The sequence below is a fragment of the Pseudoalteromonas luteoviolacea S2607 genome, from assembly GCF_001625575.1.
Lineage (GTDB): Bacteria > Pseudomonadota > Gammaproteobacteria > Enterobacterales > Alteromonadaceae > Pseudoalteromonas > Pseudoalteromonas luteoviolacea_E.
In genome coordinates, this window is record NZ_AUXV01000034.1 from 173,015 (window position 1) to 230,685 (window position 57,671).

At 43.4% G+C, this 57,671-nt stretch carries 56 protein-coding genes and 1 riboswitch (2 of these 57 running past the window's edge); of the genes, 22 read left to right on the top strand and 34 right to left on the bottom strand.

What is annotated here, in order from left to right:
* Nucleotides 1-244: the end of a hypothetical protein gene (locus N480_RS15800; RefSeq protein WP_063373431.1), read on the top strand. The gene continues 368 nt to the left of window position 1, outside the view; only the last 244 of its 612 coding nucleotides appear in the window; the start codon falls outside the window, past its left edge; it ends in the stop codon at nucleotides 242-244.
* Here N480_RS15800 and N480_RS15805 read toward each other — a convergent pair.
* Nucleotides 234-1,928, bottom strand: a complete 1,695-nt coding sequence (locus N480_RS15805; protein ID WP_063373432.1) for a response regulator — start codon at nucleotides 1,926-1,928, stop codon at nucleotides 234-236. The two genes, N480_RS15800 and N480_RS15805, sit on opposite strands and share 11 nt — an antisense overlap.
* Nucleotides 1,929-2,150: 222 nt before the next feature.
* Nucleotides 2,151-2,327: riboswitch (Lysine riboswitch) on the top strand.
* A 119-nt stretch (nucleotides 2,328-2,446) separates the two neighbouring features.
* Here N480_RS15805 and dapA point away from each other — a divergent pair.
* The 4 genes from dapA to N480_RS15825 are packed head-to-tail and all read left to right on the top strand — an operon-like array spanning nucleotide 2,447 to nucleotide 6,402.
* The gene (gene dapA / locus N480_RS15810) at nucleotides 2,447-3,331 is read left to right on the top strand and encodes a 4-hydroxy-tetrahydrodipicolinate synthase (RefSeq protein ID WP_063373433.1); all 885 of its coding nucleotides are present in this window, start codon (nucleotides 2,447-2,449) and stop codon (nucleotides 3,329-3,331) included.
* 10 nt (nucleotides 3,332-3,341) lie between these two features.
* Complete coding sequence (locus N480_RS15815; protein ID WP_063373434.1) at nucleotides 3,342-4,082, top strand: 2,3,4,5-tetrahydropyridine-2,6-dicarboxylate N-succinyltransferase; 741 nt, start codon at nucleotides 3,342-3,344, stop codon at nucleotides 4,080-4,082.
* Nucleotides 4,082-5,287 (top strand): PLP-dependent decarboxylase, encoded by a 1,206-nt coding sequence (locus N480_RS15820; protein ID WP_063373435.1) that lies wholly within the window; start codon nucleotides 4,082-4,084, stop codon nucleotides 5,285-5,287. Before N480_RS15815 ends, N480_RS15820 begins: the two co-directional genes overlap by 1 nt.
* A gap of 2 nt (nucleotides 5,288-5,289) precedes the next feature.
* Nucleotides 5,290-6,402 (top strand): succinylglutamate desuccinylase/aspartoacylase family protein, encoded by a 1,113-nt coding sequence (locus N480_RS15825; RefSeq protein WP_063373436.1) that lies wholly within the window; start codon nucleotides 5,290-5,292, stop codon nucleotides 6,400-6,402.
* 230 nt (nucleotides 6,403-6,632) lie between these two features.
* On the opposite strand, the gene trpS is transcribed toward N480_RS15825, so the two are convergent.
* The 3 genes from trpS to rpe are packed head-to-tail and all read right to left on the bottom strand — an operon-like array spanning nucleotide 6,633 to nucleotide 9,014.
* Nucleotides 6,633-7,637, bottom strand: a complete 1,005-nt coding sequence (trpS, locus tag N480_RS15830) for a tryptophan--tRNA ligase (protein ID WP_063373437.1) — start codon at nucleotides 7,635-7,637, stop codon at nucleotides 6,633-6,635.
* A complete protein-coding gene (locus tag N480_RS15835) occupies nucleotides 7,630-8,325 on the bottom strand; it encodes a phosphoglycolate phosphatase (protein WP_063373438.1) in 696 nt (231 codons plus the stop codon). Before N480_RS15835 ends, trpS begins: the two co-directional genes overlap by 8 nt.
* A complete protein-coding gene (gene rpe / locus N480_RS15840; RefSeq protein ID WP_063373439.1) occupies nucleotides 8,322-9,014 on the bottom strand; it encodes a ribulose-phosphate 3-epimerase in 693 nt (230 codons plus the stop codon). Before rpe ends, N480_RS15835 begins: the two co-directional genes overlap by 4 nt.
* A 172-nt stretch (nucleotides 9,015-9,186) precedes the next feature.
* Between rpe and N480_RS15845 the strand changes: the two genes are divergently transcribed.
* Both N480_RS15845 and N480_RS15850 read left to right on the top strand, forming a co-directional pair.
* Entirely contained in the window at nucleotides 9,187-9,483 is a 297-nt protein-coding gene (locus N480_RS15845) for a hypothetical protein (RefSeq protein WP_063373440.1), read from the top strand.
* A 27-nt stretch (nucleotides 9,484-9,510) separates the two neighbouring features.
* Nucleotides 9,511-9,699, top strand: a complete 189-nt coding sequence (locus N480_RS15850) for a DUF2970 domain-containing protein (protein ID WP_063373441.1) — start codon at nucleotides 9,511-9,513, stop codon at nucleotides 9,697-9,699.
* Here the strand turns inward: N480_RS15850 and N480_RS15855 are convergent.
* The 9 genes from N480_RS15855 to N480_RS15895 form a co-directional block, all read right to left on the bottom strand.
* A complete protein-coding gene (locus N480_RS15855; RefSeq protein ID WP_063373442.1) occupies nucleotides 9,689-10,543 on the bottom strand; it encodes a Dam family site-specific DNA-(adenine-N6)-methyltransferase in 855 nt (284 codons plus the stop codon). The two genes, N480_RS15850 and N480_RS15855, sit on opposite strands and share 11 nt — an antisense overlap.
* Nucleotides 10,544-10,589: 46 nt before the next feature.
* Nucleotides 10,590-12,011 (bottom strand): SPOR domain-containing protein, encoded by a 1,422-nt coding sequence (locus N480_RS15860; protein WP_063373443.1) that lies wholly within the window; start codon nucleotides 12,009-12,011, stop codon nucleotides 10,590-10,592.
* Entirely contained in the window at nucleotides 12,011-13,081 is a 1,071-nt protein-coding gene (aroB, locus tag N480_RS15865) for a 3-dehydroquinate synthase (RefSeq protein ID WP_063373444.1), read from the bottom strand. Before aroB ends, N480_RS15860 begins: the two co-directional genes overlap by 1 nt.
* Nucleotides 13,082-13,108: 27 nt before the next feature.
* Nucleotides 13,109-13,627, bottom strand: coding sequence for a shikimate kinase AroK (gene aroK, locus N480_RS15870; protein ID WP_063373445.1), 519 nt, complete (start codon nucleotides 13,625-13,627; stop codon nucleotides 13,109-13,111).
* Between the two features lie 151 nt (nucleotides 13,628-13,778).
* Complete coding sequence (gene pilQ, locus N480_RS15875; RefSeq protein ID WP_063373446.1) at nucleotides 13,779-15,812, bottom strand: type IV pilus secretin PilQ family protein; 2,034 nt, start codon at nucleotides 15,810-15,812, stop codon at nucleotides 13,779-13,781.
* A gap of 18 nt (nucleotides 15,813-15,830) precedes the next feature.
* Nucleotides 15,831-16,367, bottom strand: a complete 537-nt coding sequence (locus N480_RS15880; protein WP_063373447.1) for a pilus assembly protein PilP — start codon at nucleotides 16,365-16,367, stop codon at nucleotides 15,831-15,833.
* Nucleotides 16,364-16,969 carry a type 4a pilus biogenesis protein PilO gene (locus tag N480_RS15885; protein ID WP_063373448.1) on the bottom strand — a complete coding sequence of 202 codons (606 nt, stop codon included), beginning with the start codon at nucleotides 16,967-16,969 and terminating at the stop codon, nucleotides 16,364-16,366. The genes N480_RS15880 and N480_RS15885 overlap by 4 nt, the downstream gene beginning before the upstream one ends.
* Nucleotides 16,966-17,568, bottom strand: coding sequence for a PilN domain-containing protein (locus N480_RS15890; protein WP_063373449.1), 603 nt, complete (start codon nucleotides 17,566-17,568; stop codon nucleotides 16,966-16,968). Before N480_RS15890 ends, N480_RS15885 begins: the two co-directional genes overlap by 4 nt.
* Nucleotides 17,556-18,635, bottom strand: coding sequence for a pilus assembly protein PilM (locus tag N480_RS15895; protein WP_063373450.1), 1,080 nt, complete (start codon nucleotides 18,633-18,635; stop codon nucleotides 17,556-17,558). The genes N480_RS15890 and N480_RS15895 overlap by 13 nt, the downstream gene beginning before the upstream one ends.
* A gap of 226 nt (nucleotides 18,636-18,861) precedes the next feature.
* Here N480_RS15895 and N480_RS15900 point away from each other — a divergent pair, with 226 nt between their 5' ends.
* Nucleotides 18,862-21,309, top strand: coding sequence for a penicillin-binding protein 1A (locus tag N480_RS15900; RefSeq protein WP_063373451.1), 2,448 nt, complete (start codon nucleotides 18,862-18,864; stop codon nucleotides 21,307-21,309).
* Between the two features lie 91 nt (nucleotides 21,310-21,400).
* Here N480_RS15900 and metL read toward each other — a convergent pair whose 3' ends face one another.
* Complete coding sequence (metL, locus tag N480_RS15905) at nucleotides 21,401-23,749, bottom strand: bifunctional aspartate kinase/homoserine dehydrogenase II (protein ID WP_063373452.1); 2,349 nt, start codon at nucleotides 23,747-23,749, stop codon at nucleotides 21,401-21,403.
* 5 nt (nucleotides 23,750-23,754) lie between these two features.
* Nucleotides 23,755-24,978 (bottom strand): cystathionine gamma-synthase, encoded by a 1,224-nt coding sequence (gene metB / locus N480_RS15910; RefSeq protein ID WP_063373453.1) that lies wholly within the window; start codon nucleotides 24,976-24,978, stop codon nucleotides 23,755-23,757.
* A gap of 330 nt (nucleotides 24,979-25,308) precedes the next feature.
* On the opposite strand from metB, the gene metJ reads away from it, so the two are divergent.
* Nucleotides 25,309-25,629: a met regulon transcriptional regulator MetJ gene (gene metJ / locus N480_RS15915; protein WP_063373454.1), complete on the top strand. Its 321-nt coding sequence runs from the start codon at nucleotides 25,309-25,311 to the stop codon at nucleotides 25,627-25,629.
* Nucleotides 25,630-25,691: 62 nt separating this feature from the next.
* Here metJ and N480_RS15920 read toward each other — a convergent pair whose 3' ends face one another.
* Together N480_RS15920 and rpmE are read right to left on the bottom strand one after the other, a co-directional pair.
* Nucleotides 25,692-26,933 carry a malic enzyme-like NAD(P)-binding protein gene (locus N480_RS15920; protein ID WP_063356884.1) on the bottom strand — a complete coding sequence of 414 codons (1,242 nt, stop codon included), beginning with the start codon at nucleotides 26,931-26,933 and terminating at the stop codon, nucleotides 25,692-25,694.
* Between the two features lie 600 nt (nucleotides 26,934-27,533).
* The gene (gene rpmE / locus N480_RS15925; protein WP_023398433.1) at nucleotides 27,534-27,749 is read right to left on the bottom strand and encodes a 50S ribosomal protein L31; all 216 of its coding nucleotides are present in this window, start codon (nucleotides 27,747-27,749) and stop codon (nucleotides 27,534-27,536) included.
* A gap of 257 nt (nucleotides 27,750-28,006) precedes the next feature.
* On the opposite strand from rpmE, the gene priA reads away from it, so the two are divergent.
* The 5 genes from priA to N480_RS15950 all read left to right on the top strand — a co-directional run bounded on the left by priA (nucleotide 28,007) and on the right by N480_RS15950 (nucleotide 33,067).
* Nucleotides 28,007-30,178 (top strand): primosomal protein N', encoded by a 2,172-nt coding sequence (gene priA / locus N480_RS15930; protein WP_063373455.1) that lies wholly within the window; start codon nucleotides 28,007-28,009, stop codon nucleotides 30,176-30,178.
* Between the two features lie 6 nt (nucleotides 30,179-30,184).
* Nucleotides 30,185-30,721 (top strand): SPOR domain-containing protein, encoded by a 537-nt coding sequence (locus N480_RS15935; protein ID WP_063373456.1) that lies wholly within the window; start codon nucleotides 30,185-30,187, stop codon nucleotides 30,719-30,721.
* Nucleotides 30,722-30,797: 76 nt separating this feature from the next.
* A complete protein-coding gene (gene hslV, locus N480_RS15940) occupies nucleotides 30,798-31,316 on the top strand; it encodes an ATP-dependent protease subunit HslV (protein WP_063373457.1) in 519 nt (172 codons plus the stop codon).
* 11 nt (nucleotides 31,317-31,327) lie between these two features.
* Nucleotides 31,328-32,656: an HslU--HslV peptidase ATPase subunit gene (gene hslU / locus N480_RS15945; protein ID WP_063373458.1), complete on the top strand. Its 1,329-nt coding sequence runs from the start codon at nucleotides 31,328-31,330 to the stop codon at nucleotides 32,654-32,656.
* 36 nt (nucleotides 32,657-32,692) lie between these two features.
* Nucleotides 32,693-33,067: a gamma-butyrobetaine hydroxylase-like domain-containing protein gene (locus tag N480_RS15950; RefSeq protein ID WP_063373459.1), complete on the top strand. Its 375-nt coding sequence runs from the start codon at nucleotides 32,693-32,695 to the stop codon at nucleotides 33,065-33,067.
* A gap of 133 nt (nucleotides 33,068-33,200) precedes the next feature.
* Here the strand turns inward: N480_RS15950 and N480_RS15955 are convergent, their stop codons facing one another.
* The 3 genes from N480_RS15955 to N480_RS15965 all read right to left on the bottom strand — a co-directional run bounded on the left by N480_RS15955 (nucleotide 33,201) and on the right by N480_RS15965 (nucleotide 36,756).
* Entirely contained in the window at nucleotides 33,201-35,081 is a 1,881-nt protein-coding gene (locus N480_RS15955) for a methyl-accepting chemotaxis protein (protein ID WP_063373460.1), read from the bottom strand.
* A gap of 107 nt (nucleotides 35,082-35,188) precedes the next feature.
* Nucleotides 35,189-36,235, bottom strand: coding sequence for an MJ1255/VC2487 family glycosyltransferase (locus tag N480_RS15960; protein ID WP_063373461.1), 1,047 nt, complete (start codon nucleotides 36,233-36,235; stop codon nucleotides 35,189-35,191).
* A complete protein-coding gene (locus tag N480_RS15965; RefSeq protein WP_063373462.1) occupies nucleotides 36,232-36,756 on the bottom strand; it encodes a phosphatase PAP2 family protein in 525 nt (174 codons plus the stop codon). The genes N480_RS15960 and N480_RS15965 overlap by 4 nt, the downstream gene beginning before the upstream one ends.
* A gap of 157 nt (nucleotides 36,757-36,913) precedes the next feature.
* On the opposite strand from N480_RS15965, the gene rraA reads away from it, so the two are divergent.
* Together rraA and N480_RS15975 are read left to right on the top strand one after the other, a co-directional pair.
* Entirely contained in the window at nucleotides 36,914-37,423 is a 510-nt protein-coding gene (gene rraA / locus N480_RS15970) for a ribonuclease E activity regulator RraA (protein WP_063373463.1), read from the top strand.
* Nucleotides 37,424-37,511: 88 nt separating this feature from the next.
* Nucleotides 37,512-38,567 carry a formimidoylglutamase gene (locus tag N480_RS15975; protein WP_063373464.1) on the top strand — a complete coding sequence of 352 codons (1,056 nt, stop codon included), beginning with the start codon at nucleotides 37,512-37,514 and terminating at the stop codon, nucleotides 38,565-38,567.
* Here the strand turns inward: N480_RS15975 and N480_RS15980 are convergent.
* Nucleotides 38,564-40,408 (bottom strand): GGDEF domain-containing phosphodiesterase, encoded by a 1,845-nt coding sequence (locus N480_RS15980; RefSeq protein ID WP_231101502.1) that lies wholly within the window; start codon nucleotides 40,406-40,408, stop codon nucleotides 38,564-38,566. The two genes, N480_RS15975 and N480_RS15980, sit on opposite strands and share 4 nt — an antisense overlap.
* Before the next feature lie 26 nt (nucleotides 40,409-40,434).
* The gene (gene hutI / locus N480_RS15985) at nucleotides 40,435-41,613 is read right to left on the bottom strand and encodes an imidazolonepropionase (protein WP_231102270.1); all 1,179 of its coding nucleotides are present in this window, start codon (nucleotides 41,611-41,613) and stop codon (nucleotides 40,435-40,437) included.
* Nucleotides 41,614-41,767: 154 nt separating this feature from the next.
* On the opposite strand from hutI, the gene hutC reads away from it, so the two are divergent.
* Entirely contained in the window at nucleotides 41,768-42,478 is a 711-nt protein-coding gene (hutC, locus tag N480_RS15990) for a histidine utilization repressor (protein WP_063373506.1), read from the top strand.
* Nucleotides 42,479-42,521: 43 nt separating this feature from the next.
* On the opposite strand, the gene N480_RS15995 is transcribed toward hutC, so the two are convergent.
* Nucleotides 42,522-43,283, bottom strand: a complete 762-nt coding sequence (locus N480_RS15995; protein ID WP_063373466.1) for a hypothetical protein — start codon at nucleotides 43,281-43,283, stop codon at nucleotides 42,522-42,524.
* Nucleotides 43,284-43,543: 260 nt separating this feature from the next.
* Here N480_RS15995 and N480_RS16000 point away from each other — a divergent pair, with 260 nt between their 5' ends.
* The 5 genes from N480_RS16000 (at nucleotide 43,544) to N480_RS16020 (ending at nucleotide 51,014) form a co-directional block, all read left to right on the top strand.
* Nucleotides 43,544-45,574, top strand: coding sequence for a methyl-accepting chemotaxis protein (locus tag N480_RS16000; RefSeq protein WP_063373467.1), 2,031 nt, complete (start codon nucleotides 43,544-43,546; stop codon nucleotides 45,572-45,574).
* 347 nt (nucleotides 45,575-45,921) lie between these two features.
* Nucleotides 45,922-47,853, top strand: a complete 1,932-nt coding sequence (locus N480_RS16005; protein WP_063373468.1) for a HAMP domain-containing methyl-accepting chemotaxis protein — start codon at nucleotides 45,922-45,924, stop codon at nucleotides 47,851-47,853.
* Between the two features lie 127 nt (nucleotides 47,854-47,980).
* Nucleotides 47,981-49,351, top strand: coding sequence for an oxygen-independent coproporphyrinogen III oxidase (hemN, locus tag N480_RS16010; protein ID WP_063373507.1), 1,371 nt, complete (start codon nucleotides 47,981-47,983; stop codon nucleotides 49,349-49,351).
* 438 nt (nucleotides 49,352-49,789) lie between these two features.
* Complete coding sequence (locus N480_RS16015) at nucleotides 49,790-50,593, top strand: hypothetical protein (protein WP_063373469.1); 804 nt, start codon at nucleotides 49,790-49,792, stop codon at nucleotides 50,591-50,593.
* Between the two features lie 130 nt (nucleotides 50,594-50,723).
* A complete protein-coding gene (locus tag N480_RS16020; protein ID WP_063373470.1) occupies nucleotides 50,724-51,014 on the top strand; it encodes a hypothetical protein in 291 nt (96 codons plus the stop codon).
* A gap of 339 nt (nucleotides 51,015-51,353) precedes the next feature.
* Here the strand turns inward: N480_RS16020 and N480_RS16025 are convergent, their stop codons facing one another.
* From N480_RS16025 to rplC, 11 genes are all read right to left on the bottom strand, one after another.
* Nucleotides 51,354-53,306: a discoidin domain-containing protein gene (locus N480_RS16025; RefSeq protein WP_063373471.1), complete on the bottom strand. Its 1,953-nt coding sequence runs from the start codon at nucleotides 53,304-53,306 to the stop codon at nucleotides 51,354-51,356.
* Between the two features lie 360 nt (nucleotides 53,307-53,666).
* Complete coding sequence (rpsQ, locus tag N480_RS16030; RefSeq protein WP_023398452.1) at nucleotides 53,667-53,924, bottom strand: 30S ribosomal protein S17; 258 nt, start codon at nucleotides 53,922-53,924, stop codon at nucleotides 53,667-53,669.
* The gene (gene rpmC / locus N480_RS16035; protein ID WP_063373472.1) at nucleotides 53,924-54,115 is read right to left on the bottom strand and encodes a 50S ribosomal protein L29; all 192 of its coding nucleotides are present in this window, start codon (nucleotides 54,113-54,115) and stop codon (nucleotides 53,924-53,926) included. The genes rpsQ and rpmC overlap by 1 nt, the downstream gene beginning before the upstream one ends.
* Entirely contained in the window at nucleotides 54,115-54,528 is a 414-nt protein-coding gene (gene rplP / locus N480_RS16040) for a 50S ribosomal protein L16 (RefSeq protein WP_023398454.1), read from the bottom strand. The genes rpmC and rplP overlap by 1 nt, the downstream gene beginning before the upstream one ends.
* A gap of 13 nt (nucleotides 54,529-54,541) precedes the next feature.
* Nucleotides 54,542-55,243, bottom strand: coding sequence for a 30S ribosomal protein S3 (gene rpsC, locus N480_RS16045; protein ID WP_023398455.1), 702 nt, complete (start codon nucleotides 55,241-55,243; stop codon nucleotides 54,542-54,544).
* A gap of 12 nt (nucleotides 55,244-55,255) precedes the next feature.
* On the bottom strand, nucleotides 55,256-55,588 hold the full coding sequence (gene rplV, locus N480_RS16050; RefSeq protein WP_010386167.1) for a 50S ribosomal protein L22: 333 nt from the start codon (nucleotides 55,586-55,588) through the stop codon (nucleotides 55,256-55,258).
* Between the two features lie 12 nt (nucleotides 55,589-55,600).
* Nucleotides 55,601-55,879: a 30S ribosomal protein S19 gene (gene rpsS / locus N480_RS16055; protein WP_010367084.1), complete on the bottom strand. Its 279-nt coding sequence runs from the start codon at nucleotides 55,877-55,879 to the stop codon at nucleotides 55,601-55,603.
* A 16-nt stretch (nucleotides 55,880-55,895) separates the two neighbouring features.
* Nucleotides 55,896-56,720: a 50S ribosomal protein L2 gene (gene rplB, locus N480_RS16060; RefSeq protein ID WP_023398456.1), complete on the bottom strand. Its 825-nt coding sequence runs from the start codon at nucleotides 56,718-56,720 to the stop codon at nucleotides 55,896-55,898.
* A gap of 17 nt (nucleotides 56,721-56,737) precedes the next feature.
* Nucleotides 56,738-57,040 carry a 50S ribosomal protein L23 gene (rplW, locus tag N480_RS16065; protein ID WP_023398457.1) on the bottom strand — a complete coding sequence of 101 codons (303 nt, stop codon included), beginning with the start codon at nucleotides 57,038-57,040 and terminating at the stop codon, nucleotides 56,738-56,740.
* Nucleotides 57,037-57,639 (bottom strand): 50S ribosomal protein L4, encoded by a 603-nt coding sequence (gene rplD, locus N480_RS16070; protein WP_023398458.1) that lies wholly within the window; start codon nucleotides 57,637-57,639, stop codon nucleotides 57,037-57,039. Before rplD ends, rplW begins: the two co-directional genes overlap by 4 nt.
* 17 nt (nucleotides 57,640-57,656) lie before the next feature.
* Nucleotides 57,657-57,671: the 3' end of a 50S ribosomal protein L3 gene (rplC, locus tag N480_RS16075; protein WP_010376387.1), read on the bottom strand. Its footprint extends 621 nt past the window's final position; only the last 15 of its 636 coding nucleotides appear in the window; its start codon lies beyond the right edge, outside the window; the stop codon is at nucleotides 57,657-57,659.

Genomic DNA, 57,671 nt, shown 5'->3' on the forward strand with positions numbered 1-57,671 from the left:
TAACGCGCTAGAAAACAGTGCTGAAATTGAAGTCGGGGTGGGGAATGTCAAAATTCAAAGCGCACTAAAAGATTATCAAAGGGTCGATTTAGAGTCTGGCGTTGGAAAAACAAAACTCAAAAACTTTTCAGGCCAATCCAATCACGAAAAATCGATGGTTGGATCAACAACGCAGTATCGCGGTCACGGCAAATACCAATTAGAGGTCGATGTAGGCGTTGGCAACATCAAAGTTATTCACTAAGTGCCGTAGGAATAAGCAGCGCTTCGACCTTTTCTTGAAGTGCTGTAAAGTCTACGGGTTTAAAGAGGTGTGTACTTGCACCTAACTCATAAACTCGTGCGATAGACTGCTCTGAGGTATTTGCTGTGAGTACCAGTATCGGTAACTCCAACCCCAATGACTGTCGAATGAGTTTGATAGCTAAAAAGCCATCCATAATTGGCATATTCAGATCCATGATCACCAAAGAAAACTCTTCACTTTGTAATGCATTAATTGCTTCTTGTCCGTTTATGGTATGAACCACACTGAGCCGGAGCTTTTCAAGCATAGAAATGACGATCCTTGCATTCAATAGGTTGTCTTCCACTAAAAGTACTTTTTGTGTTGCCCCCTCTCGATGTTGAGCTGTATTGTTTTGCAAGGTCAATTTAATGGGTAGCTCCAACCTTACCTTAGTGCCGCGGGGCTTACATTCGCTAAACACCAATTGACCCCCCATCATACTTATTAACAAACGAGCTCGCGCTAGCCCCAACTGCATACCTTGGTAGTTTTTTGTCTCATCATCATTACTTTTAATGCCTGTCATACCAGGGCCCGTATCTGAAATTTCACACACCAGATTCGCCTGCTCATGTGCACCAAACACACCAAATGCCAGTATGCTCACTTCACCGTGTTCGGTAAACTTAATGGCATTACCTAACAACTCCCCAACTAGCCAAGCTACGCGATTGTGATCGCACTCCACCACCTGTTTCAATTCATCCCCTACCTCCGCTTGAAACTGCAGTTGCTTGTTGCGTGCCACACCTTCATGAAGTGAGATAGGCAAATCTAATGTATCTGATAGGCGTGCCACTTTAGTCTCTAACTTTATATTTTTTTGTTCAGATAACGCGTTGTAATCATCAATAGATGACAACAATACATGCAATTGCTGCGCACTTCGATTGACAATATCCAAGTGACTTTGTTTTTTGGTTTCTTGGTATAGATGTAAGTAGCCCAATATGGCTTGCAGCGGTGTCCGCATTTCGTGACTGGCTCTAGCTAGAAACTCTCCTTTGCTATGTTTTAATCGATTGGACTCTTGCCGCATACGTTGCAAGTGGTTGATTTTATCCCTGATACTAATTTCCATTGGGTAAAATATCCACCGTACCTCAATGGCTAAAATAATCAATCCTAATAGCCAGATCAGCAGCTCTGCATTTTGAATCTTAGCCACTTTCTCGTTAGCAAACTCTTCATGTAATGTGACTGCTTTATCTAAAACAACTAATATTTGCTGCGATCTGGCGTTAACTTGTTCCAACTTTTCAATACTTAGTTGATCGCTGAGCGCTAGTCTATGCGAGTCCAATAACATAATCAGATAGCTTTTTAATTGTGCCTCCAAAGCAAGCGGCTCTTGAAAATAAAGGCGCTCTAGCTCAGGAGATAGGTGTACATACCCTTGCGCATTTTTTTCTAATAAGAACGCATGATTAGCACGCATCATTTCCAGAGTTTCTAAAAATGCTTGTTCGTTAACGAACTTATGCTGTTGCTCTTTGATATATTCATTGCCAAGTAACAAAGCCGCTTTTTGCGATAGCATCCTTTGCATCCCGGCAGTATTAATTACATTTGCGCTGATTGACTGCTGGGACAATAACACTTGCATGGTGACCATGGCAGTCGTGATCAAGATCGCCATAATAGAGATCGCTAGGATATATCTCAGCCTAAAATTTTTCAGGATTTTCAACAACCGAAGGTCTCCTTCTTGGCCTCAGCGCCGCAAAATAAACTCTCTCTTCAACTCTCTCAGTCTAGCTTATTTTTCATCTTTTACCTTTCGAAGCTTGACACCTAGACGGCCAAAATGTTTCAATCCCCCTGACCCTATTATCGCAAAATGGCCATTGTTGCTGTTTTGAGGGCTGGAAGAGGTGCGTTATTCAGGTAGCTGAGTCGAGGAGAGCAAACTCCAAAGACGCTTAGTGAGGGGAATTAACGCCGAGAAAAAACCGTTTTTGCTGAGCGGTTTTTTCGGGCGCTTGGGCTGAATCCCAACGACTGTCACCAACATATTTGGTGGAGAGCTTCTGGTCTTAGAAAGATAAGGCCTGCCTTATTCTATTTTAAGTCCATTGCTCTTCGAATTTTAATTGTTCGAGAGATGGGCAAGCTTCAAAGCTCCTAACTATCGAACAGCTTTTAAGTTCGGTAGAGATGAAATCTAATTATACCTTATCTAACTACCCATTGTGGACGGCCTTAGTTACGCCGTTTGATGACAATAACCAAGTTGATTTTGCAACCCTAGAGGCGTTAGTACGTGCCCAACAGGCTGCAGGCAATGGGATATTGCTACTAGGCAGTACAGGAGAAGGCCTAGCGCTTTCTCAGCAAGAACAACGTGCTATCGTGAATTTTGTGTGTGACTTAAACCCAACAGTACCACTGATGGTTGCCGTTGGAGGTTGTGATCTTGCGCTGCAACTTGAATGGGTTAAATTTTGCAATGCTAAGCCTATTGACGCATTTTTACTAGGTTCTCCACTTTATGCAAAACCGGGGAATGTTGGCCTCACACACTGGTTTAAAACACTGTTAGATGCAAGTGATTTCCCTTGTATGCTTTACAATGTCCCCGGTCGCAGCGCCGTGTCGATTAGCCCTAATGTGATAGAGAATCTCTCTTCTCACCCAAACCTTTGGGCACTCAAAGAAGCCAGTGGTGACATTGCTACATTCGAATCTTTCCGTAAGGCATCTCCTACACTTGCCATTTTCAGCGGCGATGATGGGCTTATGCCTTATTTTGCGCAAGCTGGTGCCGCGGGTCTAGTTTCCGTTGCAGCCAATGCTTGGCCACAACAAACCGCCGAGTTTGTCAGTCGCTCCTTGGCTGGTACCTTTCCAAATTTATTTACCACTTGGACCGACGCCGTTAATAGCTTATTTAGTGTCGCAAACCCAATTCCAGTCAAAGTACTAATGCACTTGCAGGGCCAGCTTTCAACACCGCGATTGCGACCCCCACTGACCCATTTAGAACTGACAGACACCACTTTTATTAAAACAGCAAACTCAACAATTTTATCTTGGACTTAAGGAAGTATACATGAGCTGGTTATCCCTATTAAACAACCTTGAAAACGGTACTGTTCGCGCTGCAACACAGGATGAACAAGGCAATTGGCATGCAAATGTCGAGGTAAAACAAGGTATTTTAGAAGCATTTAGGAACGGAACAAACATTGAGTTCCCTGGTGGGTTTGTCGACAAAGATAATTTAGCACCGCAAGGGTTTGCTGCAGAAGCAGGGGTGAGAATGGTTCCCGGTGGCAGTAGCGTTCGTCGCGGCGCCTATGTGGCAGCTGGCACGATAATCATGCCTCCAGCTTATGTCAACATTGGTGCATATATCGATGAAGGTACAATGGTAGATAGCCATGCCTTAGTGGGCTCTTGTGCTCAAATTGGTAAGAATGTACACCTGAGTGCCGCCGTTCAGGTTGGGGGGGTCCTTGAGCCAATCGGTGCGAGTCCCGTAGTCGTTGAAGACAACGCGTTTATCGGCGCTGGTTGTGTTTTAGTTGAAGGCGTCGTTGTTAAAAAAGGCGCTGTTTTAGCACCAGGCGTGCGCTTATCTGCAAGTATTCCAGTTTACGACTGTGTAAATGAACGTGTATTAGAAAAAGGGGAAGCCATCCCTGAAAATGCCATCGTGATCCCGGGTTCAAGACCTGCGAAAGGCGACTGGGCCCAACAACAGGGGCTGAGCTTGTCATGTGCACTGATTGTTAAGTACCGCGATGAACAAAGCGATGCTGCACTTGAATTAGAAGAGGTGCTTCGATAATGCAACCCTTGAGTACGCCTGTTACAGCAGCGATAACCGAGCTAGCGGCCCAGCAACATGAGCCATTTTACCTGTATGACTTAGAGCAGTTGTCTAAGCACTTAAAAGAGGTAAATGATCAATCCGTTGTAAAACTGTGGTACGCCGTCAAAGCAAACCCCCTATCTAGCGTCATTCAAACTTTAGATCAAGCTGGGTTTGATTTTGACGTCGCCAGTAGTGGGGAGTTAAAACAAGTATTGTCTCAAGGTATCGACGCTAAACGCGTACTCAACACTGGACCTGCTAAGTCTAAGCATCAAATAGAAGAGTTTTTATCGCTCGGGGTTACAACCTTTGTTGCAGAAAGCATCAATCAAGTTACTTGGCTACAAGAAGCGGCACAGAGGCACAATACTCAACTGCGTATTTTATTGCGGGTGCAACTGCGCTGGCCAAACAACGAGAAGAACCCACTTGGCGGTGATAGCTTAACGCCGTTTGGTCTGGGCACCGAAGAGTGGACAAAGATAAGCTTAGGTGATTATCCAAACTTAGACTTTGCAGGTTTACATATTTTTCAGTGGGGCAACATGCTTGATGCAAATCAACTCGCTTCACTGTGGCAGCAAATGATCACGCCGCTTGTTGCTTTGTCAGAAAGGCTTGAGATGAACTTACGCATTCTAGATCTAGGTGGCGGTTTAGGTATTCCGTACAGCAGTGAAGATTCGTCTATTGATTGGCAAGCAATTCTAGCGAGCTTAGCCCAATTCAAAGCCGATGCTCGAGTTGAAGAGTTATGGATGGAATTGGGCCGCTATGCGGTAGGTGAATGTGGCTATTACGTCAACCCAATCATAGAGCAAAAGCAAAACTATGGCGCTAACCAATTGATTCTAGCTGGCGGTATTAACCACCTACTTCGCCCAGCGGTTACTGGACAAGCTTTTCCAGCCAAGCTACTACGAGAAAGTCAAACAACAGCCGTGCCTTTTACATTGCATGGCCCTTTATGCACCGCCTTAGATAATTTAGGTGAGCATCTACTACCGGCCGATATCCATGAAGATGACTGGCTCGTATTCAGCCAATGTGGTGCCTATGGTTTTACAGAGAGCATGCCTTATTTTCTGTGCCATACACTGCCTGCTGAATTCATTTATCAAGCTGGAGAGGTCCGTTGTGTTCGAGCCCCTCTGTCACCACAAGAGTACCTGAGGTAATTATGAATAAGATCACTCAACAAACCATTCAAGTTGGTGAGCTTGCCAATGGCCAAGCATTGACGATCCCTGTGTTTACTGTAGGTGACACACAAGCCGGTCCAAATGTATATATTCAGGCAAATATGCATGGGGCTGAAGTGCAAGGTAACGCTGTGATTTACGCTTTACTTGAAAAATTAAAATCAGCACAGCTCGCGGGATCCATTACTTTAGTACCTTATGCCAACCCGATTGGTTGCAATCAAAAATCAGGTGAGTTTACGCTTGGCCGTTTTGACCCCATTACAGGTGAAAACTGGAACAGGCTCTATCATGATCACAGTCACCTAATTGCAGAGTTTGTGACACGCTTTAAAGATGAGCCTGAATCAACCATTCGCGCGGAATTTAAAAAATTGTTGGTTGAGCAAACTGAAAATATGCTCTGCGGGCCACAGCACCAGCTGAAGACCGGCAAGCGTATTGCCTTACACTTACAACATTTGGCACACCAAGCAGACTTTGTCCTAGATTTACACACTGGCCCAGTTTCTGCTAAACATCTCTACTGTCCTGAATATGCCAAAAACAGCGCAAAACATTTTGATATCCCGCACACCTTGCTGATCCCCAATGAATTTGATGGCGCCATGGATGAAGCCTGCTTCTGTCCTTGGTGGCAACTCAGCGAGTCTTTTGCAGCTCAGGGGCGGGCACTCTCTACTTTAGTTGAGGCCTTTACCGTAGAGCTAGGGTCACAAGAACACATTGACCTCAAAGAAGCAGAGCATGATGCCAATAGCATTCTCAGCTATCTCACGCATAAAGAGGTGGTGCTGGAATCTGGTTATCAACCACGCTCTATTACTCGCTATGCCTGTTATTTAAAAGATTACGTTGCCGTTTACGCACCTATGGGTGGCATGGTTGATTACCAAGCTGCATTAGGTACCCATGTAAAATCTGGAGACTCACTGGCAACAGTGTTGCGAATGGATAAATATTGCGATGGAGAAGCACTGCAACAAGTTACCTTTGCGCAAGAGGGTATTGCAATATTGCATTTTGCTTCAGCCAGTGTGAACCAAGGTACTGAATTATATAAGTTGTTCACCAACTACTTCGAATTATAAGACCAACCCTAATAGGTTTGGTACAACACATTGCGTGAGAGTAGGTAGGTCTGAGACTTACTTGCTAAGGTGTGGTGACTCTGTCACCACCCTTTTTTCTTTTCCTGAATCATACGTTAATACCTTTCAAAATTCACAGTTTCAACTCATACCAGATATCATGCTGCAAAAATAAAAAAGCCAAAGCATGCAATTGCTTTGGCTTATAGGATCAGAAAAATACGTGACTACTATGGACGAGGGATGAAACCTACCGCGTCATAGACGGCCTTTAACGTTTTCTCTGCGCGTTCACTCGCCTTTTCGGCGCCATTGCGCATGATATTTTCAAGCAACGTCTTATCGGCTCTGATCTCATGGAAACGAGACTGAATAGGCTCAAGCATTTCAACAACCGCTGCCGCCGTATCTTTTTTCAAATGCCCATACATTTTGTCTTCGTATTCAGGCACAAGTGCCTCAACCGAACGACCCGTTGCCACAGACAGTAAAGTAAGCAAGTTAGATACACCTGGCTTTTCTTGGCGATCAAAATAAATTCGAGCTTGCTCGTCAGAGTCAGTGACTGCTTTTTTAAGTTTCTTCTCGATTTTTTTCGGCTCATCCAACAACAATACAAACCCATTCGGATTTTCATCTGACTTCGACATTTTTTTCGTTGGATCTTGAAGACTCATTACGCGCGCGCCCAACTCAGGAATATATGGCTCAGGTACTTTAAATACATCGCCGTAAATATTATTAAATCGGGTTGCAATATCACGCGTCAGTTCTAAATGCTGCTTTTGATCTTCCCCAACTGGGACCTGATCCGCTTGATATAGTAATATATCTGCTGCTTGCAACACCGGGTAAGAGAACAAGCCAACATTTACATTGTTTGCATGCTTTGACGATTTATCTTTAAACTGAGTCATGCGATTCAGTTCACCCATTTGAGCGTAACAGTTAAGTACCCAACCTAATTGCGCATGCTCTGGCACATGTGATTGTACAAATAAGGCTGATTTTTCTGGGTCAATACCACACGCTGTGTACATGGCAATACCATCTAACACGCGCTCACGTAAAGCGGCTGGATCTTGGCGCACGGTAATGGCATGAAGATCAACAAGCATAAAGAAACAGTCGTGATCTTCTTGTAGCTTAAGCCACTGGTTTATGGCACCTACGTAATTGCCTATTGTCATACCACCGGTTGGCTGAATGCCACTTAATACTACTGGTTTAGTCATCTTGTTCCTTTATTTGTTTCAAGTCTGAATTATTTAAGATGGGGATTATATCTAAGAACCTATCGCAGAGGTACTCTGGATTCAACTGCTTTAAATCAAGGCCCTGATTGTATCCATAAGTTAACGCTATCACCGGCATACCCGCATTTTGTGCTGCCAAAATATCGCTTTTGGAATCGCCAATCATTATCGCTTCTTGCACGGTTACACCTAACTCTTTACAAGCAGCATGTAGAGGCTCAGGATCAGGCTTTTTGTTTCCATCATCACCACATACAATAACATCAAAATATGTGTCAATGTTAAGTTTTTGCAACAACTGCAAAGTAAATGCTCTATTTTTATTGGTGACGATCGCTTTTGGTATAGCGGATAACTCTCTCAATACGCTCTCAACATCTTGATAAAGCTGAGCATATTCACCAATGAGCGTATGGTAGTGGTGCTTGAACTGCTCTGTAGCTTGCCGTATTAGCACTTCCGATAAGTCTGGATTCACTTCAAAGTTGCAGCTGAGGCCCCGCATCACTAACTTATCAATGCCATTACCGACCCAGTCTCTGACCTGAGTTTCCGATACAACAGGAAAAGCCACATCAGATAGCGCTAAGTTTAATGACCAGTGCATATCTTGCACACTGTCAACTAAGGTCCCATCTAAATCAAATATGATGCCCTTCAAACTCATTGGCGTACCTTTGCCAATTCTTGACGCATAGCATCAATAACCGTCTTATAGTCAGGTTGATTAAATATTGCAGAACCCGCCACAAACATATCAGCGCCAGCAGCCGCAATTTCGGCAATATTCTCTACCTTCACACCACCATCAACTTCTAAACGGATTTTTCGGCCAGACGCATCTATACGCTCTCTGACTTGTTTCAATTTATCCAACGTGCTTGGAATAAAGCTTTGGCCACCAAACCCTGGATTTACAGACATCAATAAAATTTGATCAACTTTGTCCATTACATAATCAAGATAATGCAGCGGAGTAGCAGGGTTAAGTACCAAGCCGGCTTCACAACCATGCTCTTTAATTAATGCCAGACTGCGATCAACATGTTCGCTCGCTTCTGGATGAAATGTGATGATATCGGCACCCGCTTTAGCAAAGCTCGGGATAAGCGAATCAACTGGTTTTATCATGAGGTGTACATCGATGGGGGCAGTAATGCCATAGCCTCTTAATGCTTCACAGATCATTGGACCAAAAGTAAGATTCGGCACGTAATGGTTATCCATAACATCAAAGTGCACAACATCAGCTCCGGCATTAAGAACTCGCTCCACATCGCTGCCCAAGCGCGCAAAGTCTGCCGATAAAATAGATGGCGCAATTAAAAAATCTGGCTGTGAACTGGCTAAAGACATGGGACCCCCTTAAAGTAAAATGTCGACGCTACTTTAACCCAAATTGTGCTTAATTACACGGCTAACACCTGTGCAATTTGCGAGTAAATGACAGTAATCGTAGATAAAGCGATTGTTTAATAAACATCCATAGTGTACTATTTATAGATAGCTCATCGCTGAGGGGATAGTTATGGCAACATGGCTTAAAACACGGACGGTATTGTTTGCAGCAGCTGCTGTAGTTTCAGTAGGTGTATTCTCAATTGGAAACGAAGAGATTGTGGTTACAAAGTACGAGCAATGTCAGTGCACCAATTCTAACTATAATAATTACAATGTTCCGTACTGCAAACGTGAAGCACACACAAGCTGGTTTGCTTGGTTAACCGGTGGTAGTAGTAATGCCCAATTCCACTACCTCGACTTGTTAGAACTGTTGATCGGTTCTGATGAAAAGCAAGACACTTCGTCGATTTCACAATTCTAATGCTAAATGTAGCTTGGACGCAAAATAATGACTTTTATTAATCTCATTCAAAGCGTCCTTGCTGCTATGTTTGGCGTGCAAAGCGACAAAAAATACCAATTTGATTTTCAGCAGGGTCGCTTCTGGCCATATGCAGTGGCCGGCACAATATTTGTTGTACTTTTTGTGGTATTTCTCATCACACTCGTAAATGGCATAATTGCGCTCAGTGCTTAGCCCCTGAACGCTTGTCGGTATTATAGAGCGCCATCAACTCATTTACTTTGTTTCGACCATTCCCCTTTGGGCTAATCGTTCTTTTTACTTGGATCACATCTAAATTAGCTTGGCTGTAAATTTTTCTGGTCCAAACCGTGTCATGATTTGAAATCAACACAGGCTTATTGCTTTTAAAAGCCGCGGTTTCAGCAAGGTTTGCAAGTTCAGCCTGATCGTCCAAGTTAAAACCGCCTTTCGCATAACTTGTAAAAGATGCCGTTTTACTCAAAGGCACATAAGGGGGATCACAGTATATCACTGAGTTATTTGGAAGCTTGTCAAATACCTGCTCATAGCTTAAGCAAGTAAAAGTAGCATTTTGTGCTTTTTCAGCAAAGTAATAGAGTTCATTTTCTGGGAAATAGGGGCGCTTATATTTACCAAACGGCACGTTAAAAATGCCTTTTAAATTATACCTGCAAAGGCCATTATAACCGTGACGATTCATGTATAGGAACAAGATTGCGCGCTCATAAACGTCTACACATTCATTGAATTGCTTGCGATATTCATAGTAAGCATCTGCACAGTTATTTTGTTCGACAAACAACTTTTTTGCGTCACTAATAAACTCTTCTGGTGCCCGCTGCAATTCTTTGTATAAGTTGATCAAATCAGCATTGATATCATTCAAGATATAGCGTTTAAAGTTGCTATTCAGAAATACAGAGCCAGCACCCACAAATGGCTCCACTAACGTGTCAGCCTCAGGGTTAGCACTACGTAATCGCCTAGTGATCTCTTCTACTAAGCTATATTTTCCGCCTGCCCATTTTAAAAAGGCTCTGGTCTTTTTCTGCATGATCGATCTAATTACTCAAAAGTAGCGCGATTTTACACTATTTTTCTTATTGTGACTGTTGGATTTGCTGCTTTATTTGAGAGATACGTTTAAAAAATGGCTTTGCAGCTAACAAATCTCCAGATAGGTTTGCACGCGCCGTTTTCGCATCCTCTAATTGACTAAATGGTGCCAAAGTAACAAACCACCAAGTTTTACCATTGCGTATTACTTCAGCTACTTTCAAGTTCTCCTCGCTATGTCTCGCAAGAAAATCATCCACCACTTTTCTGTCTGTAACTGCTAATAATTGAATACTCCACTCACTGTCAGGTCGAGTAGCAAACCAAGCATTATCATTGCCCAAATAAGTTTGTGCTGGCGTCGCGACAAGCGGCTGCGTATTTATGGCCGTATCTATCTGCGGCTGTGCCGGGAAGTTACGGTTAGGGTCAGGTGTTACCGGCTTCGTACTTAATGACTCAATCGGTACAGTCTCGTCAGCCACAGCGACATCAACAGAAGAGGCTATATCCAGTTTTTTAGGCTCTTCTACAGTACTGGGCGTCGTCAAAATCGCCCCGAGTACCGCTGAGACTTGGGAGGGCTCAACCTGTTTCTCATTGATAATGGATGCCGAAACGTCATTACTGAGACTTTCGTCAGAGATATTACTCAATACCTGTTCGGCTTCTAATACCGTAGGCTCAGACACGACATGACTGCTTTGCAGCTCTGCAGTTTGACGCTGTTCAAATAAGTTCATTAACTGTTTGTTATAAAGCGCGGCCACCAAACACAATGCCAAGACAATCGAAAACGCCGCAATGAAATAGTGTTTTTGCTTACTCTTCGCTACCGGTGGCTGCCTAAGATCTAAGCTTTGACTTTGTTTTGTCCACCCAAGTAAAACACTGGGGTTACCATGCGCTTCTGTCACAAATGTGCTAAATATCGGATCATCTTCTGGTGGCAGCTCTTTAAAAAACATTTTCATAAGTTGTTTCGACTCTGAAAATGTCAATGGCTCTAAATGTATATCAAGCGCTCCTGGCAACATACCTGGACCTTGCGCTGTGACCAAGATATATAAAGTACTGGGAGCCCTTGTTGCCAAGCTCTGTAGTTCAGCAATTAATTCATCACTAAGATGACGAGCACCATCGAGCACCCATAAGCACGGCTCCGCGGGTTGTTCACTCTGTAATACAAAAAAATTTTCAGATAATGAGAGTTTTTGATCAACGATAGGCGAACGGAATGTATGCTCCATTAATTGCCTAATTACGTCTATGTCTTTGCTTTGAGCTGAGAGTTGAATAAACGCTTTTGAAAAGTCTTCGTACTTATCAGTTATAAAGCTTTCAGCTAAATAACTTTTGCCTAAACCCGAGTTACCAACCAAGCATATCAAGCTTTGGCCGTACTCGAATTGCATCGCAACTCGGTCTACCAAAGCAGCTCGGCTTGGTAATATTTGAGACTGCATTACTGCCCTATTAAATTACCTACACTTTCATCTGAAACGTCATCCACCAAAGCGCATACTCCAACAGCGGTAGGTACGATAAAGCGTATTTTGCCGCGTTTATTCTTTTTATCTTTACGCATATGATGGATAAACTGTTCAGATGTCATGTCGCTTGGTGGAGCAATAGGCAGATTATACTGAGATAGAAGTAAACGCACACGTTCAACTTCCTGTTCAGTGATATCGCCGCGCTGCTGACCAAGCTCCATCGCTAATACAATCCCAGCAGCAACTGCTTCACCATGTAACCAATTGCCATAACCCATTTGTGCTTCGATAGCGTGGCCAAACGTATGACCTAAGTTGAGCAAAGCCCTCAGTCCAGCTTCTTTCTCATCTTTCGCGACAATTTCTGCTTTAATCTCACAACAACGGTAAATGACTTGATTTAAGGCCTGTGTTTCCAGTGCTGTCAGTTGCTTAGATGTATTTTCTAATAAAGCTAAGAACTCAGCGTCATATATAAGCCCATACTTAATCACCTCAGCCATACCAGCTGCAAATTCACGAGCAGGCAATGAACGCAAAGTGTTAGTATCAATAAAAACCGCTTTTGGTTGGTAGAATGCCCCAATCATATTCTTACCAAGAGGATGGTTGACCGCTGTCTTACCGCCCACTGAAGAATCAACCTGAGAAAGTAATGTTGTTGGGATTTGGATAAAAGGCACACCACGTTGATACGCGGAAGCCACAAATCCTGTTAAATCACCAATAACCCCTCCACCTAAGGCGATGAGGCAAGTATCACGACCACAATTGTGCTCCAATAGAAAACCACAGATTTTTTCAAACCATTCAAGGGTTTTAAATTGCTCACCATCAGGAATAATAAAGTGAAGTGGAGAAAGATCATTTAACTGTTCTTGTAACGCAGTTAAATAAAGAGGCGCAATTGTTTCATTGCTAATTATTACAGGACGACTACTACCTATATGCTCTCGAAGTCGCCCATGATCGGACAATAGATCCTGACCAATATAGATGGGATAGCTACGCTCGTTCAAATCCACATTTAATTCAAGCATCACCACTCCCTCCTTTTTTATTGGTTATTAGAAATCTAGTTTGTCGATAATTTGATTCGCAACCACTTTAGCGCTTTGCTCATCAGTGCGTACAACGATATCTGCAACTTCGCTATACAGATGATTACGCTTCTCTGCCAAATCTTCTAAAATTTTTCTTGAGTCTTCACCTGTTTGCAACAGAGGTCGGCGCTTATCTCGCTGTGTTCGAGCCACTTGTTTTTCAATTGGCGTTTCTAAATACACGACTATCCCACGAGCTGACAGTTTATTGCGCACTTCTTTGCTGATTACAGAACCACCGCCTGTTGCCAGAACAATGCCCTGCTTTTCAGTTAGATCTGAAATCACAGTTTCTTCACGCTTACGGAATCCTTCTTCGCCTTCAATATCGAATACCCAAGCAATATCAGCACCAGTGCGGCGCTCAATCTCTTGATCCGAGTCGAAAAACTCAAGGTGTAATTGATCGGCAATGTGACGACCAATTGTGCTTTTACCAGCCCCCATAGGGCCTACTAGAAATATATTACGTTTCTCAGCCATATCTTTTTAGTACAAACGAACTCTAAAATTTGAAATAAAACCCCGCCTAACGACCTGGCCCCAAAATTAAGGAGGGGATTATCTCAGTATTTCATTCAAAATTTCAAGTCAAAAGGCGCAAATTCCACCTTTATTTGTTAATTTCTCGCCATTACAAATTATCATTCATAATTCTGGGTGTGACAAAAATCAATAACTCTCTCTTTTCATTGATTTCTTTCGTGTTTCTAAAAAACATGCCTAAATAAGGCACGTCACCCAACAATGGAACTTTACTTACTGCATTAGTTGTTTCTTGCTGATAAATACCACCAAGTACAACCGTTTGCCCATTATCGACTAATACTTGTGTCTGTATTTGTTGAGTGTTTATTGCCACCGCAGGGCCACTTGCGGTTTGTACTGTATCACCTCGTGTATCTTGGGTGATAATTAAATCCAAAATTATTTTGTTATCCGGCGTAATTTGAGGTGTCACCTCTAGACTCAAAACCGCTTTTTTAAATTCAACCGACGCCGCGCCGCTCGAAGTTGCTTCAACAAATGGTATCTCTGTGCCTTGCTCTATACGCGCAGTTTTTTGGTTTGCAGTCGTAATACTAGGCGTCGCGATAATTTCGCCTTTATTTTCTTGCTCTAGCGCAGTCAACTCAAGATCAATTAATGTCCCGTCAGAGAGCTTTGCGATATGCATACCAATACTGGCTGCTGTACCTTGCACTGGCAAGTTGACATTTAACCTGTCAGACAGCTGCGGAATCGTGCCATTCGATAACAGCTCAGTCGCGGTTAAATTACCAGAAATCGCATCAGTCCCTTGCTGATCACTAAAACCCCAACGGATCCCTAGATCTTCTTGTACATTATCTGTCACTGTTACCATACGAGACTCGATACGCACTTGTTTAACTGGTACGTCAAGTTTTTCTACCATACGTCGCACATTTTCAATACTGCGCGCGGTATCCTTAATCAATAACGTATTGGTACGGACATCGACAGACACACTACCACGTAAGCTAATGATAGAATTAACATCCGTTTTCAACAAATCTGAAAACTCTTGAGCTTTTGCGTAGTTGAGCTGGATATACTCAGTATAGAGTGGCTCTAACTCTTCCACTTGCTTTCTCGCTTGCAGCTCTTTTGCTTCACGCGCGCTAAGCTCTTCTGAAGGCGCTACCATTAGAATAGAGCCTTCCATTCTTTTATCCAGTCCTTTGACTCTTAAAACAACATCTAATGCCTGATCCCACGGCACACCGTCTAGACGCAGGGTGATATTACCCGACACAGAATCACTCGTAACCAAGTTAAAGTTATTGGTATCTGCGATTATCTGCAATACCGAGCGCACTGGAATGTCTTGGAAGTTTAGCGTAATTGGCTGCCCCTGATATGACTTATCACCACCAAAGCTGAATTCGTTTGTGTCTTTTTCAACCGTCAGGGTAAAAATGTTTTCTAACTGCTGATAGTTAAACTTAAATGCTGCGTTCGGTTCGATAACAATACGGGTTTTATTATCTTCTCTAAATGTTTCAATTTTACTAACAATAGTCCCAAAATCTGTGACATCCAACTCATATAAATGATCATCAGCAATGCTGATATGATGAAAGTCAGCAATAATTTTGTCGCCAACTTGCTGAACATCAATGGCGCTTTGAGACGTGTTCAAAAAAGCAAGGATTTGTGCTGCGCCCTTATCTGTTCTTTTAAAGTCGATACTTTGAATACCGTTGATATATTGATTGGTTGCATTTGGAGCGGCGGGATCAGGAATCGGTTGGTCAGAAACCTGAAGATAAACTAAGTTATTTTTGACCGTTGTTTTGTATAACTTTAGTGCCTCCAGAGAAATGCTTATCTTAAAGCCCCCCTCTTCCATATAACTATTTATTGATTTAATGCCCGCTTTATTAATAGCCAATTGTTTCAGGCTCTCTTCAAATTCGGCGTCAGAAAAAAATAATTCCAATCTGGCAGGATCGCTGAGCACTTGTACTTTAGGTTCAATATCAAGCTGCTCATCAAATACCAATTGCAGTTCAGTCTCCCCTGAAGGAACTGGATTGTATCGAATATCGTACAGCATAGGGATTGCGTGTGAGAGCATTGAAGCTCCTAGCAGTGCTCCACCGATAAGCGTTTTCGCAAAGCTATTCGCTAGATTGCGCGTCATAGTCATTTCACCTTTTTATTATTCGCTCGCGCCAATTTCATCAGCTTCTGGCATTTCTATCGTAGTTAGACGCTCTTTCCAACAGCCTGAGCCATCAGGAATAAGCTCCATCAACTCAACTCTATCGGAAAAGACACCGACAACTTCTCCGTGATAAAGCCCCATATATTGTCCTTCTTTAATCCTGTAAAGGCCTTGATCCGCAGCTTTAATCAAAGCCCATGTCGACGCATTTGTGGCAATAATTCCCTTCATCACTAGGTTATCCAATGGGAACTTTTCCAGTGGATCTCTGGTTCTTTCTGGATCAGGGTGCAAACAGTTTTTTATTTGTACCAACCGACTTTCTATGACCTCAGGCTCGGGCGCAACAAATGGGCTACGCAATTCGGAAGCCTGATATGCAAAGTGTTCAAAATTCATCATTTCAGGAATAGGTTCAATGTAAGGCGTCGCACTGGCCTGAACTTTGTCGATGTATTCTTTTTGTTCAGCGGTGTCGTCATTACACCCTGCCAATAATACTAACATGAATACAGGCGTCAGCCATTTCATTGGCTTTCCCCTTGTTCATATCGGTAGGTTTTTGCAACCACGCCAAAAACCAATGAGTTGTTACCTGCATTTTCGATCCTAAAGTCATGCAAACTCACTATTCGTGGAAGCTGCGCCACTTTACTCACAAATTCGCCAAACTCATGATAACTGCCTACAACTTCAAGGTTTATAGGTAACTCAGTGTAGAACTCTTTTTTGACTTCGGGAAGCCAGCCAATTTTAAGAAATGTCAGCCCGCTCGATGTACCAACATACGTTAAATCATCAAGTAACCCCGGAGTTTCATTCGATGTCGGTAACTTGCGTAGCAACTGAGAAAATTGCTCTTCCATATCGGCCATTTGTTGCCGATACAACTCTAAGTTATTCGAGCGCCCATACTTAATACGATAGCTTTTGCGTAATTCTTGCTCTTTTCGTACCGCCCCTTCGTACCTATCAATGGAAGCAGAGACCAGCATAGTGTAGCCTACGATCAGCATGATGAGCACAACCATAGCGCAGCATAAAGCTTTAACTGGTAACGGCCACTCACCGATGTTATCTAACTCAATCTCGTTCCAATCTATCTCTTGTAAAGCTTTTACATCCAATTTCATGTAGCAGGTACTCCAGACTGCGTGCCATCTCCTTCTTGACGTTCTTGTTCCATCTGTTCGAATGATTTAACGTAAAAATGCATCATAAAATCACTCAACAACCTATCGTCATTGCTCCCTGCAACTATACCTTGGATCACAGGCCGCTCAAGTAAATAGGATGATTCAACCGCTCTCAACATCTGTGACAAACGGTTATTAGACTCACTTCGACCTATCACCTTAATCATGTCGCCTGTACGCTCTAAGCTAGTTAGATACACACCAGCTGGCACAACGCGGGCCACTTCATCAATAATTTGCGTGCCCAAATTGCGATTGCTTTGCAATACTTCGATTAGACGAATACGTCTTTGTAGATTTTCTTTTTGTTTATTCAAGCCTTCGATCTCGCCAATACGCTTGTCTAACTTTACAATCTCGCCTTGCAAATATCGATTTTTTATCTCCTGCCCTTGTCGCAACCCATCATAAAATGTTCCCATTAGGTACATAAGTGCCAAACTGCTCGCAACAATTACTGCCAAGATGGTTAGGAACTTTTGCTGAGATGCTTGACGCTGCTGCTCACGCCAAGGCAGTAGATTTATATGTGGCATGTTGAAAAGCTCCTCAAAGCCAATCCGGTTGCTATTGAAAATTGAGAGCGATGTCTATTCAGTACACTCCTATCCACTTTCGGTGCTACTTCCATATTTGCGAATGGGTCTCCAATGATACTGTGCACGCCCAATTCATCGACTAGCAATCGATCAAGCCCTTCAACCAACGCAGTGCCCCCTGTCAAAATGATATAATCAACCTGATCATGGCCACTGGTAGTCATAAACATCTGCAATGCTCTCCTTATTTGCTGCAACAGAGAGGTCTGAAACGGCGCCAAAACTTCAAACGTGTAGTTTGGCGGTAAGTCACCCGTTGTTTTAGCAAGTTCGGCTTCATCAAAAGTTTTATTGTAGTACGCTACGATACTATTCGTGTACTGTTCACCACCAAATACTTGATCTCGCGTATAAAGAGTCTTACCAGACTGCACCACACTGATCAGGGTAACGACTGCACCAATATCAATAATAGCAACAACTTTATCGTATGCATCGGATGGCAATTGTTCATATAGCACGTCTACTGAGCGTGCCAGTGCATAGCTTTCAACATCAACAACTTTGGCTTTAAGTCCCGATTCCTCTAACGCTCCTACTCTTGCTTGAACACTTTCAGTACGCGCAGCTGACAATAGTACATTCACTTTTGATGGATCGGCTTCGTTGACAGACAGTTTCTCGAAATCTAGGCTGACTTCGTCTAATGGGTAAGGTATTAAGCTATCAGCTTCAATTGCTATCTGAGACTCCAATTCAGCATCTGTTAAAGATACATCCATAAAAATCATTTTTGTGATAACTGTTTGCCCTGATACGGCGACGGACGCATACTGCGTTCCTTTTGGTAAGCGCTTTTTAAGCTTTGAAATTACGCGCCCAATTGCTTCAATATCTTGAACAGCACGCTCTTTCATAGCCCCTTTCGGCAAGGGTTCGATTGCAACAGCTTCAACTCGGAAACCCGCGCTGGATTCCGCTAGCAGCACAGCTTTTATACAGTGTGAACCGATGTCGATGCCAACCATGAGCGGCGCGTGCTTTTTAAATATTTGATCAAACATGCAATTAACCCAAATATCTTATTTAGTAGTTATCTCGGCGTCATTCGTCAAGAGTTAACATTTGATACGCCTTAAGTATTATGCATTATACTTACCAAACAACTTCGGTGCATCTTTTAACACCTGTCCGGGCAGAAGAATTTACGTAAAAGTTATTAATCGCTTTTTAATCAGGATATACTATCAGTGTCCAATAGCAATTGGGAGTCTCAGTAGGGATAAATTCGTGAATTTATTAAAAAGATTATTACAGACTGTTTTCGTTTTTGGCCTTTTTGGCGTATTGATTCTAATCGGCTTGTACTTCTACGTAAAATCCGACATCCCTAGCGTCAAGGTATTAAAAGACGTGCAGTTACAAACCCCAATGCAGGTGTTTACACGTGACGGAAAACTCATTAATCAGTTTGGCGAAAAGCGCAGGATCCCAGTACAAATTGCGGATGTACCTGAGCCGCTGTTAAATGCCTTCCTAGCGACTGAAGACAACCGATTCTATGAACACTTTGGTATCGACCCCATCGGTATTGTGCGCTCCTTTATTGTGCTCGTAAGCACAGGGCAAAAAAAGCAAGGGGCCAGTACTATCACGATGCAGCTGGCGAGAAATTTCTTTTTAACAAGAGAAAAAGCTTATATCCGAAAGGTAAAAGAAATATTCATCGCTTTACATATTGAAAGATTATTGAGTAAAGACGAAATATTTGAGCTCTATCTAAATAAAATAGAGCTCGGCCATCGTTCATTTGGCATTGGCGCTGCGGCACAGGTCTATTATGGCAAAGAGTTGCACCAGTTGACATTGCCACAGATGGCCATGATAGCGGGATTGCCAAAAGCGCCCTCAGCACTAAACCCAATCCGTAACCCAACCAGAGCTAAAGCGAGAAGAAATGTAGTATTGGGTCGAATGTTGGCCGAAAAATACATTTCTAGAGCTGAGTATGATGAAGCGGTCAAAGCGCCTATCACGGCCAAACGTCATGGTGCAGAAATAGAACTTTACGCACCGTATATTTCCGAAATGGTCCGTGCATATATGGTCGATAAGTACGGTACAGATACAGCCTATAATTCGGGTTTCAGAGTCTACACTACGGTCGATTCTGCTACACAATCAGCTGCTCAGCAGGCGCTCATCGATAACTTACATGCCTACGACAGACGGCATGGTTTTCGTGGTCCGACCGCAACTTATTGGCAAGAAGATGAAGCACCTTGGAGCACAGAACAAATCACAGCGCGCTTAAAAAAGGTTAAAGCAATAGCACCATTGCAAGCAGGCGTTGTCACTGCGATTGAAGAGCAGTCTGCTTTAATCGTATTGCCTTCTGGTCAATCGATTACATTAGACTGGCCAGCAATGAGCTGGGCAAGAGCTTATATCAACGAAAAGCGCCAAGGTCGCGCTCCCAAAACAGCTGCTGATATCCTAAAGCCAGGGATGCAAGTGTGGGTTAGAAATATCGACGACGAGTGGCGATTAAGCCAATTACCTCAACCCGCCAGTGCACTGGTTTCTCTAGACCCTCAAAGTGGCCAAATAAAGGCTCTGGTCGGTGGATATAGTTTTAAACAGAGCCAATATAACCGTGCCGTTCAGGCAAAACGGCAAGTGGGCTCTAACATCAAACCATTTATTTACTCAGCGGCATTAGAGTCAAATTACACACTCGCAACCATTATCAATGATGCGCCAATTAATCATTGGGATAAGAGTTTAGGTGTTGCGTGGCGCCCAAAGAACAGCCCTGATGTTTATAGCGGCCCGATTCGTATTCGCAGAGCACTCGCGCAATCTAAAAACGTTGTTTCAGTGCGATTAATGCGCGGTGTTGGGTTAAATAATACCGCTGATCATATCCTTAAATTTGGTTTCAATGATGAAGATTTAGTTCGCAGTGAATCTCTCGCGTTGGGGAGTGCGGCTTTAACCCCCTTAGAAATGGCCAGAGGCATGAGTGCATTTGCCAATGGTGGGCATTTAATCGAACCTTACTTTATCGACCGAATGACTGACTCATTTGGTAAAGAACTAGGGACTGCCAGCCCATTAAGAGTATGTGATGAAATTGAACTAGAAACCGACCCTTATGTGTGTGCACCGAGAATCATTTCAGAGCGAAATGCCTTTTTAGTTGCTGATGCATTGAAAAGTGCTATTTGGGGCGGCGGAAGTTGGCGTCATAAAACAGGTTGGACAGGTACCGGTTGGCGAGCTCAGGCGCTAAAACGTAAGGATTTAGCCGGTAAAACAGGCACCACAAACAATGCCGTAGATACATGGTTCACTGGCTTCAACCGCAATTTACTCACCACGGTTTGGGTCGGCTTTGATGATGCGAGTAAACCGCTAGGACGTGCAACATACAATAGTAACTTAGGTAAGCAACAAATCGTTGGTGGTGAGGCCGGAGCAACTGCAGCGCAGCCTGCTTGGGTTCAATATACGCGTCATGCGCTAAAAGACGAACCACTTGCTCCTATCGACCCTCCGCCAGGCCTTGTCTCAGTGCGTATTGACTTAAAAACGGGCTTGCTAAGTGAGAAAAACGACTTTACAAGTCGCTTTGAATATTTTGAAAGGGGCACTGCGCCAACTAAATACGTGTTAGATTCTGGCGGCAGCACGCCCTTTGAGGACGCCTTACCTGCAACCGAAGAGCTGTTTTAAGCCGTAAGAAAAGGGCCACGCAATACGTGGCCCTTTTTATTAGGCAAATTTAAAGTTTAAAATACTGTTTAACGTTTGCGTTATCTCATCGTTATTTTAAGTTTTGTGTTAACCAATAGAGGTCCGAGTGAATGCCTGCGGCCGTCACTTCTTTACCCGCGCCTGGCCCTTGAATAACCAGCGGGTTTGCCTCATACCAGTGACTCGTAATCACAAAAATATTGTCTCCAGGCGTTAAATTGGCAATGGCACTGCCATTATCAACATAGGCGATACCAACTTTTGCTGAGACCTTACCGTGCTCATCAATATCTAACGCACCAGTGTAACGCAGCGCTTTTCCTTCACGCTCAGCTTGCTCTGCACGAGTTGCATAAAACGAATCCAAGTCTTGTTTGTTGGCTAAAAACTCGCTCCAATCTCCCTCGGCTAAGCGTGTCGGCATTAGTGGCTCTAGGGCTATATCATCAACATCAAGTTCGAGCCCTAAGTCCCTGGCCAATATCAGTAGCTTGCGCTGCATATCACGACCAGATAAATCTTCTCTTGGATCTGGCTCTGTATAGCCCATTTGCTGCGCCGCTAACACGAGATCTGAAAATGGCTTAGAACCGTCAAAACTGCTACATAACCAAGATAAAGTACCAGAAAAAACGCCCTCGATACGTGTTATCTTATCGCCGCTATTTTGTAGGTCCGCCAATGCAAAATTAATTGGCAAACCAGCACCAACACTGGTGTTATAACGCCACAATAGATTCCGCTCATGTAGTTGTTCAAGCAACTGTGAGTACCATTTACGCGGTGCTGTACCGGCATACTTGTTGGCACTGATGAGATGACAATCTTGCTCCACAAAACGCGGATATAATTCACTAAACGCGTCGCTGGCCGTAATATCAATGACCACCTTATGCTCATAATCCAACTCGCTAATACGCTCCAACAAGTCAGACTGTGTGTAACTTTGAGCTTCACTGCGCCATTGCTGCTGCCAATTGCCAATACTGATACCACTTGGGCAAAACAACATGTCTTTTGAACGTAAAAGTGCAACCACTTTCAAATCAAAAGATGCCTGCAACTTCGCAATTTGTGTCTGGCACTGATCCACGAATACTTCACCCACATTCCCCAAGCCAGCAATGATAACGGCTAGTTCACGCCCTTTATTGACTAATTTATCGTGTAGAATCGCCAACACATCACTGTCGATAGACTGATCGGTTAGAAACAGCGCGTAGTTACTATCACCATGAGTAAACCGCACCACAACATCTTGTTGCTCCAACACAACCTCAGCTTGTTGTGTAAGTTGCGCCACTTCACACTCAGGTGCAACCAGTGCCATCCCTCTCAAGTGCGTCTCGATAATATTTCCACGACCTTGCAAATGCGTTGCAACTGCGTGTGTATCATTACTCGGCACCAGCAGGTAATCATCACCTCCTTTGCTAAAGTGATGAATACTGTGTTGAATAAGTTGACTCAAAGCACGTACTTCACCATGCACAAGTTCTTCAACTCGAATTAAATCCAATTCATCAAACGTTGTGATAAAGCGCTTCTCTTTGCTGTAGCCTTGTTTAACGATTTCTGTCCCTAATATTTCTGGCTCGTAGCTGCTGCGCACTTGCAGCTTAATATTCGTATCTTTTAATGGCGATAAAGTCTTAGCATGCAGCACAGGGTTGCCCAGCCTAGCCAATAAGTTTGCTTGTACTCGGCATACTTTAGGGTATTTCAGGGCCGTCGCCACTTTACGGGGATCCGTACTAAACACCCCTTGCGTATCGGTCCACACAGAGACAGACTCTGCATCAATGTAATTGGCTAACAAAGTTGCACTGTAATCACTGCCATTGCGTCCTAGCGTAATCGTATTACCGTCACAGTCGGCAGCAATAAAGCCTGTCACTACATTAATCTTGGTAGTATCTATTTGTGATACACATGCCTGCTTGTTTTGCGCATGCAAAAGCTGGCCTTGATGCTGCGTAAATAAAATACGTGCATCGACATCGGTAGCAGCTACGTTCAAGGTATTTAAAAGGTGCGCTAACAATCTGGCAGACCACACTTCTCCATGAGCAAGCAAAGTCGCTTCATGCAGCGTGCGAGCATTCGCGGATTGAGCAATTGCCACCAGCTCATCCTGTAGCTTATCTTGCAATGCCTGAGCATTTTGTTCTGAAAATAACTCACTAAGTAATTGACGTTGATGATTTTCAACTTGCAAAAGAATATCATTAAACGCTTTGTCGTCTTGCTGTGCGAAACTCTGCCAAAGTTTAACTAGCGTATTGGTTGTTTTGCCAGCAGCGGAGACCACGACACAATCTCCTGCTTGGCACTGACCAAGCACAATATTTGCTACTGCTTTATACCTTGTGGCCGAGCTTAAACTTGAGCCGCCAAACTTATGTACTACTTTTGTCATATTTTTTACCACAATACCGTATGTGCAGGAGACAGCTTAAAATCTTTTGCGCTGTCAGGGGCACTGTGAGTGCCAGGCTTGATGCGCTGAAAAGCTTGTTCTATATCTGCGAGTAAGTCCTCTACTTCTTCAATTCCCACAGAAATTCGAATTAAAGTATCACCTACACCCGCTTCCAATCTCGCTTCTGGGTCCATGCCCGCATGAGTCATTGTCGCTGGGTGACAAATTAAGCTCTCTACGCCGCCCAATGATTCAGCGAGTGAAAATTGCTTTAACGAGGTTAGGAATGCTGCGGAGTCTTCCAACCCGCCTTTGATATCAAAACTCACCATACCGCCAAAACCATGTTGCTGTTTTTTAGCTAGCTCATGCTGCGGGTGTGAAGCTAAGCCTGGGTAGTAAACTTGTTTCACAAAAGGCGAGGCTTCCAAATATTTTGCGATTTCTAATGCATTTTGCTCATGTTGCTTTAGGCGCACTTTAAGCGTTCTCAATCCACGCAGTGTTAAGTAACTGTCAAATGGTGAACCCGTGATACCGATATTGTTCGCCCACCACGCCAGTTCTTCACCTAACTCTTTGGTACGTGCAATCACAGCACCACCGACAACATCAGAATGTCCATTTATAAATTTGGTTGTCGAATGCACAACAATATCAACACCAAATGCAATTGGGTTTTGTAATGCAGGAGATAAGAAAGTGTTGTCTGCAGCAACCAGTGCACCGCAGTTGTGCGCTGCTTTTACAACAGCTTCAATGTCCGTCAATCTCAGGATTGGATTACTTGGCGTTTCTATCCAAACGACTTTCGGCGCGATCTCTGCGATTTGCTCTAGGCTTTCCGGCTTAGTCAAATCCAACACCACGACGTTTAACAGCCCACGTTTTTCTAGTGACGTAAATAGACGATAGCTGCCACCATAACAATCATGAGGGATCACCAAGGTATCATCATGGTTAAGTAACTGAGTAACTAGGTGCACAGCCGCCATACCAGTCGCCGTGATCATGCCTTTCTCGCCGCCTTCTAGCTGAGTCAGTGTATCAGCGAGTATGTCTCTATTTGGGTTGCCACTGCGCCCGTAATCGTAATCACGCTTCTTATCAAAGTCTGCAAACGAGTAGGTTGTAGAGAGATAAAGAGGCGGCACAACTGCGCCATGGTGCTTGTCGGCATCAATGCCATTTCTAACTGCGATAGTTGACTTGTTGCTTTGGCTCATAGGTCACCTAGATACTTGGATGTTTAGACGTCTAAAAGGTTAGATGAACAAATCAAAGAAGTCAAAACATTTATACTTCTACATGGCTAAATAACTAGTATTTGACTATCTTATTCAAACCGATAAAATTTCGCCACAAAGCGATCTCGTATGTAAATAAGACTGAGTCTTTGACCAAATATGGCAAAAGACGTGTTGTTCTGCCACTTATGCATAAAGTACCATTTTCTTAAATTGGACCACTTTAGTTATACCGTCAGCAGTAAACCTCACGAGCAAAAACACAGTCTTATTTGCATCCCAAGTAAACACTGAGGCAAGTACAGAATTATGGCTAAATGGAACGGTGAATATGTTCACCCTTATGCAGAACATGGTAAAAAATCTGAGCAAGTGAAAAAAATCACAGTCTCAATTCCTCTGAATGTACTCAAAGTACTAACAGATGAAAGGACTCGTCGCCAAGTAAATAACTTGCGCCATGCGACAAACAGTGAACTATTATGTGAAGCATTCTTACATGCCTTTACAGGACAGCCTTTACCTAATGATGAAGACTTAAGAAAAGATAATCCGGAAAAAATTCCTGCTGAAGTACGCAATATTATGGAAAAGATGGGATTGGAAATTCCGGAAATCAACGAAGAATAATCGAACTCTTCGTCATAAAACGAAAAAAGCCTCACATTGTGAGGCTTTTTTGTCGCATGCGATTAAGCCATATAATTTTCTGGCATATCGATTTGTGCGACACCTGAATCAATCGCTGCCTGCGCTACCGCTTTTGCGATACGCGGTAGTAAGCGCGGATCCATCGGCTTAGGAATAATATACTCCGAGCCAAACTCTAAGCTATCAACTTCAGCTGCAACCAGCACTTCTTGTGGTACAGGCTCTTTGGCAATACTGCGAATAGCTTCCACAGCAGCAATCTTCATTTCGTCATTGATGGCTGTTGCACGCACATCTAATGCGCCACGGAAGATGAATGGGAAACACAGTACATTATTGACTTGGTTTGGATAGTCAGAACGACCCGTTGCCATAATCAAATCATCACGCGCGCCATGAGCCACTTCAGGGCTAATTTCTGGATCTGGATTTGAACAAGCAAAAACAACAGGTTTATTAGCCATTAGTTTAAGATCTTCTGGGGATAATAAATCTGGGCCTGAAACACCTACAAACACATCTGCTTCGGCAATCACATCTTGTAGCGTACGCTTGTCAGTATTGTTGGCAAATAGCGTTTTATATTCATTCAGGTCATCGCGACGTGTATGGATAACGCCTTTACGGTCAAGCATGTAAATATGTTCACGCTGCGCGCCGCACTTGATCAGTAGCTCCATACAAGCAATAGCTGCTGCACCTGCACCTAAACATACGATAATAGCTTCTTTGATGTCTTTGCCTTGAATTTCTAACGCATTCAACATACCTGCCGCGGTTACAATCGCAGTACCATGTTGATCATCGTGAAAGACCGGCACATCACAACGTTCGATGAGCGCTTTTTCAATTTCAAAACACTCAGGTGCTTTGATATCTTCTAGATTGATACCGCCAAACGTATCTGCAATGTTTGCAACTGTATTGATGAAATCTTCTGTAGTGCGGTGCTTTACTTCGATGTCAATTGAGTCTAAACCTGCAAAACGCTTAAACAAAAGCGCCTTACCTTCCATAACGGGTTTAGATGCCAATGGGCCTAAGTTACCTAAGCCTAAAATAGCTGTACCATTACTGATCACAGCAACCATATTGCCTTTACCTGTATAACGGTATGCATTAGCAGGATCGGCTGCAATTTCACGTACAGGTTCTGCAACACCAGGACTATAGGCAAGCGCTAAATCTTTTACAGACTCTGCTGGCTTAGTAAGCTCAACACTGATTTTACCTGGGACGGGGTGAGCGTGGTAATGTAATGCTTTTTCACGTAAATCTGACATGACGCGATTTTTTCCTACGAGAAGTTAAAAGTGAGAGTGAGATAAAAATTCGCTAACTGTCTTCACAATACCCTTTTTGAAAATTAATTCAAGCACTATCAGGTCCATCCTGTTTATGGGGATTTTTTAGAATTTAGCGACTTTTACATGACTTTTCATCCAATTTTTCTGCTGTAATACGACTCACAACTCGCTTCTAAAAAGCAATTATGAGTAATTATTATGCAAAAGTTAACTCAATTACAACTCATTGAAAATTAAACTGCATATCAATGCTCTTTACCTAAACTTAACTACATTTAGTGACATTTAAATGAATTTAACTCACAAAAAAGTGAATCACTTAAGCATAAATATTCAAAACAAGAAAAAATTTAAACACTGAACAACACTTGTTTAGCAGAAAAAGACCAATGACCAAGTGTCTAATCACACAAATGTTATAAAACAAATATGGCAACTTTTTAATACAATACCAAATTGCGCGACTTTTTAATCGAGGGAGCGGGAAGGACTAGATATTTTTGATAAAAAAGGATTTACATACTTTAGAACTAAAAAAGCACCCGTAGGTGCTTTTCTATCATACCAAGCTGTTGATTAACGCTTAGCTGAAAGCGCACCGAAACGCTTGTTGAAGCGATCAACACGACCACCTGTGTCAAGGATCTTCTGCTTACCAGTGTAGAACGGGTGACAAGAAGAACATACATCTAGGTGAATGTCTTTACAAAGTGTTGAACGAGTCTCGAATTTGTTACCACAAGAGCACGTAGCTGAGATCGTCTCGTACTTAGGGTGAATACCTTCTTTCATAGGAAACCTCTAATTAAGGCCGTATCGCTCTCCAAACCCGAAGTTTGGCACCATACGTCGTTATACATATAAATTGGACGCGTATTTTAGAGTTTATATGCTCAAACTACAAGCAATAATTGAGACTAAATTGAGATTTTTCTGTTTCTCCCTCTTATACCAATAAATTGCGCGTACAAGCAATGAGGGATAAGGTATACTCACTGTCGCTTTTTCTTCATTTTTCAAGAGCAATAGGCTTAGCTACTGGAGACACAATGCCATTTGCAGCTGTCGCAATCAAAGTACCCTTACACAAAACATTTGACTACGCTTATGACCCCGTGGATTCACCGTGTATCGGTGGTCGAGTTTGGGTAAAATTTGCCAATCGCCGATGCGTTGCCGTGGTAACTGAGTTAAAAGAACACAGTGACGTGCCAAAGGACAAAGTCAAAGCAATTGAATCTGTCATAGATCATACCCCGGTACTATCGCACTCTCACTTGGACTTTTTGCGTTTTGCTAGCCAGTACTATTGCTACCCTTTCGGTGATACTTTATTTACCGCTTTGCCGGGGGCGCTAAGAGATGGGCAAGATACGGATAAAACACAAACCCCTATCATCACACTGACGGAATCAGGACGCGCAACAACACAACTGCGAGCTAAAAAACAATTGGCATTACTCACACAATTACGCAGTGCAGGTGATGCGACTGGTACAGAGTTGAAAACACTCGGCTTCAGTCAAGCACAAATTAAAGCTTTGCTGGAAAAACAGCTTATCCGTGAAGAAGTTCGCCAAGATACCTCTTGGCAAACCACACCATTACAAATTGGCAGTAAGCCAACCCTTAATGCCGAACAAGCTACCGCATGTAGTGCAGTTAACCATAATCAAGGGTTTCGCACTTTCCTACTGGAAGGAGTAACCGGTAGTGGTAAAACCGAAGTTTATTTACAGTGTCTTGAAAAGGTACTCTCAGCAGGTAAACAAGCATTGGTGTTAGTGCCAGAAATTGGCCTTACGCCACAAACTGTAAATCGATTTAAACGTCGATTTCCAGGGCTGCCCATCGACTTGTGGCACTCAAACCTGACCGACAACGAACGGCTGCATACATGGCGACGAGCACAACAAGCAACGACAGCATTGGTTATTGGTACGCGTTCCAGCATTTTCTTACCCTTTAAATCTCTTGCTATGATAATTGTAGACGAGGAACACGATCATTCATTTAAGCAGCAAGATAGCTTGCGCTACCATGCAAGAGATTTAGCAGCATATCGCGCTCATCAAGCACAGATCCCTCTCCTGTTGGGGACTGCAACACCCGCCTTAGAGACATTGAAAAAAGCGCTGGATAATAAATATCAATTAATTACGCTGAGTAAACGCGCCCAAACCAGTCAAGACAACAGCTTCCATATCATTGATATGAAAGCCCAACAGACTCAATCTGGCTTTGCTAGCAGCAGTTTGCAGGCCATTAAACACACTTTGGCAATCGGTAAGCAAGCGATGATTTTTTTGAATCGTCGCGGCTTTGCCCCAACATTAATATGCCACGAATGCGGTTGGCTTAGTAACTGTGAACGATGCAGTACCAGCGCAACTTATCATAAAAACATGCAGCGCTTGGTCTGCCACCATTGTGGTGAGCAACAATTTGTACCGCATCAATGCCCGGATTGTGGCAGTACTCAAATTATGCCAACAGGTTTAGGGACTGAGCAGCTTGAAGAATTTTTAACGGCTGAGTTTCCAGATACACCCGTCAGTCGCATTGACCGAGATTCGACACGCCGAAAAGGGAGTTTAGAAAGTGCGCTTGAACAAATTCATCAAGGTGGCGCGCAAATATTAATTGGCACGCAAATGCTCGCTAAAGGGCACCATTTTCCAGATGTCGCACTGGTGATAATATTAGATGTCGACAGCGGCCTTTACTCATGTGACTTTCGAGCGACGGAGCATATGGCGCAGTTGGTGACGCAAGTGGCTGGACGCGCAGGTAGAAGCGGTGAGCCAGGTTCAGTGCTATTACAGACACATTTTCCAGAGCACCCATTGTTACAAGACTTAGTGAATAATGGCTATCAAGATTTCGCGCGCTATGCACTGACCGAACGAGAAGAAGTGCTATTGCCGCCCTACTCTCACCTGGCCATCATCCGAGCCGAAGCGACATCGTCACATTTAGTTATGACATTTTTGTCTGATCTGGTTCCTGCTCAGCCATTCTCTGGTATACAATTGCTGGGACCAATTCCTGCCCCAATGGAGCGTTTGGCAGGAAAATATCGCTATCAACTACACATACAGGCAACACAACGTAATATTTTGCATCAATATCTAGTGCAACTTAAGGATTATATTAGCAATCATAAGCTAGCAACGAAGGTGCGTTGGAATATTGATGTGGATCCTATGGATACCTTTTAAACTGTTATGGCACAACACGATTATATAAATAAAACTCCAAAAAAGGGCCAAAAGAAGAAGCAACCAGCTGCTCAAAAGCCTTTTCCAACAATTCTTGCGGTTTTCGCGCTCCTCTTAATTGGTGGGTTTGCGTATGGACTCTGGTATATCAAACAACATGCCGATCCAGTAAAAGTACAACAAGCGCAGCAACCAGCCAAAATTGAAGCCCCCGTTGAAGAAAAGAAAGCGCTGCCAAGGCCGCCTCCCTTTATCAAAGATATGGAGCAAGCAACCGTCGATGCCGAAGTAAAAGAAATAAAGTCTAAAGGACCTTTTCAAATGCAATGTGGTTCATTCAGAACCTATGAACAAGCTGAAAAGCGCAAAGCGCGCATTGCGTTTGCTGGACTACTTTCGGAGATCCGTAGAACAGAAGGTAAAAACGGCGTTTGGTATCGCGTACGCCTTGGCCCTTACGAAAAGAAACGTACGGCAGAAAGTGATAAAAACCGTCTAAAGCGTATCAAAATTGTCGATTGTGGAATTTGGGGCTGGACTTGAAATTAGCACAGCTGCCCTCATCTATGCATTTATTGATATAATTATCTGAGGCACAGGCCTCCTATTAAGGAATACTATGACTACTATCGTAAGCGTTCGTCGTGGTGACAAAGTTGTTATCGGTGGCGACGGTCAAGTTTCTCTTGGCAATACGGTGATGAAAGGCAATGCCAAAAAAGTGCGCCGCCTTTATAACGGAAAAGTACTCGCTGGATTTGCTGGCGGGACTGCGGATGCGTTTACACTGTTTGAGCGTTTCGAAACTAAATTAGAAATGCACCAAGGACACCTCACTCGCGCAGCTGTCGAAATGGCCAAAGATTGGCGAACAGATCGCGCACTCAGGAAACTTGAGGCTTTGCTTGCTGTAGCCGATGAAACCGCATCATTGATTATCACTGGTAACGGTGATGTTGTGCAACCAGAGCATGACCTGATCGCGATAGGTAGCGGCGGTAACTTCGCCCAAGCTGCCGCCACAGCACTTTTAGAAAATACCGACCTCGGTGCCCGTGAAATTGTAGAGAAAAGTTTAAAGATTGCAGGTGATATCTGTGTGTTTACAAACAATTTCCAGACCATCGAAGAATTGTAATAGGAAAATCAATGACTGCAATGACACCTAGAGAAATCGTTCATGAATTAGACCAACATATCATTGGTCAAGACAAAGCCAAAAAGGCGGTTGCAATCGCGCTTAGAAACCGCTGGCGACGCATGCAACTAAACGATGACTTACGTGCTGAGGTAACACCAAAAAATATCCTAATGATAGGACCAACTGGTGTAGGTAAAACTGAGATCGCACGTCGACTGGCAAAGCTGGCTAACGCACCATTTATCAAAGTTGAAGCAACTAAATTTACTGAAGTAGGCTATGTCGGTAAAGAAGTTGAGACCATTATTCGCGACTTGGTTGAAGTCTCTTTTAAAATGACGCGCGAACAGCAAACGAAGAAACATAAGCATCGTGCTGAAGAGGCGGCTGAAGAGCGTATTTTAGACGCTTTACTACCACCAGCAAAAGATGCTTGGGGCGAATCCCAACCTGCTGAAAATAACTCTACACGTCAAGTTTTCCGTAAAAAGCTACGTGAAGGCCAGCTAGACGATAAAGAAATCGATATTGATATCGCTGAAACATCACCGCAAGTTGAAATCATGGCGCCTCCAGGTATGGAAGAGATGACGAACCAACTTCAGGGCATGTTCCAAAACCTTTCTGGCGACAAAAAGAAAAACCGTAAGCTGAAAATTAAAGAAGCGTTTAAGCTTCTTGTAGAAGAAGAAGCTGCGAAGTTAGTCAACCCAGAAGAACTTAAAGAACAGGCCATCTTTGCTGTTGAGCAAAACGGTATCGTATTTGTCGACGAAATCGACAAAATCTGCAAACGCGGTGAAGCATCAGGCCCAGATGTGAGTCGTGAAGGTGTACAGCGTGACTTGCTACCTTTAATTGAAGGTTCGACTGTCAGCACTAAACACGGCATGGTGAAAACGGACCATATCTTATTTATTGCCTCGGGTGCTTTCCAGATGGCTAAGCCATCAGATCTAATCCCTGAGTTACAAGGTCGCTTACCCATTCGCGTTGAATTAGAAGCGCTGACGGCAAAAGACTTCAAACGCATTTTAACTGAGCCTCATGCGTCTTTGACAGAACAGCAGCAAGCTTTGCTTAAAACTGAGCAAGTGGCGATTGAATTTACCGATGACGCAATAGAGCGTATCGCTGAAGCGGCATGGCAGGTGAATGAAAAAACCGAAAATATCGGTGCGCGCCGTCTGCACACGGTAATGGAAAAGCTGATGGAAGAGATCTCATTTGATGCTTCTGACAAAGCAGGTCAGTCACTGACTATCGATGCTAAGTATGTTGAGCAGCATTTAGAAATGCTAGTACAAGATGAAGACCTCAGTCGCTTCATTCTTTAAGTGAGGACAGGGCCAGCATAAGCTGGCCTTACTTTTATGTATCAAGTCACTAAATTACATTATCATCGTGCCAGTAAGTTACTCGATATCCAATTTGATGATGGCTTAACGGTTACATTGAGCTGCGAGTTTTTACGCACTCACTCTCCTTCAGCTGAAGTACAAGGACATGGTCCTTCACAGCAACAGCTGGTCTTGAATAAACACAGTGTGCAAATCTCTCAGTTCGAACCCGTTGGTCATTATGCGGTTCGACTTTGTTTTGATGATGGCCACAATTCGGGGTTGTTCAGTTGGCAGTACCTGCGAAAACTCTGTACAGAGCACGAATCCCTTTGGCAGGCCTATCAACAGCGCGTTGAAGCACACCAACAAAGCAAAGACAGCGTTCCCATTAAATTTATGCCTTAAGATACGCGTTTAGCGTTGCTCATTGAAGCATGGTGTAGGTTTAGAGGAAAACACAGAAGAGTAATTACCGAAGCATCTAGTTAAGTGCCTAAAACTGATATTTTAGGCACTTATAAGCGCATTAAATAGTGTATTAAACCTTATACTTATCAATCGCGATATGCAGTGCTCGAGCCTGTTCAGAAAGCTCTTCACTGCTTTGAGCATTTGACGCTGCATGCTCTGAAGCATTTTGCGCAATGTCTCTGATTTTCACAACATTCTTGTTCACTTCAGAAGCAACTTGATTTTGTTCATCAATCGCTGTAGCAATATGCGTACTCATGTCCATGATGTTTTGTACATCTTCGGTGATCAGACCCAGTAGCTCTCCCGCTCTTTCTGCTTGCTCAACACTCTCGTTACTTTGTCCACGGCATTCTTCCATGATGCTTACAACGTCTTGAGTACGTTGCTGTAACGTCGAAATAATACTTTCAATTTCTTGAGTAGAGTCTTGAGTACGCTGTGCCAATGAACGCACTTCGTCTGCAACTACCGCGAAACCTCGCCCTTGTTCACCCGCTCGCGCAGCCTCAATTGCCGCATTCAGTGCCAGTAAGTTTGTCTGTTCAGCAATCCCTCGTATAACATCTAAGACCGAACCTATTGTTTCACCATCACGCTCTAACTGGCCAACCACTTCAGACGCACCACTTAGTGAGTGTGACAACGCCATAATATGATCTATGGTAGAAGTTACTTCACTGCGACCTTGCTGCGCATTATTGTTCGTCGACTCGGCCTTTTGCGCGGCCGCTTCAGTATTGTGAGATATATCCTGAATGGTCGCCTGCATTTCTGTTGCCGCGGTGGCCACCATATCGGCTTCATGCAGCTGCTCATTCATGCCAGAACTCGTTTGTGCAGTTGTCTGCGATAAATGTTCTGTCGCATCGTTAATGGTCACAAGCGCACGATTAACATCAGAGATTAGCTCTTTAAAATCACCGATCAGGCTATTGAAATCTCGCGTCATATCGGTAATTTCATCATTGCCCGTCTGCTCGATGAAAATGCCGAGATTATTTTCTCTGCGGATCCGCTCTATAGTTTGGTATACACGCTCAACTGGGCGGATAATCGAACGGCTAGTTGACCAAACTAAAAACATCACAATCACAGCCGCAACGATGAAGATCACAATGGCCACAGTCTTGGCAAACTCCGCATTATTGTGAATTTCCTTTTTCGTCTGCAACACAATGGCTGCAACTACGGCGTCACTCTTTTGCACCGTGCGCTTCATCTCACCCAAGGCTCCACTGTTAAGATCAACGCCAAGTGTCACTTGCGCATCTATCAAGCCTTTAAACTTGGTTTGATAGACATTCAGCAATCTGATCAGATCTTGTTGATAGCTACTACTGTGATTAGAGTCACGGATTTGTGCTTCAAACGTTTCGATGTGTTTATTGAATTTTCCAAGATACTTGGTATCTAAGCGCAACATAAAGTCTTTTTCTGCCCGTCTAAGCTGCAGCATTGTCGTCAGCAGCTTATAGTCTTCTTTTTGTTTAAGCAGCGTTTCAACGCCATGTACAGCTTTTCGTAATTCGCCGTATAAAGCGTCTTTTGGGTGCAAGCCAATTGTTCTTTGCAATGCCACAACGTTATTAAACGATTGATGGTACTGCTTGACTAACTGATCAAACTCCTGAAGCTGAGATCTATCTATATCAAACTCAATAAAAATCTCGTTTAGCAGCGCTTTCTTTTCTTGCAGCTGACGATATTCATTTTCAAATTTGTCTAGCGCATCGACATCTTTGTAGAACAAAAAGTTCTTCTCGTACTTTCGCATCGCTAGTTCGTGAACATCCAGTTCTTCCGCGTATTGAATTGTTTCATTCAAACGGCGCATTGTATTGGCTTCGGTGATTATCACCGCCAACATCACAAGCAATGCTACACCGACAACCACAGCGTTTAATTGCAAACGCCTTTTAATGGTGAGATTTTCAAGTAGAGCCATACAGTTACCTAATTATTACAGAACCTGCAATACAGTATAGCCAAACTCACCTTGCGTCGGAATTCAATCTACAACTTTATGCAATTTTTTTTCAAATTACTCACCTGTTATGCAACTTTGTTCCTATTTTGTAGGACTGGATACCATAAACTATCGTGAAGTGCGCCGTAATCTTGCCACTGTCCCTTTGCCAACCAGTCGGCTAACGGAGTTGCATCTGATGGAAAATCGATCACTTGTCCCTCTGGATACTCCAACCATTCGGCCAGTGCTTCGGAATTGAGGTAATTCATAACGTTTGCCAACCCCAAGGACTCAAGAGTCATCGCATTACTGAGTTGTTCAAATTGCCCTTGTAATGGTTTAAGCAGTAACTTTTTACCATATTTCAGGGCTTCACTAGACAACTCAAAGCCAGCATTCGCAACAACACCCGATGCGCTGGCAAGATCTTCTAAAAACCCGTGACGTGAAGGCGCACGCAAATGAATATGATTGATAGATTGATTGGTCGCATCTGGGTGATAGCAATAAAACTCTCTGTCAGGAAAGTCTCCCAACAGCTCGACAATGCTATTTAGCTCTTCAAAAGGAAGATAAACCAAGACTTTATTTGGAATAGACGCTTTGTGCGTGCCATGATAGGCAATAAATGGCGGCACAATATTTTTCGCAAAAGGTTGCCAATGCACACCTAAGTAAACATCTGCAGGGGCAAACCAGCGGATCAAGGCTCTTTGCATAGCGCCCGCACCAAACAAAGGTACCTCTGGTGACAAAAAAGCGGCTTGGTGGCTCATGGCAACTACGGGGACTTTGGCTAATTTCGCTGCCCACGCGGATATTGGTTCAAAATCATTGAACACCATATCGTAGCGTTTAATATTTAAGCCCTTAACATCTCGTGCAAAAGTACCAAACTTGAGCTGTTTAGCTGTCTCTCGATAATTCAAACGGCCACTTTTCGTAATAAAGCTCATACCAGTTCGCGTTTGATATTCACCGAATATATCCATGTCGAAATACTGATCAGCTTGTCGACCAGAGAAGAGGTAATCCACTTCAATATTCATGCTCTTGAAACACTCTGCCATCACGCGTGCACGCGTTATGTGACCGTTTCCCGTTCCCTGGATACCATATAATATTTTCATAACTCTCCTAAAATCCCGATTGCCAAGACGGCACAGCCGCTTCCCATCAACGCACCTATAATCACATCGGCTGGATAATGAACACCAACGAGTACACGTGATAGCGAAACACCCATTGCCCAAACGACCAACGGGATCGTCAGGATTGGATAGACTTCCATTAAACAGGTTGCATATAACCAAGCGCCCGCACTGTGTCCTGATGGCAAACTAAACTTATCACTCGGCGTCAGCATGGCCTTCACCGCCAAACAATCACAGGGCCTAACTCTGGCAAAATGTTTTTTCAATAAGAAATACAAAGGCCGTTCTATTGCAAATGCCACCAGTACTGTTTGAAAGAAAGTGACACCGACTTTACCCATAAAATAGCCATTGAGTAACGCGAGAATCACGTATAGTCCGCCGTTGCCGCTTTTGGACAACATCAACATTAACCACTTAAACCATGGTCCGCGCTTAGGCTTGTAAAGTGCAAAGTAAAGCGCCGTATCCAGCTTGATTATTTGTGCTTTCATCATAGTTGCTTACATTTGTTCACAAATTCAGCATAGAAGAGCTTAATAACAATCACACGACATTTTTGTTACACAATTATGTAAGTTGATTCAAAGCATTGCGCCGAATAGGAATGGGAGTATACTGACAACAGTTTAGCCATTCCCTGAGGATACTATGATGGATTACAGCACTTCTGATCTGTGCGATCACTTCGCAGATGCCATTGACGTACTTGAGCCAATGTTCATCAACTTTGGCGGTCAAAGCGCCTTTAGTGGCCGCATAAAAACCGTTAAATGCTTCGAAAACAATGAAGTGATTGCTGAAGTACTACAACAAGATGGTACAGGCAGAGTCCTACTTGTCGATGGCGGCGGTTCAACCAGACGTGCACTTATTGATATCGACCTCGCAGAATTGGCTACAGATAACAACTGGCAAGGCATCGTTGTATATGGAGCAGTCCGCCATGTAGAAGAGCTAGAAGAATGTGAATTGGGTATTCAAGCCATTGCGTCAATTCCTGTGGCCGCAGATAGTGAAGGGGCTGGTGTACAAGGTATTCCAGTGAACTTTGCTGGCGTCTCTTTCTTTGACGATGATTTTTTATATGCCGACTCGACAGGCATCATTATTTCTGCTGAAGAGCTCCTACTAGAGATAGATGACGAAGCATCTGAAGATTAATTTAAAACAGATCCAGAGCTGAGACACTCGGTGTACTCAGTTCTGCTATCTTCAAAGTACCACCTGCATTAAATAACACCTGAGCACCATGACCGTAAATAATTGGATTAAGATTTATAACGAATCGAATATCAACGAGTACACTTCTACCCGTGAAAATGAAACCCGCTTTTGGCAGTCACTTTCTTTTTTACAAGTACAAAATGAATTTTCTCAAGCATTAAAAGATGCTGCGCAGTTTGGCATCAAGTATGTACTCGTTGCCATTAATGAAGATATTGGCCCACGTGGTAACTGTGGCAATGGTGGCGCAACAGATGGCTGGTTTGCATTTTTAAAGCGCTTTTTAAATTTACCTTGTAACCAGTTTTTAAAACCTGACAACGTGCTACTTCTTGGTGAAATTATCACGGTCGATCTTCAAGCAAAAAGTGAACATATAGACAATCGCACTGCAGACGGCTTAGAGCAGCTTCGTACCTTGTGTGAAGAGCTGGATCAACGTGTTAGCGGTGTTTTACAGGCAATATTTGATGCCGGTCTTGAACCTATCGTTATTGGCGGAGGGCACAATAACAGCTATGGATTGCTTAAAGCCCTATCACAAAGCCAAAAGGTCCCTTGCCAAGCGATAAACTTTGACCCACATGCAGACTTCAGGGCTTTAGAAGGACGTCATTCCGGTAACGGTTTTAGCTATGCACACAATGAAGGTTTTCTCGACAATTATCATGTAGTAGGCATGCATGAACAAAAAAATAATGACACCATTGTGAGTGCTTTAACTCAAGCAGGGTTCACTTACACAAGCTATCAAGATATTTTGGTTTCACGTCAAGTGAGCTTGACCGAGGCCATTAAACCCGCACTAAAACGCTTTGACCAATCTCGTCCACTAGGCGTTGAGGTCGACGTAGATGCTATATCTGGTATGCCAGTCAGTGCATATACCAACTGTGGCTTCAGCGTGAACGATGCTGAGCACTTTGTCTATCAAAGCGCACTCCAACCCAATGCAAAATACCTTCATTTGTGTGAAGCCGCCCCTGCTAACCACCCGCAAGGTAAGCAGCAAGGTGTCATTGAAGCAGGCCAAGTTCTCTCTGGCTTGGTATGCAGCTACCTCAGAGCAAAGCAAAGTTAGTCAATATCAGTCGCACTCGATGGGTTTTCTATCGGGTGCTCCCAACGCCATTGTTTAAGCCAGCTTATCATTCCTACACTGCTCAACGGTCTGGTAAATAAATAGCCCTGAGCTGCGAATGCATTCAGGTTTTGTGCGAACTGTAACTGCTCTTGAGATTCGACGCCCTCACAGATCACTTTACACTCTTGGACATTTTGCATCTCTACAATACCACGCACTACCGCTTTAAAGTTGCCTTGATTTTGATTTGGGGTCGTCAGGGAGCGGCCAAGTTTTACGTAATCTACTTCTAATTTGGGTAATTTGGCGAGTAATAATGGCGACTCTCCAAAGCCATCAACACACAATCTCACGCCCATAGTACGAAGTCTCGCTACCATAGCGATGCCCTGCGGATCGAGTGTGGTAAACATTTGGGAAGGACACTCAATGATGATATCTTGCGGCAATAATTGATGTTCAACTAACACCCGGTCGACAAACTCGATAAATTCTTCATGAAGCATTTCCGGACCGAATAAGTTAATACCCAGCGGCATCTGGATCCCTTCGACCCTCAGAGCTAAGGCGATTTCTGCAGCACGTTCAATAACGTATTGCGCCAATGGCAACGCAAGACCTGCAATTCGGATATCGTCTATAAACTTACTGGCGGCAAGAATCCCTTGCTTTGGATGCTGCCAACGTAATAGTAATTCGACATATTCAATGTCGCCATCACTATTGCGTACAATGGGTTGAAAATACAACTCAAGTTCATTTTTAAAATCTATATGTGCCAGCTCAGCCAACCGCGCTTGCTGCTCTAAACGATCGACCTGCATCTTTTGCTCATATGGAGAAATGACTTTGTCAGGCGAACTATCCAGTGCTAAAAACGCGCAAGTTAATAAGTCATCAAACTGCCCGAGTTCCTCATCACAATTAACAAAACTGGCGCGCGCACTCACTTCAATGATGCAATTCCCCACATTAAATGGCTTGAGTGTGCTTTCGATTATCTCTGCGCAGAGGTGCTCATGAAGATGCTTTTGATTCGCTAAGCTGCATACAAATACAAAGTGCAAGCCACCTAAATGCGCAAGCCGAGCCACCTCGTTACCTAACGCAATAGGCATAACATCATGACTTTGCAAATACTGCTTCATCCTATTTGCAGACTGCGCAAGCAATAAGTCACCAAATTCACGCCCGAGATGAAAGTTAACCTGCTGGAAGCCCTCAAGTCGGATCATCACTAGCATAGCCGTGCCAGGTTCTCTGGCCCGATATTCGTTAAAAGCTTCTCTCACACCCGCGCGGTCGGGTAAACCTAGTATGTCGCTGTTGGGCATTTGTTGAGGTTCGACTACAGCAGGGGAATCAGCATTGGGAGAAGGTAAAAACAGTTCACTTACAAAGATAGGTAAAATGGCGATAACGACATAAATTTCAGGCCAATACCACCAAAAATGAGACAGTATCAATAAGGTTGCACTGACTGAGCACAAGGCTGCAGCTACAATGTGCCACCCTTGCCCAAGCCGATCGCTTTGCCAAATATGCAAAAGAAGTAGCACAACCAAACTATACAGAGCCAAATCACCCATGGCGGCCAGGACGGCCAAGCACCCCGCCCCCAATAAAGCATGTATAATTCGGTTAACAGCAAAATGAGAGCGAGCAATTGCAACTAAACTTAGACTCATTACAGTGCCAGCAAAGAACGCATTCATGAGTCCAGGTTGCCAAGCGTCGGCAAACGATAGCTTTGTCAAAGCGGTACTGGCCCATACCGGTAAAATCATACACGCCATACATAACGCACAGATCCACTTTGCAGACATCATTCTTGCCATTACTCAATCACTTTTTTACTTCATAATTATTGAATAAGTCTACCCGATATCCACAGATTTAACAGATCGTTTACGCCAAATTGGTAACTTAATTCAGCAGGATGCTGAATCTGCCACATCGCAATGTCTGCTTTGCTGCCTACTTTCAGAACACCGCGGTCCTGAAGTCCAAGTGCTTGAGCTGCATGCCTTGTTGCACCAAGTAAAGCTTCTTCAGGAGTCATTTTAAATAAAGTACACGCCATATTAAGCATCAAACGCAAAGAACATAGTGGCGCAGTGCCAGGGTTAAAATCACTGGCGATGGCAATCGGTACACCATGTTTACGCAACAATTCAATTGGTGGATATTGTGTTTCTCTCAAGAAATAAAATGCACCAGGTAAAATAACGGCTACAGTGCCAGATTTTGCCATTGCCACCACGCCGCGCTCATCTAAATATTCAATATGATCGGCAGAGAGGCCGTTAAATTCCGCAACAAGCTCACTGCCATGCTGGTTAGATAATTGCTCGGCATGGCACTTCACTTTAAGTTCAAGCTCAGTTGCGCGTTCAAATACGCGTTTAGTCTGTGCATGACTAAAGCCTACATTTTCACAAAATACATCCACAGCATCCGCTAAATTACGCTCCGCAACCAAAGGCAGCATTTCGTCACATACTAAATCGATGTAACCATCACTATCGCCTTTGTATTCAGGTGGTAAGGCATGCGCACCAAGAAATGTACTTTGGATTTGAATAGGGTGATGTTCATCTAATATTTGGTTTACTTCTAGTAACTTAAGTTCAGTTTCCGTATCTAAACCATACCCTGATTTACTTTCAACAGTAGTCACACCCTCACGCAACAATGCGTTTAAGCGCTCTTTCGCAGCAACAAACAAGGTTTCCTTCGATGCCAGGCGCGTCGCTTTTACGGTGGTAGCAATGCCCCCGCCTTGCTCTGCTATTTCTTGGTATGACACGCCATTTAAGCGCTTTTCAAATTCCTCAGCGCGAGAGCCTGCAAACAAGATATGTGTGTGACAATCTATTAAGCCAGGTGTTAACCACGCACCTTTAGCGGAGGTCACAGGGGTAGACAGCGCGTCAAACTCAGGCAAGTCAGATTCTTTCCCAAGCCAAACTATGGTGTCGCCCTTAATCATTACCGCGCCATTTTCAATCACACCGTATGCACCTTCGATTTGCGCATCCATTGTCGCAATATTTGCATTAGTTATCACTAAATCTACATTGATCACTGTCTATACTCAGTTGGATAAAATTAATACGAGTTTAGCAAGAATACTTGTATATACAAGATAAGTGTGCCACCTTTATGAGTAACCTTTGTATTGGTGGCTGCGACGTGTGACTGAACAACCTAAATTTGCACAGATAAAACAATATATTATCGAGAACATTCGTGCTGGCGCTTGGCAAGAGCATCAACGGGTTCCCTCTGAAAATGAGTTATCTGATCAGTTTCAGGTAAGTAGAATGACAGCTAGGCGTGCGCTAAGTGAACTGACCGAAAGTGGCGTGCTCACTCGAAGTCAGGGGCTAGGTACATTTGTAGCGAGCTTCAAATCTCAGTCGTCACTGCTGGAGATCCGCAATATCGCTGATGAGGTGAAAGAGCGGGGCGGCGACTATACCTGTATTGTGCTATCGTTGGAGTCGATTGCAGCGATTGCGCCGATTGCCATTGCGCTAGGCGTTGAGATGGACAGCTTAATTTACCGCAGTGTTATCGTTCACAATGAAAATGATGCTCCGCTGCAAGTAGAAGAGCGCTTTGTGAACCCTGCACTGGCACCTCAATATCTACAACAAGACTATAGCAACACGACACCCCATGAATATCTGACACAAGTTGCACCATTGACAGAAGCAAGACATACCGTCGAAGCCATTATGCCAAACGAAGAAATTTGCCAATGGTTAGGCATGTTTAATGAAGAGCCATGTCTTCAAGTGATCCGAAGAACATGGTCATCGCAGGGGATTGTCAGCTTTGCTCGATTGATTTCACCGGGCAGTAAATATCGTTTAGGCGGCCACTTAACCTTTAAGAAGTAGCTTTATAAAAGGTGTAAAGTTCACCGCCAGTTCAACCAACTCACTAAATTTCATTATCATAATTGAAGCCTAGCTGGCACACCGCAGAGCCATCAATAATGCGCTCAGATTTAACCTCGCTACTAAAGGTCGGTGGTATACTTCCATGGGTTGTGCAATGCTTTTGATAGTAGTCATGCTTAGTTGGATGGGCAGGATGGCATAAGTTGTAAATGTCTTGCGCATTTGACCAATTTTCTACAATGCACATTAGGCCATTCACCGCATCTTGTTGATGCAGCATATTGACGCTGGCTTGAGAGGAGCTCGATAAGTGTTTACCAGATATAAACCGTCCTGGTTCTCTTTCTGGCCCGACTAAGCCTGCTAAACGCACAATTTTTCCACCAGCATTTCGCACCAAATCTTCAGCGCCTTGCAAAACTTGTTGTCGCTTCGAGTCTCTTTCAGATAATGTGGATTGTTCTTTGTATACACCGTCCGCGGTATCATAAACTGCGGTCGAAGAGCACAGAATAAAGCCTTTACATGCCATGTTTTGAGCCGTTGTCAGCGCGTGTTGTAAAGTCTCTAAGTAATTACTGTCTGCTTGGCGCATGCGTGGGGGGATCGCACATACCCAATATGCATCGGTCAAAGTGAGCGTATGGTGAAGCCCTGAGTCGGTCAGACAAAAGGCGCTTATCTGCGTTTGTTTATCAGCGGTTCTGCGTGTCGCTTCAACTTGCCACCCGGCTGATTTCGCCTCTTGTGCGAGTGCATTTCCCAGCCAACCGGCACCTAAAACGACCAACTTATTACTCATAATATTTTCTTATTTTTACCCAAAGTAGGTCACAATGTTAGTACAGAAACCATTAAATTTCTATCCGCGCTTTCTCAGCTTTAGGTTATAAATATGATGCAGTAATTTGATGATTCTGTACTATTTTTTTATTCAACAAGTGAAGATATGATGATTGTACATGATCTCACACTGGCTGAACCTTAACCATTTGTGGTAGCCAATTAAGATGAGATATGGTTTTATTATGCTAGTTGCTGTCCCAATAAAAAGAATATGTCATGTTTGAAAACTTATCTCTTCGTAAAAAAATTCTCATTTTAATCGGCGGTACAATATCGGTACTTCTGATTCTTGCTTCCACTTACTTTGTTAATCATATAGCAACAATCTCTCGCCAAGGTATTGAACGCGAAGCTCAGAGCTATTTGTATTCTGAAAAACTCTCAATGGAGTCTTTCTTTGCTCAATACGGTAAGGTTGTAGAGACCTTTGTTACGAATCCACACAATATCAATTGGTTCGATAATTACAGTGAACGTGAAAGAGATTTGACCAATGATAAGGGCTATGACGAGGTCAATGAAGACTTCATCCGTATCAGTAAAAGTGATGAAAATATTCTCTCAGCCTTTATGGCATCAGCGCGAACAGGCGAATATTTTAAAGAGAATGAGCGTACTTCAAACTTCGCTGATGGCCGTCCTTATCATGCTTACAAACGTCCATGGTGGCAGGATGCATTAAGCCACGGAAAGCTTTATGTTGGTGCATTATCTGTTGATATCAATACCGGTGATGTATCTGCCGTTGTACAGCAGCCAATCTATAACAAACAGGGCGAACTGGTTGCAGTTGGCGGCGTCGATTTACAGATTAACCGTATTAGTGCCATGGTCGAAGAGATTCAATTTGACGGCGAAGGCTACGGGTTCTTACTTGACCATGACCTGAAGGTCGTCCATCTTTCAAAGCGCACTGGTCACTCTTTATCAACAACAGACTCAGGGCCAAAGGGTAAAGAAGGGCTAGCAGGCTTAGAGCAACAGTTTCAGGATACTTCTGGCTTTAGCGAATTAACCCGCTCCATCAGCAATCAAGACTCAGGTACCGCAGTAGTCACACTTAAAGGCCAGGATTACTACGTTGTATTCAATAGCGTTAAATTAGATACCCCAGTGCTTGATTGGCATGTGGGTATTTTAATCCCTGTAAGCTTAATTGATGAACCCGTAGACAATGCTGTGACGAGCACCGTAACTGCCGTGATCATTATCTTGACTATTATTGTTGCCATGATTCTTATTGCAGCTCAGATGATCACCCGTCCTATCATCACACTAACAGACACAATGCGCGACATTGCTACCGGTGAAGGAGATCTCACTCGACGCATTAACATCGATAGTACAGATGAAGTCGGTCAGCTCGCTATGCACATGAATACCTTTATTGATAAGTTACGTGCCATGATGATAGATACGGCAGCACAGGCTGAACAATTAAGTGGTGCATCAGCGCAATTGCGCGATGTTTCGAACAATACCAATACTGAGATCCAGCAAGAGAAAGAGCAAGTTGACAGTGTCTCTGCGGCAGTTACAGAAATGGCAGCAACCGTCACCGAAATATCACGTAATGCACACGAGACTAACCGCGCCTCAGACTTAGTGCAAAGCATGACAAACGATGGGGCTGAGCGCTCTAGTCAAGCACAAGAAGTGATGACTGAGCTAGCATGTCACATTGGTGAAGCCGCAAGGGTTGTTGAAGGCCTGGAGCAAGAAACCAGTAATATTGGTGCAGTCATAGACGTCATCAATGGCATTGCTGAGCAGACAAACCTACTTGCACTCAACGCCGCTATTGAAGCAGCTAGAGCAGGTGAACAAGGCCGAGGCTTTGCTGTTGTAGCCGATGAAGTGAGAAGCCTAGCCAGTCGTACCCAAGAATCGACCGATGATATTCGCAATATGATTTCTAAGTTACAGCAAATAGCACAACAAGCTTCAACGATGATGCAACAGGGTCAAGAAAGAGCACAAAGTTCTGTTGAGCAAACACAAGAAGTACTCGATGCACTGCGCAATATCACTGAGTCCGTCAATACAGTTCAAGATCAAAGCCATCAAATCGCGACCTCGACCGAAGAGCAAACGGTTGTTGCAGAAGACATCAATAACAGCTTAAACGCAATTAACGACTTGGTGAACAGCACTGCCAATCATGCCCACCTACTAGCAGATGAGGCACGAGATCTAAACGATTTGGCCAAGGCGCTAAACGCAACCGTTAATCAATTTAAGCTTTAACAATTTCGGCGTGCAGGTTAACTGCGCGCCTCCACTCTCCCCCCGAAACATCCCCCAATCAAATAAACTTCAATTTAGCCTCAAACAAAGCGCACAATAATCCATCACTGCTGTGTATTCACTTTCCAGGTTAGCTAAAAAACATCTTTATTATCAGACGCTAAACGAAAAGTAAAAACTCTTGATTGGAGTCAAATAATTTCACCTTGATTTCGCCAATTGGGTATTTTTTTTCACTCGATAAATAATATGATCCTATTGCAATATTTACACTAAACTATTCATAGGAAAGCCTATCTTTCCAGTCACTTTTCATCAACAGTTTAACTTAAACATAAGGCTTTTAAATGGTTAAAAACTGGCGGCTAAACCAACAGCTTAATAGCGCTTTCGGCGTGATGATTTTTATGATGTTAATCCTCTCTATTGTTGCATATTGGGGTTTAAGTTCTGGGTACACAAACTTTGTCGAGTACCGTACTAAAGCAAGAGACAACACCCTCGCAGGGCGTATTCAAGCAAACTTGCTGGAAGTAAGGTTACAAGCGGGTAAATATTTAAAGCACCAAAGCCCAGCGGCTATCGACCAGTTTAATCAGCGCTTAGCATTGTTAGAGCAATTAATGGCTGAAGCGAACACCCAATTTCAAGACCCTGCACAATTACAAGTGATTGAGCGTAGCCAACAACAGGTGGAACGTTACAAAAAAAGCTTTGACAAAATCGTGGCATTATTTGAACGTCGTCACCAACTCGTTAATGACGTCTTAAATGTCCGTGGCCCACAACTAGATAACTTGCTGAGTGACATGATACGCGACTCGCAATCACTGCCAGACATACGAAACTTCAGTTCACTTCGTGGTCTACTGCAACAAGGCCGCTTATCGACAAACAAGTTTTTGGTTACCAACGCACAAAAAGATTTTCAGGTAGCCAAACAGAGCTTTGATACCTTAAAGGCCCAATATCAAAAAACCTTAGGGCAGAGCACGGCGCGAGCGAGTGTAGAATTTGGACAAGCACTGAAAGCCTACCAAGATGGGCAAGAAGCGGTTTACCAAGTAATCACGGAGCGCAACCAACAAATCTCACAAGTGTTAGACACCATAGGTCCAAAGGTCGCAACCCAATTAGAGAACATAAAGCTGGACATCAAAGCAGTACAAGATCAATTGGGTCCCATTGTGCAATCAGCCAGTGCGAATTCTAAATTTACGGTGGTTGCTTTTGCCAGCTTGATTATCTTACTCGGTATATTTTTTAGCTGGTACATCAGCAAAATTATCAAACTACCAATTGGTGGCGAACCTCGAGAAATAGAGGCGATAGCTAGAAAGATTGCCGCTGGCGATTTAACCGTACAGTTTAGCCACCAAACAAATAGCACCGGTATTTATCAAGCCATGGCCAATATGGTGCAGAATTTACGAGAATTTATTGAACAAATCCACCAATCAACCGACACCCTTGCCGACACCTCTCAAACGATGAGCGCTATTACTACACAGGCTAAGCACGGTGCAGAGCAACAAATGGCACAACTTGAGTATACAGACAGGGCCATGGACGAAATGACAGAAACCGTTTCAGAAATTACCCGTAGTACACAGTCAGCAGCTGACACAGCGACCTCGACAGAACAAACGTCACAACAAGGGTTACAAGCAGTTTCAGAAACGCGCAGCGCAATTTCAACACTCAAAGAAGACATCAATAATGTCAGCCTAACTATCTCTAGTTTGGCTGATGAGACTCAGTCGGTGGGGTCAATTTTAGATGTCATTAGAGGCATTGCCGATCAGACCAACTTGCTTGCCCTTAACGCCGCAATTGAGGCGGCTCGAGCTGGTGAGCAAGGCCGTGGTTTTGCAGTTGTTGCTGATGAAGTACGCAGTCTCGCAAGTCGTACGCAACAAAGTACTGAAGAAATTCAGGCCATGATTTCGCGATTACAGCAAGAAGCCCAGCGCTCTGTTGAATTAATGAGTAATAACGTTAATAACGCCGAAATCACAGCTCAGCGTGTACATGAAACAGGTCAAGCATTGGAGCATGTATCTGATTCGGTCGTCTCAATTCGCGATATGAGCATTCAAATAGCCAGCGCAACTGAGCAACAAAATGCCGTTACTCTGCAAATTTCTGAGGGCGTCAGGGAAGTGACCAATACCGCCAAAGAAACAGCCCAAGGTGCTGAGAAGTCCTCTAGAGATGCTGAGCAACTCGCAAAATTAGCTGAACAGCTAGCTACAACAGCCAAGCGCTATCAACTTTAAAATATGTAACAAATGTAAGGCTAATCGCCTTACATTTGTCTACTAATCGCCCACTTGAGTCAGATCAAACTTTACTTTAGCCCGCGCAATTATAATTCATGGTGTGTCATTTAATTTGAGTGCGATCGTGATTAAACTACCTTTTTGGGAAGACTCCCTTATCAAAAAATACAATATTTCTGGCCCTAGATACACATCTTATCCAACAGCCTTATCACTAACATCTGGGTATGATCAACAAGCATTATCGGAGGCTGTCAAAAGCTCCACAAGTCGAGCATTGTCTCTCTATATACACATTCCGTTTTGTCATCAGCTTTGTTATTACTGTGGCTGCAACAAGATCATTACCCGCCATCAATCTAAAGCGGATGTGTATTTAGATCACTTGTGTGCAGAAATTGAATCACAAGCTGCCCTTTTCAAGGCATATCGCGTGGAACAGCTCCACCTCGGAGGCGGCACCCCAACATTTCTCACAGAAGCGCAAATGACGCGTTTAATCAATACGATAGAGCAGCATTTCACGATTTCTGATCAGGCGCAGCGTAGTATTGAAATTGACCCTAGATCGCTGGCAGACAATATGTTGGTTACGCTGAGAGATTTACGCTTCAACAGGGTTTCGTTTGGCGTACAAGATTTTAATGATCAAGTTCAAGCTGCTGTGAATCGCCCACAGCAAATAGACGAAGTACTCAATATATTACATCAGGCTCGTACCCTAGGGTTTAAATCCATTAATATGGATATGATTTATGGCCTGCCACACCAATCACCCGAAAGCTATCGAGAAACCATCGCGCAACTTATCAATCTATCTCCTGATAGAGTCTCTCTGTTTAACTACGCCCATTTACCAGACAGGTTTGCGGCTCAACGTAAATTGAAAGAGCAAGATATGCCCTCTGCAGAACAAAAGCTACAAATATTCAAAAATGCATTGGCGCAAATGACAGAGGCTGGCTACCAGTATATTGGTATGGATCATTTTGCAAAACACGATGATGAACTTGCCATCGCGCAGCGTGAGAACCAATTGCACCGTAACTTTCAAGGTTATACCACACATGGAAATTGTGATTTATTAGGGCTCGGTGTTTCTTCTATCTCACAAATAGGCAATGCAATACTGCAAAATGAAAAAGATTTAAAAACCTATTACGCTACTATCACCGACCAGCGAAGCGCCATATGTAAAGGTGTCACACTTACGCAGGACGATGTGTTAAGAGCACATGTTATTAAACAATTAATTTGTCATTTTGAGTTAGACAAGCTTGCCATTAGCAGTGCATTTAATATTGACTTTGATGCCTACTTCGCAGATTCATTGCAGTCGTTACAGCCACTGATTGATGATGGGCTCGTGGTAAGTGACAATAACACCATCGCGGTTACAGCTCGCGGGACTTTATTTATCCGCATTATATGTATGAGCTTTGATGCATACCTACAACAACAGATCAAAAATACACGCTTCTCTCGTGTTATTTAAATTGGTTGCCGCAAATTGCTCAGCTTATTTGCGGTCAACCCCCTCCCCCACATACAAGCGACATACTCCTTACCCATATCACAGTTCTTGAAAGCAAAGTACGTACGCTCTTGCGCTACTCTATAAAATAATTTTCATTTACAAAATCGCTATGAACCTAATAAATTCATTTTAATAAATCTAACAAATGTTTTTAATTCATCAAATTCACAGCCATAGAAGACTGAAGTTAAAAGATATATTACTATCAACAATAATACTTCAATGACAAAAATATAATGATATACAACGTTATTATTAATAAGTTTAAAACAACACAAGGTCACAAAAAATAAACAGTATTGACACATTAACACAACTTAAAATAAAGTGCTTTTGTTCAATTTACGAACACAGGAATAACATTCCTAATTTTGAAAATAACAAAAAGGATTTATTATGAAAAAACTAGCTGCAATTGCATTCGCACTCTGTACTCTTGGCAGTAATGTATCAAATGCAAACGAAGGTATAACAATTCAAAGTGAAGATTACGGAGTGAGCGGTTACTTCGAAACAACCCTAAATGCGAGTTCACTAAAGAATACAATATCTAACAAAGATAATACTGTTAAATTTAACCTCTCTGATGACCTTAATAACCAAATAAGCAGTTCTATTACTTTTAATGGGAACACTTTCAACTTAAAACTAGATAATGTAAATAAAACGGTCGACATTTCTGGTTTTGACATTAATAACAAAAAGTTGATTAATAGCGAAAAGCTAAAAAGTTCATTAACCCGTATTTTTCGTGATTCTCAAAATCATGTCGAAGATATTTTAAATGCTCAAACTAAACTGGACAAAGAATCAAAAATCGTTCTATTCAAGTTTTTTGAGTTTCTTTCTACTTATCCAGTAGGTATGCCTCTAGAGCAAACGATTGAGCAAGACTTCTCGGCTCAAGGATGGACAGATCTTTGTCCTTATATGGGCAAGTACAAAACCGCTATTTGGGATGTTACCTATGTTGGTGTTAAAACCCAGCGCTATAAAGTAGGTGGTCACGGCTTCTGTGCGGCTCGCTGCGGCGCTGGCTGTCCTATGTTTGGCGACGGCCAATATACACAAGATTGCTTGAATCATGATGCCTGTGCCGACGTGGAAGGCGAGCAATTAGGTGTCTGTGGCGATGAGTGGACGTCCGCATCTGATGATTTCTGGTTCTCACCAGACTGTACTACACCACCTTCAAGCTAAGTGATTCACTAAAGGGGAGTGAGCGCTCCCCACCTCTTTCTCATTCAACCTTAGACACTCTACAGGTTGACTTGATCTCTCTTGGTCCCTATCAGACAATGGGTGCATAAAACGAACAAGGATGGAATTTATGTTTAGCCAAAGACGGCTTTTAGCCTTATCTATTATTATGGCATGTATTGCCATCGCCCCATTAGTTGCCCTTTTACTAGCTGAAATTATATCTAGCCAGTTAAACTGCATTGTCAATGAGCGCAGTGATATCCCCTGTGAGTTGTTAGGCACTGACATAACCATGTTACTCGTCAGCTTTTATGTGAGTGGATGGGCAAGCTTTATCACACTGCCTCTAGCTGGCGGTATCGCAGCATTACTGTATTTAAAGTATCTAGATCTGAAACTAATAAATCGTGAACCATAACCACAGCGCTTTCTGCCTGTTCACTTTAAGGCATGTACTTATAAAGGATCTAAACGCAACAGCATTGCCTCTGTATTTATAAGGACCATTTTAGGTTCACTGGCAGTATATAACTATTATTCAGGGACAAAGAATGAGCATAGTGAATGCGTGGTGGTAAAGGGGCGAAATACCGAGTGCTGACTTTACCTTCGGTAAATAAGAGCAGTTGTCATCTTATGAAACGGCCACTTTTAAAACCAATACCAAGATAGTGGCGTACATAAAGTAAAGCCCCGAGTATCAGCCGGGGCTTAACGCTAATTTTGCCGACTTCTCGGCGCAATTTCTATACGATGTCTATTTTACGTAATAATACAGCGTGTCTTGCTCTGCGCCGCTATACGCTCCGCTGCTATATGGCCATTGATCGAACTTCACATTATGTTGATACAACGCCGCACCGATACGTGTATACCCATCACCTCGGCTCGTTGATTTTGTACTTAAGCTGATGAACGAGTAGTCTAGCCCCGAAGCACTGCATCCAGAGCCTTCTTGCAACCAAATCATACCAATGTCATACGGTACCGGTGGCTGACTGAGGTCGGTAGTTTGTGATAAAGCGACACAGTTTGCACTCTCGAGCTTATCTTTATTTAACTGAGAAACTTTGCCATGTTCATCCACAAACATCATACCTGTGGTCATGTTTTTCTGTATTGCTTGCCATTGCTCGCTGGGAAGAACACCTAGTTCATTTAGGCTCAGTGGCAAACTTACGGCAATATTATCCAAGCCATCTTTGTGGTGCGCGACTAAGGTCCAGCCTCCACCATTAGCGGTCATTTCACAGTGCGCATAAAATGGGGCAACGCCGCCCTCTCCATCTGGGTCAATCTCATACATGCCTGAGCTTGCTGTTGGATCTTGCTGTTTAATAGACGCACACGTAGTACCCAATGATGGTTCTGGCTCTGTTGGTGGAGTGACATCATCACCCGAGTTTACAAAGCCACCAAAGTACTCTAACTCTCCTATGACACGATAACTGTGACCTTGTGTATTGTGTATCTTCAGTCGAACAAACTTACCAACCGCAGGTTGCGATAGTTCAATCGTTTGATCTAGACTTTTCACCAACGAGAATGACTCATGGTCAACAAAGTTAACATTGTCGTTCGAAACTTGCAGTGTGACATCTTTAACGCCCATACCTGGATTGGAAGCGGCAGAGTACAACATCACTCTGAACGCCGTGATATAGGCAGAAGAATTAAAGCTCACTTGCAGCCAATGCTCTTGGGCAAGCGTAGTCAACCAAATACCACGTTTGATTTTAGCCGCTGCATCAGCGTTAATCTTGGTGGAGGAGTTATACCCATCAAACGCGCCCGAAGCACTGTCAGCTGCATAATTGTGACTTGAGCTGTACGATGATTCCGTTAAACCATTTGTGCCTATGAGTGCGATGTTGCCGTATTGTCCACTGGTCTCCCCCGGTACCACTGTAAATGTGTCCGAAGTTGATAAACGCAGAGACATGGTGTCTTTACCATAATGGGTATTATCTTGGGCAAACAGATTGTTTTTCATTGACAAAATGCTGACCATCTCTAGCAAATGACTGGTCTCTGAGTCTCTTGATTGCTCTTCTTGCAGCAACAACTTGCCCTGTAACTTCTGAAACCCCGCTTCGTTAATCGCTTCTTGGGTCAGGTTAAATGGCGTCCCATCATTTGTCGTGCCGCTATTTACCTTGTTGTACACAGCTAAATAGCCAATAGACTCCTCAACATGTGCATTACCAGCTTCTTGTTCATTGAGACTAATGCCAAATGTTTGTTGAGAAGTACTCGATACTCTAAGTGAGTATGCATCAGGGTCATTTTGGGTTTGGCCACTGACAAAAACATGAGGCGCATGGGCAAAGCTCTCACTAAAGAACTGGTGTTTCGAGCCAGTACCAAGCGTCAGCTCTCCAGCCTCCCACACACTGCCATCTTCTAAGTGGTGGCGTCCCTTTTCAACCACTAAAAACGACACATATTCTTCACCGTGAATCCCGTCTAAGTATGACCACTCTTTAAATTGAACGTCAAAGCTACTCGCAGTCACGTTAGAAATAGAAACAACACCAGGCTCCTTATCGTTAAAAGTGGGCACAGACGGAATGATAATTGGGTCATGATAACCATTAATAGGAATGGTGATTGTCTGGTCCGTAATGGAGACATTTTCAATTAACGTAAAAGCCTGCGCGACAGGCGTCATAGCAGTTAACAGGGATGCTAAGCCAATTGATTTAAGCATAACTAGATCCTTTATAGATGAGAGTAGAGGCGTGGGCAACATAGATGAATATCACTTCATGGCATTGCCCGTTTCGTTGAACTTATTATGTTGGAACTATTGAATAACCCAATCTAACTAGAAGCTACCAAATCCGCATATAAATGTATTTATATGCATGACTAGGGCGTCAACAAATAGAATATTAACATGACTGAAATCATAAAAAATAATGAAATATTATTAAGTTAGAAAGGTTTTGAGTATTTTTAAGATAAGGTGTGGAAGGTAAAAAGCTTAATATCGGGATTATTTTAAAACCATTAAAAAACAAAAACCCCAGCCGAAGCTGGGGTTTTTATAAGTAAACTTAATTAAAAATTAAGCTTTCTTAGGACGTTCAATCACGTCAACTAGCGTCCAAGATTTTTTCTTAGAGATTGGCGCACATTCGCGAATAGTCACGACGTCACCTGCTAGTGCTGTGTTGTTTTCATCGTGTGCGTGCAACTTAGTTGTACGCTTGATGAATTTACCGTAGATCGGGTGTTTAACCTGACGCTCGATAGCAACAACGATTGACTTATCCATTTTGTCGCTAACTACACGACCTTGAAGAGTACGGATTTTATCGCTCATTATGCACCTGCCTTCTGGTTGATAACCGTTTTAACACGCGCAATACTGCGACGTACTTTTTTCAGCTCGTGAGTTTGAGCTAGCTGACCAGTGCTCGCTTGCATGCGCAGGTTGAACTGCTCACGAAGAAGCTCTAGAAGTTCAGCTTTAAGCTCTTCTACGCTTTTGTCTTTCAATTCGCTAGCTTTCATTACATTACCGTCCGAGTTACAAATGTTGTTTTGAAAGGTAATTTACGAGCAGCTAGGTCGAATGCTTCACGAGCAAGCTCTTCTGAAACACCTTCCATCTCGTAAAGTACTTTACCAGGCTGAATTTCAGCAACCCAGTATTCAACAGAACCTTTACCTTTACCCATACGAACTTCAAGCGGTTTCTCTGTAATCGGCTTATCTGGGAATACACGAATCCAGATTTTACCTTGACGCTTGATGTGACGCGTCATAGCACGACGAGCTGCTTCGATTTGACGAGCAGTCATACGGCCACGGCCAGTCGCTTTCAAGCCGAAAGAACCGAAGCTAACTTTGTTACCGCTAGTAGCAAGACCACGGTTGCGGCCTTTGTGTACCTTGCGGAATTTTGTACGTTTTGGCTGTAACATTAGTCGCTACCTCTTACTTAGCACTTTTCTTAGCTTTCTTCGGTGCACGTTTAGCTGGCTTCTCTTGCTCTTGTTTCAGTGGAAGACCACCGATAACTTCGCCTTTGAAGATCCAAACTTTAACACCGATGATGCCGTAAGTAGTCAAAGCTTCTGAAGTAGCGTAATCGATATCAGCACGTAGAGTGTGTAGAGGTACACGACCTTCACGGTACCACTCAGAACGTGCGATTTCAGCGCCGCCTAGACGACCGCTAACTTCAACCTTGATACCTTTAGCACCTAGACGCATTGCATTTTGAACTGCGCGCTTCATAGCACGACGGAACATAACACGACGCTCTAGCTGTGAAGAGATACCGTCAGCAACTAATTGTGCATCTAGCTCTGGCTTACGTACTTCTGCAATGTTGATTTGTGCAGGTACACCAGCAAGCTTAGTTACAGCTTGGCGAAGCTTTTCAACGTCTTCACCTTTTTTACCGATAACAACACCAGGACGAGCTGTGTGAATTGTTACACGGATAGATTTAGCTGGACGCTCAATAACGATTTTAGACACAGAAGCGTTTTTCAATTCCTTAGTAAGGTATTGACGCACTTTGTGATCGCCAAAAAGCTGCTCAGAGAAATCTTTTGTATTCGCGTACCAAGTAGATACCCAAGGCTTTGAGATACCTAGGCGAATACCAGTAGGATGAACTTTTTGTCCCATTACTTATATCTCCTAGCTATCTGAAACCACAACAGTGATGTGGCTTGAACGCTTAAGGATGCGGTCTGCGCGTCCTTTAGCACGTGGCATAATACGTTTCATTGTAGGACCTTCGTCTACAAATACTTTAGCCACTTTAAGCTCATCAATGTCAGCACCTTCGTTGTGCTCCGCGTTAGCGATAGCAGACTCAAGTACTTTTTTAACCAATACAGCCGCTTTCTTCGGGCTATACGCTAGGATTTCTAGCGCGCGATCAACCGGAAGTCCGCGGATCTGATCAGCAACTAGACGTGCTTTTTGCGCCGAACCAGAGGCGAATTTGTGTTTAGCTAATGCTTCCATCATACCCTCCGATTAACGCTTTTTAGCTTTCTTATCCGCAGCGTGACCGCGGTAAGTACGTGTAGGTGCAAATTCACCTAGTTTGTGACCGATCATTTCGTCTGTAACGAATACAGGTACGTGCTGACGACCATTATGGACAGCGATGGTCAATCCGATCATGTTAGGGATGATCATTGAACGACGGCTCCAAGTCTTGATAGGCTTCTTGTCACCGCTTTCCAACGCCTTCTCTACCTTCTTCAGCAAGTGTAGGTCAATGAATGGACCCTTCTTGAGAGAACGTGGCATGGCAATTCCTCAACTATTACTTAGTACGACGACGTACGATAAATTTATCAGTACGCTTGTTCTTACGTGTCTTAGCACCTTTAGTAGGCTTACCCCATGGAGACACAGGGTGACGACCACCAGATGTACGACCTTCACCACCACCGTGTGGGTGGTCAATCGGGTTCATGGCAACACCACGAACTGTAGGACGGATACCACGCCAACGGTTAGCACCAGCTTTACCTAGTGAACGTAGCATGTGTTCAGCGTTACCTACTTCACCGATAGTTGCGCGACAATCCGCTTCAACTTTACGCATTTCACCTGAACGTAGACGTAGAGTCACGTACTGGCCTTCACGCGCTAGGATCTGTACATATGCACCAGCAGAACGTGCAATCTGAGCACCTTTACCAGGCTTAAGCTCAACATTGTGTACTGTAGTACCTACTGGGATGTTACGCATTGGTAATGTGTTACCAGCTTTGATTGGTGCATCAACACCAGACTGGATTGCATCACCTGCTTTAACACCTTTAGGTGCGATGATGTAACGACGCTCACCGTCTGCATATAATACAAGAGCGATGTTTGCGCTACGGTTTGGATCATACTCTAGACGCTCAACAACAGCTGGAATGCCATCTTTAGTGCGTTTAAAGTCGATTACACGATAGTGATGCTTGTGACCACCACCGATGTGACGAACCGTGATACGACCGTTGTTGTTACGACCACCTGATTTAGAGTTCTTCTCTAGTAGCGGAGCGTATGGCTTACCCTTGTGTAGATCAGGGTTAACCACTTTAACGACGTGACGACGACCCGCAGAAGTTGGTTTACACTTTTGAAGTGCCATAATTCTAACTCCCCTTATTACTCGGCGCCGCCGACAAAGTCTAGCTCGCTGCCTTCTTTAAGAGTAACGTAGGCTTTCTTCCAGTCTGAACGACGGCCGAAACGCATGCCTGTACGCTTTGTTTTACCCTTAACATTTAGAGTGCGAACACCAGTTACTTCTACTTCAAAAAGCTTTTCAACAGCTGCTTTAACTTCAGCTTTGTTTGCATCTTTTGCTACTTTGAACACGATAGTGTTGTTCGCTTCAGCAGAGATAGTGCTTTTCTCAGAGATGTGTGGAGCAAGAATTACTTTTAAAAGACGTTCTTCACTGATCATGCTAATGACTCCTCAAGTTGCTTCACAGCACCAGCAGTAATTAGAACCTTATCGAAAGCGATTAGGCTTACTGGGTCGATGCCAGCTACGTCACGAGTATCAACCTTGTACAGGTTACGAGATGAAAGGAATAGATTCTCATCTACTTCTTCAGTCACGATTAATACGTCTTTTAGCTCAAGCTCTTTAAGCTTAGCTACTAGTTCTTTTGTCTTAGGTGCTTCTAAACCGAAGTTTTCAACAACAACAAGACGCTCTTGACGAACTAGTTCAGATAAGATGCTCTTGATCGCACCGCGATACATCTTACGGTTAACTTTTTGGCTGTGATCTTGCGGCTTAGCTGCAAAGCTCACACCACCGCTGCGCCAGATTGGGCTGCGGATTGTACCAGCACGTGCACGGCCAGTACCTTTTTGGCGGAATGGTTTCTTACCACCACCACGTACTTCAGAACGCGTCTTCTGAGCTTTAGTACCTTGACGAGCACCTGCTGCGTAAGCAACAACTACTTGGTGTACTAATGCTTCGTTAAACTCACGTCCAAAAGTAGCTTCGGAAACTTCAAGCGCACCAGCGCCTTTAATTGCTAATTCCATCACTAAATCTCCAGGACTTATGCTTTAACAGC

Coding starts and splice junctions, on each gene's coding strand:
- N480_RS15805 (WP_063373432.1), bottom strand. CDS start 1,928: ATGGCGATCTTGATCACGACTGCCATGGTCACCATGCAAGTGTTATTG.
- dapA (WP_063373433.1), top strand. CDS start 2,447: ATGAAATCTAATTATACCTTATCTAACTACCCATTGTGGACGGCCTTA.
- N480_RS15815 (WP_063373434.1), top strand. CDS start 3,342: ATGAGCTGGTTATCCCTATTAAACAACCTTGAAAACGGTACTGTTCGC.
- N480_RS15820 (WP_063373435.1), top strand. CDS start 4,082: ATGCAACCCTTGAGTACGCCTGTTACAGCAGCGATAACCGAGCTAGCG.
- N480_RS15825 (WP_063373436.1), top strand. CDS start 5,290: ATGAATAAGATCACTCAACAAACCATTCAAGTTGGTGAGCTTGCCAAT.
- trpS (WP_063373437.1), bottom strand. CDS start 7,637: ATGACTAAACCAGTAGTATTAAGTGGCATTCAGCCAACCGGTGGTATG.
- N480_RS15835 (WP_063373438.1), bottom strand. CDS start 8,325: ATGAGTTTGAAGGGCATCATATTTGATTTAGATGGGACCTTAGTTGAC.
- rpe (WP_063373439.1), bottom strand. CDS start 9,014: ATGTCTTTAGCCAGTTCACAGCCAGATTTTTTAATTGCGCCATCTATT.
- N480_RS15845 (WP_063373440.1), top strand. CDS start 9,187: ATGGCAACATGGCTTAAAACACGGACGGTATTGTTTGCAGCAGCTGCT.
- N480_RS15850 (WP_063373441.1), top strand. CDS start 9,511: ATGACTTTTATTAATCTCATTCAAAGCGTCCTTGCTGCTATGTTTGGC.
- N480_RS15855 (WP_063373442.1), bottom strand. CDS start 10,543: ATGCAGAAAAAGACCAGAGCCTTTTTAAAATGGGCAGGCGGAAAATAT.
- N480_RS15860 (WP_063373443.1), bottom strand. CDS start 12,011: ATGCAGTCTCAAATATTACCAAGCCGAGCTGCTTTGGTAGACCGAGTT.
- aroB (WP_063373444.1), bottom strand. CDS start 13,081: ATGCTTGAATTAAATGTGGATTTGAACGAGCGTAGCTATCCCATCTAT.
- aroK (WP_063373445.1), bottom strand. CDS start 13,627: ATGGCTGAGAAACGTAATATATTTCTAGTAGGCCCTATGGGGGCTGGT.
- pilQ (WP_063373446.1), bottom strand. CDS start 15,812: ATGACGCGCAATCTAGCGAATAGCTTTGCGAAAACGCTTATCGGTGGA.
- N480_RS15880 (WP_063373447.1), bottom strand. CDS start 16,367: ATGAAATGGCTGACGCCTGTATTCATGTTAGTATTATTGGCAGGGTGT.
- N480_RS15885 (WP_063373448.1), bottom strand. CDS start 16,969: ATGAAATTGGATGTAAAAGCTTTACAAGAGATAGATTGGAACGAGATT.
- N480_RS15890 (WP_063373449.1), bottom strand. CDS start 17,568: ATGCCACATATAAATCTACTGCCTTGGCGTGAGCAGCAGCGTCAAGCA.
- N480_RS15895 (WP_063373450.1), bottom strand. CDS start 18,635: ATGTTTGATCAAATATTTAAAAAGCACGCGCCGCTCATGGTTGGCATC.
- metL (WP_063373452.1), bottom strand. CDS start 23,749: ATGACAAAAGTAGTACATAAGTTTGGCGGCTCAAGTTTAAGCTCGGCC.
- metB (WP_063373453.1), bottom strand. CDS start 24,978: ATGAGCCAAAGCAACAAGTCAACTATCGCAGTTAGAAATGGCATTGAT.
- metJ (WP_063373454.1), top strand. CDS start 25,309: ATGGCTAAATGGAACGGTGAATATGTTCACCCTTATGCAGAACATGGT.
- N480_RS15920 (WP_063356884.1), bottom strand. CDS start 26,933: ATGTCAGATTTACGTGAAAAAGCATTACATTACCACGCTCACCCCGTC.
- rpmE (WP_023398433.1), bottom strand. CDS start 27,749: ATGAAAGAAGGTATTCACCCTAAGTACGAGACGATCTCAGCTACGTGC.
- priA (WP_063373455.1), top strand. CDS start 28,007: ATGCCATTTGCAGCTGTCGCAATCAAAGTACCCTTACACAAAACATTT.
- N480_RS15935 (WP_063373456.1), top strand. CDS start 30,185: ATGGCACAACACGATTATATAAATAAAACTCCAAAAAAGGGCCAAAAG.
- hslV (WP_063373457.1), top strand. CDS start 30,798: ATGACTACTATCGTAAGCGTTCGTCGTGGTGACAAAGTTGTTATCGGT.
- hslU (WP_063373458.1), top strand. CDS start 31,328: ATGACTGCAATGACACCTAGAGAAATCGTTCATGAATTAGACCAACAT.
- N480_RS15950 (WP_063373459.1), top strand. CDS start 32,693: ATGTATCAAGTCACTAAATTACATTATCATCGTGCCAGTAAGTTACTC.
- N480_RS15955 (WP_063373460.1), bottom strand. CDS start 35,081: ATGGCTCTACTTGAAAATCTCACCATTAAAAGGCGTTTGCAATTAAAC.
- N480_RS15960 (WP_063373461.1), bottom strand. CDS start 36,235: ATGAAAATATTATATGGTATCCAGGGAACGGGAAACGGTCACATAACG.
- N480_RS15965 (WP_063373462.1), bottom strand. CDS start 36,756: ATGATGAAAGCACAAATAATCAAGCTGGATACGGCGCTTTACTTTGCA.
- rraA (WP_063373463.1), top strand. CDS start 36,914: ATGGATTACAGCACTTCTGATCTGTGCGATCACTTCGCAGATGCCATT.
- N480_RS15975 (WP_063373464.1), top strand. CDS start 37,512: ATGACCGTAAATAATTGGATTAAGATTTATAACGAATCGAATATCAAC.
- N480_RS15980 (WP_231101502.1), bottom strand. CDS start 40,408: ATGGCAAGAATGATGTCTGCAAAGTGGATCTGTGCGTTATGTATGGCG.
- hutI (WP_231102270.1), bottom strand. CDS start 41,613: ATGGATGCGCAAATCGAAGGTGCATACGGTGTGATTGAAAATGGCGCG.
- N480_RS15995 (WP_063373466.1), bottom strand. CDS start 43,283: ATGAGTAATAAGTTGGTCGTTTTAGGTGCCGGTTGGCTGGGAAATGCA.
- N480_RS16000 (WP_063373467.1), top strand. CDS start 43,544: ATGTTTGAAAACTTATCTCTTCGTAAAAAAATTCTCATTTTAATCGGC.
- N480_RS16005 (WP_063373468.1), top strand. CDS start 45,922: ATGGTTAAAAACTGGCGGCTAAACCAACAGCTTAATAGCGCTTTCGGC.
- N480_RS16015 (WP_063373469.1), top strand. CDS start 49,790: ATGAAAAAACTAGCTGCAATTGCATTCGCACTCTGTACTCTTGGCAGT.
- N480_RS16020 (WP_063373470.1), top strand. CDS start 50,724: ATGTTTAGCCAAAGACGGCTTTTAGCCTTATCTATTATTATGGCATGT.
- N480_RS16025 (WP_063373471.1), bottom strand. CDS start 53,306: ATGCTTAAATCAATTGGCTTAGCATCCCTGTTAACTGCTATGACGCCT.
- rpsQ (WP_023398452.1), bottom strand. CDS start 53,924: ATGAGCGATAAAATCCGTACTCTTCAAGGTCGTGTAGTTAGCGACAAA.
- rpmC (WP_063373472.1), bottom strand. CDS start 54,115: ATGAAAGCTAGCGAATTGAAAGACAAAAGCGTAGAAGAGCTTAAAGCT.
- rplP (WP_023398454.1), bottom strand. CDS start 54,528: ATGTTACAGCCAAAACGTACAAAATTCCGCAAGGTACACAAAGGCCGC.
- rpsC (WP_023398455.1), bottom strand. CDS start 55,243: ATGGGACAAAAAGTTCATCCTACTGGTATTCGCCTAGGTATCTCAAAG.
- rplV (WP_010386167.1), bottom strand. CDS start 55,588: ATGGAAGCATTAGCTAAACACAAATTCGCCTCTGGTTCGGCGCAAAAA.
- rpsS (WP_010367084.1), bottom strand. CDS start 55,879: ATGCCACGTTCTCTCAAGAAGGGTCCATTCATTGACCTACACTTGCTG.
- rplB (WP_023398456.1), bottom strand. CDS start 56,720: ATGGCACTTCAAAAGTGTAAACCAACTTCTGCGGGTCGTCGTCACGTC.
- rplW (WP_023398457.1), bottom strand. CDS start 57,040: ATGATCAGTGAAGAACGTCTTTTAAAAGTAATTCTTGCTCCACACATC.
- rplD (WP_023398458.1), bottom strand. CDS start 57,639: ATGGAATTAGCAATTAAAGGCGCTGGTGCGCTTGAAGTTTCCGAAGCT.